The organism is uncultured Sphingomonas sp., from assembly GCF_937859915.1.
GTDB lineage: Bacteria > Pseudomonadota > Alphaproteobacteria > Sphingomonadales > Sphingomonadaceae > Solisphingomonas.
Map to the genome: position 1 here is coordinate 1 of NZ_CALMAW010000137.1, position 51,319 is coordinate 51,319.

The window sequence follows — 51,319 nt, forward strand, 5'->3', positions numbered from 1 at the left end:
CTGCGCGAGCATCGCGGCGGGCACGTCGGCGCCGAGCGCGCGGTCGGCGACGGGCACCGCGCGCGGCGGATCGAACCAGGCGGTGACCGATCCCGGCGCGCGGCCGGTCAGGATCGCGACCGCGTTGACCGCCTGCGCGAAGCTGGTCTCGAGCGCCGGAATGGTCGCGGCGGTCTGCTCGCGCTGCGCGCGCGCCTGGGCGAGGTCGAGGCTCGAGACCAGCCCCGCCTTGACCCGCCAGCCGACGAGCTGGAGCGTTTCGTCCTCGGTGGCGAGGTTGGAGCGCGCGATCGCCAGCCGCTCCTGCGCCGAGCGCGCGTTGACATAGTCGAGTGCGACCTCGGCGACGATGGTGCGCTGCGTGTCGCGCAGGCTCTCCGCAGAGCTGGCATAGTCGCCCCGCGCCGCCTCGACCGAACGGCGGACGCCGCCGAACAGGTCGACCTCATAGGCGGCATCGAGCCCCGCATCGAACTGATTATAGCTGCCGCTAGTCGCGAAGGAGGTGGCGCCGACGCTGCTGCCGGTCCCGAGCCCAGGCGTCGCGACGGTGAGCGCCGAGCCCTTGCCGAGCAGCGCGGTGCGTCCCGCCGACCCGTTGGCGGTGAGCGTCGGAAACAGCGATGCGCGCGCGCCCCGGTAGGTCGCGCGCGCCTGCCGCAGCCGGGCGCCGGCGGCATCGATGTCGGGATTGGCGGCGAGCGCCATCGTCACCAGCCGGTCGAGCAGCGGATCGCCGAGCGCCGCCCACCAGGTCGCGAGCTCCTGCTCGTCGGGTGCTGCGGCGCCGGGTGCGACGTCGGCATGATATTGGTCGGGCACGCCGATCCTGGCCGCCGAGGGCGCATGATAGTTCGGCCCAACCGTGCAGCCCGACAGCGCAAGCGCCAGCGACACGGCCGCCGCCGCACACACTCGTCCCGCCGTTGCTGCGTTCCCCTTGCCCATCACGTCCTGATAGCGTCGCCTGCCGCAGATGCGAAAGCCCAAACGGTGCGCCGGCCGGCTCAGCGTGTCGCTTCCGCGATCAATGCGTGCACCAGCGCATCGGTGCTGTCGACCAGCGGCACCGCGCAATCGGCAGCGCCGAGCAGCAAGGGCACCTCGGTACAGGCGGCCACGATCACCTCCGCGCCCCGCGCGACAAGACCGGCCGCGAGCGCCGCCATGCCCGCACGTGCAACAGCGCCGGTCTCGCCCGCCTTGACGCCGTAGATCAGCGCCATGAAGCCCGGCTGGTCCTCGGTGAGCAGCACGTCATAGCCCGAAGCGGCCAGCGGCGCCTGGTAGAGGTCTGCACCGAGGCAGGCGTCGGCGGCGAGCAGCCCGATCCGCCGTGCCTGCGGATGGTCGCGCGCGATCGCGGCGATGGTAGCGTCGATCATCGAGACCAGCGGGATCGCGGTGCCGGCCTGGATGTCGTCCGCCCAGGCATGCGCCGAATTGCACGCGATCGCGAGCATATCCGCGCCCTGCCGTTCGAGCCCCTGCGCCATCGCGACCAGCACGGACTCGGGCGACGGACCGTCCTGCTCGATCGCGGCGTTGCGGTCGGGCACCTGCGGATTGCAGTCGACCAACAGTCGGAGGTGATCGGCATCGCGCCTTGCCGGCGTTGCCGCAAGCAGCCGCGCCATCAGGTCGACGGTCGCGGCCGGCCCCATGCCGCCGAGGATGCCGATCGCGCGGCTCATGCTTGCGGCACACCCTGCGCGAGCACCGGCCGATAGGCGTAGAGCGCGGGCGATCCGCCGGTGTGGACGAACAGCACATTCTGGCCCGCGGTCCAGCGGCCTTCGCGGACCTGGCCGATCAGCCCCGCCATCGCCTTGCCGGTGTAGACCGGGTCGAGCAACACGCCCTCCTGGCTGGCGAGTAGCCGAACCGCCTCGACCATCGTATCGGTGGGCAGCGCATAGCCGTCGCCGACCCAGCGATCGTCGACCACCGTCTTGCCCATCGCGATCGCGGCGTCATGGCCGAGCAGCGTCGCGGTCCGCGTCGCGAGACCTTCGACCAACGCGGTCTGCTCGGCTTGCGGCCGCCGCACGCTGACACCGCTGAGCGGCATCCCCGAACGCGCGCTCTCGAGCCCAACGAGCAGCCCGGCATGCGTCCCCGCACTACCGCTCGCGCAGACCACCGTATCAAACGCGACGCCCATGTCCGCCGATTGCGCGACGATCTCGCCCGCGCAGGCGACATAGCCGAGCGCACCGAGCGGGTTCGAGCCGCCGCCGGGGATGACATAGGGCCTGCGCCCCTCACCCTTGAGCGCCTCGGCGATGCGCGCCATGCCCGCGGCGAGATCGGTGCCCGCAGGCACGACCTCGATCGATTCGACGCCGAGCAGATCGAACAGGAAATTATTGCCGGTACCTTCAGCGTCATAGGTGCCGGCGTGGCGCTCCTCGATCAGCAGTCGGCATTTGAGCCCCTCCTTCACCGCGGCGGCGGCGGTCAGCCGGCAGTGATTGGACTGTGGCGCGCCGGTGGTGACCAGCGTGTCGGCGCCCTGCGCCAGCGCGTCGGCGACGAGAAATTCAAGCTTGCGCGTCTTGTTGCCGCCCGCGGCCAGCCCAAGCTGGTCGTCGCGCTTGATCCACAGCCGGGGGCCGCCGAGCAGCGCCGACAGACGGTCCATCGGTTCGATCGCGGTATAGCCGGCGGTATAGCGGCGGCGGGGAAAGCGGGCGATGCTCATACTGGAAAGCTCCGTTGCGGGACTGTCGCCATGACGCGCCGCCCCGCGGGCCGCAACCCCGCCACCATGGCGGATCGTGGGCTAATGGTCCGGGATCGTTACCAGACCGGTCTGACTATTGGTCCGAATCGGGCGGAGCGTAAGGCTTATTTAGCGACCTTCGGTGCAGAACCAGGCGGATATTCGCGCTCGTGCGCGCTTCGAGGATTCCCGCCGATGGACCTGCCGCTGATCAAGCCCGAACCGCCGAAGCTCAGCCGGATGCTCGCCGGGCTCGAGGCGATCGAGGCGTCGGGGACGTACAGCAACAACGGCCCCGTCGTCCGCCGCTTCGAGCAGGCGGCGACCGAGCGGCTGTTCGGCGGGCGCGGCGGGTGCCTGGCGGTCTCCAACGCGACGCTCGGGCTGATGATCGCGCTGCGCCACGCGACGATGCGCCAGGCGCCGGGGCGCCAGCTGGTCCTGATGCCCGCCTTCACCTTCGCGGCGACCGCGCAGGCGGCGGCCTGGGCCGGGCTGACCCCGCTGCTCGCCGATTGCGATCCCGACGATTGGTCGTTGTGCCGTCACGCCGAGGAGACACTCTTCGCGGAACATGGCCAGCGCATCGCCGCGGTGATGCCCTATGCGACCTTCGGCAACGGCATCGATCTCGATCGCTACGCCTGGCTAGCACGGCGGCACGACGTCGCGGTCGTCGTCGACGCCGCCTCGTCGCTGGGCTCGCTCGATGCCGAGGGCCGCGGCTTCGGCACCGGCAGCCCTTTCCCCGTGGTCTATTCGATGCACGCGACCAAGCCCTTCGCGACCTCCGAGGGCGGCCTGATCCACTGCGCCGACACGGCGGTGATCGAGACGCTGCGTGCGATGGCCAATTTCGGCTTCGCGGGCGGGCGCTCGGCGACGCTGCCCGGGCTCAACGCCAAGCTCGCCGAAATCCCCGCGCTGATCGCCGAGGCGCGGCTCGCCGACATCGGCGCGATCGTCGCGCAGCGCGAGACGTTGGCGGCGCGCTATCGCGAGCGGCTCGCCGGCTTCGCCTTCCAGAGCCCGCGCGGCCATGCCCAGGCGGCGCAATTCATGCCGGTGTTGCTGCCTCGCGCGCTCGCCCCGCACCGCAGGACGATCGTCGAGCGGCTCGGCATGGCCGGCGTCGGCGCCGGCACCTATTTCAGCCCCCATCTCGGCGAGCAGCCCTGGTTCCGCGAGACCTGCGTGATCGCCGCGCTCCCGGTCACCGACGATATCGCTGGCCGGATGCTGGCGCTGCCGCTGACCGACGCGATGACGTCAGCGGATGTCGATCGCGTCGCGCTGACGCTGATCGCGATCTGCGACGCCTTGCCGCGCGTGCGGACCGTGGCGGCAACGCCGCGCGACCGCGTCCTCGGCACGGTGATCGTCGGTGGCGGCCCGGGCGGAGTCGCGTTGCTGTGCGCGGCGGGCAAGGCGGGGCGGCTCGATGCGCTCGCGCGCGCCGGCATCGCGGTCGTCGACCGCGGCGAGACGATCGGCGGGGGGCGGCTCGGTGGCTATGCGATCACCTCGGACAGTTCGGCCGAGACCTTCCTCACCGCTGACGGAGCGCTGCCCTCCGGTCTCGCTATTGCCGACGAGCCCGCGGGCCGCGCGATCGCCGAGCATAAGGGCGCGCTCGGCGTGCCGCTGCCCAAGGTCGGTGCCTATCTCGATCGGCTCGGCGGCGTGCTCGGCGAGCGACTGCGCGCGCTGGGCGGCGATGTGATCCACCGTCACGAGGTCGTGTCGTCGCAGCAGACCGGCGACGGCCTGTGGCGGACGCGCGCCCGCAGCCTCGCCGACGGCACCTCCATCGAACTGCTGTCGCGCGCCATCGTCATCGCCACCGGCGGTCACCAGCCCGCGATCCGGCTCGCCGAGCAAAAGGTTGCGGGCGCCTCGCTGGTCGAACGCTGCGGCAACCGGCTGATGCAGTCCGACACCGCGCTGGCGGACGGCGGCCTGGCGACGATCCGGGACCGCCTGCCCACGGACCGCCCGGCGCGGATCGCCATCGTCGGGGGATCGACCAGCGCGATCACCGCGGCGGTGCGGCTGCTCAAGGCCTCCCCCGCCCTGTCGATCGAGGCCGGCGGCATCGCGCTGCTTCACCGCCGCCCGCTGCGCCCCTTCTACCCGTCCGCCGACGCCGCGCACGCCGATGGCTACAGCGACTTCGGCCCCGACGACATCTGCCCCGTTTCGGGCTTCGTCTACCGGCTTGGCGGCTTTCGGCTTGAGGCGCGCGAACTCGTCGTCCATGCGCTCGGCATCGGCGGTCGCGTCGGCGATCCGCGGCTGCAGCTTCACCAGCTCTCCGGCGAGGACGACATGCACGCCGCCTATCTGCTCGACCGCGCCGACCTGGTGATCGCCGCCTTCGGTTATCAGCCGCATGCGCTGCCGCTGCTCGATGCCCGCGGTCGCGCGATCCGATTACGCTGCGCGGCGCCGATGCGCGGCCGCATGGTCGACGATCTCTGCCGCGTCGTCGATACCGACAGCATCGCGGTGCCGGGCGTCTTCGGCATCGGGCTGGCGGCCGGGTTCGTGCCGCACGGCAAGCTCGGCGGCGAAGCGAGTTTTCGCGGCCAGGCCAACGGGCTGTGGTTGTGGCAGAATGACGTCGGCCAGATGATCGTCGAACAGCTGCTGGCCGACCAGGATGCGGCGCGAGGCGCTCGCCGCGCGACCGCGTGACCTTTGTCGCGCCACCGACGATCAGCGTGGTGATGGCGGCCTATAATGGCGCCGCCTTCCTGCGCGAGACGATCGACAGCGTGCTGGCGCAGACCATGCCGGATTTCGAGATCGTCGTCGCAGACGATTGTTCGACCGACGATACCTTGGCTGTTCTGGCGGCGATCGACGATCCCCGGCTGCGCGTCATTTCCTGTCCGCGCAATGGTGGCCCGGCCGTCGCACGCAGCATCGCGATGGCGCACGCGCGCGGCCGCTATATAGCGGGGCTCGACCAGGACGACCTCTGTCGCCCCGACCGCTTCGCGCGCCAGCTCGCCTATCTCGACACCCATCCCGACGTCGTGCTGGTCGCCTCGACGATCGAGATGATCGCAGGCAGGACGGTGCGCCGCGACCCCTATCCCGACCTCGTCGATCCCGCCGAGATCGACTGGACGATGTGGCTGCTCAATCCGCTCGGCTGGTCGACCGTGCTGATCCGTGGCGAAGCGGCGCGCGCGCTCGATCCATTCGAGCGCGACGCCTATCGCTATGCCGAGGATTTCGATCTTTATGCGCGGATCCGGGCGTTCGGCCGGATCGGCCGCATCGCCGAGCCGCTGGTGCGCTATCGCATCCATGCCGGCGGCGCGAGCCAAGCGTTCGAGGACCGCATGATCAACGCGGCGGCCCGCGTGCTCGCCGATCGCTACACCGGCAATTTTGGAGACGGCGCGATGGCGGCGGCGCTGCTGATGAGCCGCCACGCCGCCTCGGGCTATGCGCCGCCCGACGCCAAGACGCTGGCCCGTTGCGGCGAGATCATCGCGGTGCTGCTCGCCGCGCATGGCGATGCCGCACCCGGCTTCGCCGCGAGCAGTGCCTCGACGCTGTGGTGGCGGATGGCGCGTGCCGGGCTGCGCACCGGACGCTATGGCGTCAGCGCGGCACTACGCGCCCGCCCGCGCTTCGCCGCGCCGCGCGACGGGCTGTCGGCCGCGATGCTCCGCGACCTGCTGATCGGCGCGGTCCGCCGGAGCGGGCTCCGCGGGTGATCGCCCGCAGACGGGAGGGGGAAACGGCGACGTCGCACGATGGCGTGCGATCGTCATGCCGCCTAGCGGCTGTCCGGTTCGCCCGCTACATTGCGGCGATGACCGGCAAGGACGAGATCGAGCTCAAGCTCCAGGCGGATCCGCTGGCGATTGCCACGCTGCTCGCCGACCCGCTGATCACCGATCATGCGCCGATATCGCGCGATCAGCTGTCGACCTATTATGATACCGACGACCACGCGCTGCGCCGCGCCGGGCTGTCGCTGCGGATCCGGCGGATCGGCGAACGCCGCATCCAGACGATCAAGACGGAGGGACGGGGGGCCGCGAGCCTTTTTGCGCGCGGCGAATGGGAGCAAGACGTCACCGCCGACGCGCCCGAACTCGACGACATCGCGTTCGTACTAGGCGACGCGCTGGCAGATGGCGTGCGGCCGCAGCCGATCTTCACCGTCGCGGTCAACCGCACGCGCGTCGTCCATGCCTTAGATGGCGCCCGGATCGAGCTTGTCGCCGATCAGGGAACAGCGACCGCGGTGGGTCGCGAATCGCCCGTCTGCGAAATCGAGCTCGAGCTGCTCGACGGCGACCGCGCCGCGCTGTTCGCGCTCGCGACCAAGATTGCCGCACGCGTGCCGCTCAAGCTCGGCGTCCTGACCAAGTCCGAACGCGGCTACGGCCTGCTCGCCGGCCGCGATCGTGCTGCCATAAAGGCCGAGCCGATCGCGCTGTCGCGCGACAGCGATGCTGCCGCCATGTTCGAGATGATCGCCGGGGCCTGCCTGCGCCAGTTCCGGCTCAACGAAGACAAGCTGCTCGAGACCGGCGCGGCGGAACCGCTGCACCAGGCCCGCGTCGGGCTGCGGCGGCTGCGCTCGGCGCTGTCGATCTTCCGGGACATGCTGGCCGGTCCCGAGCTCGACCGCTTCCAGGAAGAACTGCGGACGCTGGCGGCGCTGCTCGGGCGCGTGCGCGACGTCGACGTCCTGCTCGACAAGCTTGGCGATGAAGACGCGCTGCGCCGGCTCGAGGAGGCGCGCGCCGAGCGCCATGCGGCGGTCGTCGCCACGCTCGCCTCGCCCGCGATCCGCGTGCTGATGCTCGACCTCGTTGCGTGGATCGCGATCGGGCCGTGGCGCGAGGCCGCCGGCAACGCCGACATCCGCTTGATGCCCGCGCGGGACTTCGCCGAACATGCGCTCGACCGGCTGCGACGGCGCGTCAAGCGGCGCGGCCGCCACTTCGCCAGGTTGGACGAGGCGGCGCGCCACCGCGTCCGCATCGCGGGCAAGCAGTTGCGCTATGCCGCCGAGTTCTTCGCCGGCCTCTATCCGGGCAAGAAGCCCAGCCGCCGTCGCGAGACGCTGCTCGAGGCGCTCGAGGCACTGCAGACGCAACTCGGCCATCTCAACGACACCGCGAGCGGCCGCGCGCTGTTCGACGAACTCGGCATCGCCGATGCCGACGCGATCTTGGCGGCAGGCAAGAAGGGCAATCTTTCGCGGCTGCTGCCCAAGGCCGAGGACGCCTATGAGCGGCTGATCGATGCCAAGCGCTTCTGGCGCTAGCGGCGACGGCGCGATCGGCTATCGCCGCGGCTGACGCCGGACCGTCACAGGGATATGCGAGCGGTCGCGGCGCTTGGCGACGAGACGGGAGGACGACGGGCACGTGGCGACGATTGCGGTCTACAGTCTGAAAGGCGGCGTCGGGAAGACGACGCTGTCGACCAGTCTGGCCTGGTGCGCGGCGGCCGGGGGATCGGCACGACGGACCCTGTTGTGGGATCTCGATCCGCAGGCCGCCGCGTCCTGGCTGCTCGGCGCCGCCGACCCCGGTCGGGACGACGCGCAGTCGATCTTCACGCGCGCGGTCGAGGCCGACAGCCTCGTCCGGGCGACGCAGATTCCCAATCTGTCAGTGCTCCCGGCCGATCGGTCGCTGCGGGCGCTCGATCGGCTGTTCCACGAACTCGACAAGCGCAAGCGTCTCGCCAAGCTGACCGAGCGGCTGGGCCGGAGCTGGGACCGCATCATCCTCGACTGCCCGCCAGGCCTCACCGACACCGCCGACCAGGCGGTCCGCGCGGCGACGCTGATCATCGTGCCGGTGATCCCCTCGCCGCTGGCGCGTCGCGCCTTCCATGACGTCGCGCATCATCTGCGCGAGGCGCATGGCCGCGTCGCACCGATGCTGCCGGTGTTCAACATGGTCGATCGCCGCCGCAAACTGCATCTGGCCGCGCTCGCCGAGCATCCCGACTGGCCGGTCGTCCCCAGCGCCAGCCTGTTCGAGACGATGACCGCCAACCCGCCCTTATCCGGTCCCTTCCCCAGCGAGTCCGCCGCCGCGCAGGCGATCGCGGCCTTGTGGCGCGGGATCGAACGCCGGCTTGGCTGACCGCTCAGAAGCCCGATCGGGCGGCACGCGGCGGCAGGTAGACAGGCTTGGCCTCGGGGCGCTCGGTCAAGCGAACGACGTCCGCCTGCTCGCGCTCGAAATGCTGGCGAAGCCGTCCGATCATCTCGAGCGCGGCGACGCGGTATTTGGCCTTCTGCTCGAACACCCGGACGACCGACCAGTCGGCGAGATACGCCTTGTACAGCACGCCCATTGCGTCGCAGCGCCCGCGCATCCGCATCGACAGTTCGCGCACCACGGGGTCCGAGGACTGCAGCAGCGTCGGGAACACGGTCTGATGCTTGAACTCGGTGTAGGTCTTGAGCTGCAGCGCGAGCTGCCAGCGGATCTGGCCCAGCTCGACGGTCTCGAGATCGCCGGATCGGATCAGGATCGCCTCGGCCGCCTTGAGCGTCGAGCGCATATCGTCTTGCTGGCGCCGGATCGTCCTAAGCACGTCGTTCTCCCGTTGCTGAACGGATTGTCAGCCGCCGGTTAACGGGATCTTGCCTGGCGACGGCCAGCGTACCCCGGTTCGACTAATGTCGCGGACCGTGCAGACCGGCGCAACCTGCGAAAAAGTCAGCTATTCGAGCCGACGCGCGGCGACCCGCAACGCCCACAGGGCATCGGCTTCGATCGGTTGATACGCCCTGATGGTTCGATCGGATCGACTGGCCCCGCAGGGCGGTGATCCCGATAAAGACTGGTGCGGTCGAGAAGACTCGAACTTCCACGGCCTTTCGGCCACAGCGACCTCAACGCTGCGCGTCTACCAATTCCGCCACGACCGCACGTCGTTCTGCCCGCCATGTCCCTTCGCAAGAAGAGCCCCCGGCGGCCGGTAGGGGCGAGCCTCTAGCAAAGCCGCCCCCCCCACGCAATGCGCTTTATCCGTCGCTATGCATCAATGTGCATCGGTGTCCGCGAAGCTCAGGTTGAGCGCCTTGGAGCCTTGCGGCACGTCCACTTCGGCGCTGTCGAAATCCGCCGATCCCCTAGGCGGCAGCGCATGGACGGGGGCGCTGATCGTCCAGCCGTAGACGGTGTGGCCATTGGCATCGCGCAGCTCGGCGTGGATGTCGGGGACGGGCTGGCGGATCGCGGTCGGATTGACGATCCGGCCGGACACCGCGAACAATTCATTGCCCGTTGCCAGCGTACGGCGCTCGGGCTTGCGGATCACCTGCAACATCAGCGGGCTGGTCGTGCCCGCGGCGCTCGTCCAGCCCGAGAAGACGTGCGGCCCGAACCACGCCACGGTTGCCGCGACGATCAGCATCAGCGCAGCGGCGAGCGCTGCGAGCGTGGTCATCACCGTATTGCGGTTGCGGCGCGCGCGGAACGGCGGTGTCGGTGCATAGGGATCGATCGACGGCGGCGGCGCGCGCAGATCATCAAAGCCGTCGGATGGCGGCGAGGTCGCGATGCCCGTCGGCGGAACGCCCAGGTTCGAGCGCGCGCTGAGCGGGCGTCCGCCTTCGGCGTAGGCGGTGGGCCGTGCCGCGGCCGCCGGCATGGCCGGTGCGATCGGCGGGGAGAAATCGGTTGGTGGCGAATAGGTGTCGGCACCGCTCGCCACCATCGCCGGTTCCTGAAACCAACTGTGGCGGCAGGACGCGCAGCGAACCTGACGTCCGGTGGCACCGACCGCGCTGTCGGGCACCAGATAGCGGGTGCCGCAGGCAGGGCAGCTCAATATCATGCTGGTCGTCCGGCCTTTCCGTCTCGCGCAACTCGCCGGCCGGTCTAGGACGGCGGACGCCCGGCTGGCAAGCGCCGCGCTTGCCCCGGCCTCGTGGCATGTGCGAAAGCGCCAGGCGAGTTTCGGGCGAAAGGCAAAGGCGGCGCATGGCCGGTATCGTGCAGTTCGAGAATGTCGGCCTGCGCTATGGCACCGGAGCGGAGACGCTGTCGGACCTGAGCTTCAGCCTGGCGCAGGGCAGCTTCTACTTCCTGACCGGCCCGTCGGGCGCGGGCAAGACGTCGCTGCTCAAGATGCTGTATCTCTCGCAGCGCCCGTCGCGCGGCAGCATCCGCCTGTTCGGCGAGGATGTCGTCCAGCTGCGTCGGGCGCGGTTGCCGGGCTTCCGGCGCCGTATCGGAGTCGTCTTTCAGGACTTCCGCCTGATCCCGCATCTGTCCGCCTTTGACAATATCGCCCTGCCGCTGCGCATTGCGGGCGTCGACGAGCGCGACCTGGTGACACCGGTGCGCGAGATGCTCGCCTGGGTGGGTCTTGCCGACCGCGCGTCGGCGCGCCCGCCGACGCTGTCGGGCGGCGAGCAGCAGCGCGTCGCGATTGCCCGCGCGGTGATCGGCCGACCCGAAATCCTCGTCGCCGACGAGCCAACCGGTAATGTCGATCCCGAGATGGCGGCACGGCTGCTGCATCTGTTCGATGCGCTCAACACGCTGGGCACGACGATCGTGGTCGCGACGCATGACATCCATCTGCTCAGCCGCGTCGCCTCGGCGAACGTGATGCGGCTCGACCGCGGCCAGCTCCATGATCCGACCGGGGCGCTGCGCCATCCGCCCGGCGGCGGCGAGGCCTACGCCTGATGCTCGGTGCGTCGCAGGCCGATCGCCGGCTATTGCCCGAGGGCCGCCTCGCGGGCCCGATGCCGTGGGTCATCGCGATCATGATGTTCCTGACTGCGCTTGCCGCCGCCGCCGGCCTCGCGATGGGCGACGCCGCGCACCGGCTCGGCGGCGATCTCGGCCGCCAGGTCACCGTACAGATCGTCGCCGGCGATCCCGCGCTGCGCGACCACGAAACCGATGCGGTGCAACGCGTGCTCGGCCGCGAGGAGGGCGTCGCGGGCTTCCACAAGCTCGGCGGCGACGAGATGCAGGCGCTGCTGCGCCCGTGGCTCGGCGACGCCGGGCTCGACCGCGACCTGCCGCTGCCCGCGATGATCGACGTCGATCTCACCGCCGCCGGCCGTGCGCGGCTCGATCGCATCGCCGGCGCGCTGACCGCCGCCGCCCCGCATGCGCGGATCGACGACCATGCCGCATGGCTGGCGCCGCTGGTCGGGCTGATCCGATCGCTCGGGCTGCTCGCCGGCGGTATCGTCACGCTGATGGTGGGCGCGACCGCGGCGGCGGTGGTGCTCGCGGCACGCTCGGCGCTCAACACGCATCGCCAGACGATCGACGTGATGCACATGATGGGATCGACCGACGTGCAGGTCGCCCGCCTCTTCCAACGCCGGCTTGCGCTCGATGCGCTGTTCGGCGCGATCGTCGGGCTGATCGGGGCGATCATCGTGATCCTCGGCATCGGGCGGCGGCTGGGCGAGATCGGATCCGGGCTGGTCGGCTCGATCGCGCTGCCATGGACCGCCTGGGTCGCGCTGCTCGCCCTGCCGCTGCTCGCCGGGTTGCTGGCGTTGGCCGTGGCGCGGCTCACCGTCCAGCGCGCATTGGCGAGAACGCTATGACACGGGTCCTCGGCTTCCTCGTGCTGCTCTGGGCGCTCGGCTTCGCGCTGTTCGCGCTGACGCTGCCGCGCCCGGCGGACGACCGCGTCACCGATTCGATCGTGGTGCTGACCGGCGGCCCCGGCCGGCTCGACCGCGGGCTCGATTTGCTGAGCCGGCACAGGGCGCGACGCCTGTTCCTGTCGGGCACCGATCGCAGCGTCCGCAAGAGCGAGCTCGCCGCGCGCACGCATCGCCCGCCTGCGCTGTTCGATTGCTGCGTCGATCTCGGGCAGGAATCGGTCGACACGCGCTCCAACGCGATCGAGACCGCCGCGTGGCTGCGCGCGCACCATTATGCCAGCGTCCGGCTGATCACCACCGATTGGCACATGCCGCGCGCCCACGCCGATCTTGCGCGCGTGCTCGGCCGCGATCCGATCCTGATCGTCCCCGATGCGGTGCGCAGCCAGCCCAGCCTGCTGACGCTGTTCACCGAATATCACAAATATGTGCTGCGCCGGTTCGCGGCACCCTTCGGCTATTGAGGGCCCGCATGGCGCTGACCCGTTCGCTGCTGTTCCTGACGCTCGCCTATATCGTCACGATCGGCATGGTGCTCGCGGGCATTCCGGTCGCATTCGTCAGCCGGCGCGGCTTTTCGCATTATGCCCGGCGTTGGGCGGCGACGCTCGAATGGCTGGCCGACCACGTTCTCGGCGTACGGCTGCAGATCGAGGGCGAGGTGCCGCGCGGACCGGTGTTGGTCGCCGCCAAGCATGAATCGGCCTATGAGACGCTGGTGCTGATGGCGCTGCTCGACGATCCGGTGATCGTGCTCAAGCGCGAGATCGCCGACGTGCCGGTGTTCGGTCCGCTGACCCGGCGTCACGGCGTCATCCCGGTCGATCGCGCCGCCAATGCCGCGGCGCTGCGACGGATGCTCGCGGCCGCCGACGTTGCCAAAGCCCAGGCGCGCGCGGTGCTGATCTTTCCGGAGGGCACGCGCGTGCCGCATGGCGAAGCGCCGCCGCTGCAGGCGGGCTTCGCGGGGCTCTACGGGCGGCTCGGTCTGCCGGTGGTGCCGGTCGCGACCGACGCCGGGGTCAATTGGCCCAAGGGCGTGCGCAAGACGCCGGGCGTGATTCGGCTGCGCTTCGGCACGCCGATCCCCCCCGGCCTGCCGCGCAAGGCGGCCGAGGCGGCAGTGCACGCGGCGATCAACGCGCTGAACGATGGCAACGAACACTTCCGCCACCGTTCGTCCTGAGTAGGGACTGAGCGTAGTCGAAGGCCCGTATCGAAGGATCGCCAGGCCACATCCTTCGATACGCCATTTCGACAAGCTCAATGGCTACTCAGGACGAACGGTTGGTGGTTGGCGCGGCGGAGCGAGGGAAATGCCCCTAATGTTTCCGCCCGAAGTCCGGCGCCGGATCGTCCTGACCCTGTTCGAGGATCGACCGCCTGACCGCACGCGTGCGCGTGAACAGGTCGAACAGCTGCTCGCCGTCGCCCCAGCGGATCGCGCGCTGGAGCATGGTCAGGTCCTCGGTGAAGCGTTGCAGCATCTCCAGCACGGCTTCCTTGTTGGAGAGGAAGACGTCGCGCCACATCGTCGGGTCCGAGGCGGCGATGCGGGTGAAGTCGCGAAAGCCGCCGGCGGAGAATTTGATCACCTCGGAGGCGGTGACCTCCTCCATGTCCGAGGCGGTGCCGACGATCGTGTAGGCGATCAGATGCGGCAGATGGCTGGTGATCGCGAGCACGCGGTCGTGGTGCGCCGCGTCCATCGTCTCGACGTTCGAGCCGAGCCGCTGCCAGAATTCGGTCACACGTGTGACCGCCACCGGATCGGCGCCCTCGGATGGGGTCACGATGCACCAGCGGCCTTGGAACAGGCTCGCAAAGCCCGCATCGGGCCCGCTATGCTCGGTGCCCGCAACCGGATGCGCGGGCACGATGGCATGGCCGGGCAGCGCGTCGAGCAGTTCGGCGAGCACCGCCGCCTTGGACGAGCCGACGTCGGACACCACCGCGTCGGCGGGCACGTCGGCGGCGATCTCGCGCGCGACCGCGCCGATCGCACCGGGGGGTACGCACAGGATGACGAGGTCGGCGTCGATCACCGCGGCGCCCGCGCTGTCGGCGAAGTCATCGACGAGATCGAGCGCGGCAACGCGCGCCCGCACCAGCGGATCGGCGTCGTGGCCCGAGAGGCGGACGGTCGGCATCGCCTCGCGCACCGCGCGCACGATCGACGAGCCGATCAGCCCGAGCCCGATCACCGAGACACGCGCAAACGGCAGCATCAGCCGGCGACAAGCTCGCGGATCGCCGCGGCCAGCCCGCGCACCTGCGGTTCGGTGCCGATCGTGATGCGCAGCCCGTGGCGCAGCCCCTGGCCCGGCAGCCAGCGCACGATGAAACCGCGCTCCATCAGCCCGCCATAGACATGTTCGGCGGTGGTTTCGCCCTCGAACAGCACCAGCACGAAATTGGCCTTGGACGGCACCGCGCGCACGCCGGCATTGCCGAGCGTGGCGATCTCGGCCGCGAACCAGCCGCGCCATTCGGCATTGTGCGCCCGGCTCGCCTCGACGAAGTCGGTCGCCGCAAGGCTGGCGATCGCCGCCGCCTGGCCACCCGTGGTGACGTTGAACGGCGCGCGGATCTTGTGCATCGCCTCGATCACCTTGGCCGGGCCGTAGCCCCAGCCGATCCGCTCGGCGGCCAACCCGAAAATCTTCGAGAAGGTACGCGTCACGAGCACATTGGCGTGTGTCCGCGCGAGGTCGAGCCCGCCATCGTCGTCGTCCGGGTCGAGATATTCGGTATAGGCCTGATCGACGACGAGCAGGCAGTCGGCGGGGAGCCCGGCATGCAGCCGCGCGATCTCGCTCCGGGACGTATAGGTGCCGGTCGGGTTGTTGGGGTTGGCGACGAACACGACGCGGGTGCGCGGCGTCACCGCGGCGAGCAGCGCGTCGACGTCGGTCGCATAATCGCTGTCGGCGGCCTCGACCGGGGTCGCGCCGACGCGACGCGCCGCGATCGGATAGACCGAGAAGCCGTAGCGGACATAGAGCACCTCGTCGCCCGGCCCCGCGAAGGCGCCGGCGGCGAGGTGAAGCACCTCGTCGGATCCCGTGCCGTGGATGACACGGTCGGCCTCGAGCTCGTAATGCGCGGCGATCGCCTCGCGCAGCGCGGTTGCCCCGGCGTCGGGATAGCGTTCGAGCGTGCTGGCGGCGGCGGCGAACGCCGCGCGCGCCTCGGGCGCTGTGCCGAGCGGGTTCTCGTTGGACGAGAGCTTGGCGGCCTCGACGCCGCTGTCGGTGGTGGCGCGGCCGGGCACATAGGGCGCGATCGCGTCGATCCAGGGTTTCGGGGCGAGGACGGTGGTGGCGGCTGTCATGGCCGCGTCCTGTAGCGACGAAGCGCGCGCGAGGGAACGCCGTTCGCACGCCGCGACGCGTCGATCGCAGGCTGCCCCATAACGATACGCCGCGCGCATGTCGCCCGCAGCCGCCGATGCGCTGTCGCGTTAGGACCAGCATCAGCCCCCGGGCAGGTAAGGAGTGTGTAGCGATGGTTGCCGATATGCCGATTGCGTCGATCTATCTGATGATCGTCGGCGGTCTCGCGACCGCGCTCGCGATGGCGGCGATGCGCCGCGACGGGCTATGGGTGCTGGCGATCGGCCTGCCGCTGCTGCTCGCCGCCGAGCGCGCCGGACTGCCGCCCGCGCTCTTCGCCTGGGGGTGTGCCGGCTATGCGCTCGCGGTGCTGCTGGTCGCGGGTCTGGCGGCGATCCGGGTGACCGGCCTGCCGCTCGGCGCGGCGCTGGTTGCCGCGGTGGCGCTGACCGGCCTGTCGTCGATGCCGGCGGCGGCCTATCATCCCGATCCCGCGCCGCTCTCGTTGCACCGGCCGCCGACGATCGGCGTCCAGCTCGCCGCGATGCTGGGCACGCTTGCGGACGACCCGCGCTACGCCGATTGACAAGTCTTAGCGCCGCCCCCTAGCGGCTAGGCGATGGAGCATGACGAGCGGTTCGGCCACGCGCGCAGCGTCACCCTGCCCGGGCCGCTGGCGCTCGATGGCGGACAGAGCCTCGCGCCCGTCACCATCGCCTACGAAACCTATGGCACGCTGAACGCCGATCGTACGAACGCGGTGCTGATCTGTCATGCGCTGACCGGCGACCAGCATGTCGCCAGCGTCCATCCCGCGACGGGCAAGCCCGGCTGGTGGACGCGGATGGTGGGCCAGGGGCAACCAATCGACCCGGCGCGCCACTTCATCGTCTGCGCCAATGTGCTGGGCTCGTGCATGGGCTCGTCGGGTCCGGCGATGGCAGCCGCCGACGGCACGCCGTTCGCGATGCGCTTCCCGGTGATCACGGTACGCGACATGGTGCGCGCGCAGGCGATGCTGCTCGATCATCTCGGCATCGACACGCTCACAGCAGTCGGCGGATCGATGGGCGGCATGCAAGTGCTCGAATGGGCGGCGACCTATCCCGCGCGGGTGCGCGCCGCGGTGGTGATCGCAAGCGCCGCGCGCCATTCGGCGCAGAACATCGCCTTCCACGAAGTCGGGCGGCAGGCGATCATGGCCGACCCCAAATGGCGCGGCGGCGACTATTATGAGAGCGGCGATCCGCCCGCTGCCGGGCTCGCGGTGGCGCGGATGGCGGCGCACATCACCTATCTGTCCGAAGCCGGGCTCACCGAGAAATTCGGCCGGCGGCTGCAGAAGCGCGAGGCGGTCGGCTTCGGCTTCGACGCCGACTTCCAGGTGGAAAGCTATCTGCGCCATCAGGGGATCAGCTTCGTCGACCGGTTCGATGCGAACAGCTATCTCTACATCACCCGCGCGATGGACTATTTCGACCTCGCCGAAGAGCATGGCGGCCTGCTCGCCAACGCCTTCCGACAGACGCCGACACGCTTCTGCCTGGTCTCGTTCGACACCGACTGGCTGTATCCCACGCGCGAATCGCGCAGCATCGTCCAGGCCCTGAACGCCGCGGGGGCGGCGGCGAGCTTCGTCGAACTGTCGTCGCCCTTCGGGCACGACGCCTTCCTTCTCGACGTGCCGGAGTTGAACCGCGTCGTGGACGGATTTCTGCGGGCGGGCGGGCTGTGAGAATGGACCACCCTAACCCGTTCGTCCTGAGCGAAGTCGAAGGACGTACCCCGAGCGCGGCGCCTGAAGCCCGTGCTTCGACTTCGCTCAGCACGAACGGAATAAGGGCGTCATGAGCGAGACCCTCCGCCCCGATCTCGCGATCATCGCGCGCCACGTCGCGCCGGGCTCGCGCGCGCTCGACGTCGGCTGCGGCGACGGAGGGCTGATGGCAGCACTGCGCGACCAACGGCAGGTCGACGCGCGCGGAATCGAGATCGACGCCGCCAATGTCGCGACCGCGGTCGCGCGCGGCCTGTCGGTGGTGCAGGGCGACGCCGACGTCGATCTCGCGGGCTATCCGTCGGGCGCGTTCGACTATGCGATCCTCAGCCAGACGCTGCAGACCGCGCGCGCGCCCGATCGCGTGCTGGACGAGCTTCTGCGAATCGGCCGGCGCGCGTTCGTGTCCTTCCCGAACTTCGCCTATTGGCGCGTGCGGATGTCCTTGCTGTGGGGCGGGCGGATGCCGGTGACGCGCACGCTGCCCGAGGCCTGGTATGCGACCCCCAACATCCACCACGTCACGATCGACGATTTCCGCGGCTTCCTGCGCGAGCGCGGGATCGAGACTGAGGGCGCCTGGTTCCTCAACGGCGACCGGCTGACCAGCGCCGCCGCCGCGAATTTTCGCGCGGATCATGCGGTGTTCTTGATCCGGCGGGGTTGAGCCGCACGTTAAAGAACCCGTTCGTGCTGAGCGAAGTCGAAGCACATGCTATACACGCCATCGCTTGCAACACGTCCTTCGACTTCGCTCAGGACGAACGGTGAGGGGTCAGCCCCGCAGCACCGCCCCGAGCTTCGCCGCCGCGGCGACCACCTTGTCGGCGATCGCCTTGAGATCGGCCTCGGCAAAGCTCTTGTCGCCGGGCTGGAGCACCACCTCGATACCGAGCGAGATCTGGCCTTCGGGCACGCCCGCGCCGGTGAACGTATCGAACAGCGAGACCTCGACGATCGCCTGCTCGTCGGCGCCCGCGATCGCGCGGGTCAGCGCGTCGGAGGCGAGCCCGGCCGGCACCAGGAAGGCGAAGTCGCGCCGCACCGCCTGCAGCGCCGCCGGCGCGTAGACGGGGCGGGCACGGCCGGAGTCGCGTTTGGCGGGGATCGCGTCGAGATAGATCTCGGCGGCGACGACCGGCCCCTCGACGTCGAGCGCCTTCAGCGTCTCGGGATGCAGTTCGCCGAAGGTGGCGAGGATCAGCTTGGGGCCGAGCCCGAGCTTTCCGGACCGCCCCGGATGCCAGGTCTCGTCGCCCGGACCGACCAGTTGCAGCCGCTCGACCGGCGCACCGGCCGCCGCCAGGATCGCGACCGCCTCGGCCTTGGCGTCATAGGCATCGGCGGGGCGCGCCTTGCCCGTGCGCCAGCCGCGACTTTCGGCTTCGCCAGCGATCAGCACGGTCAGCGTCGGGCGCTCGGCATCCGCCAGATAGCGGCGGCCGAGCTCGAACAGCCGCACCGAGCGCTCGCCGCGATCGCGGTTGCGCTGCGCGGCGCGGGCGAGGCCAGGGATCAGCGACGGGCGCATCACCTTCAGATCCTCGCTGATCGGGTTGGCGAGCACCCATGTGCCGCCACCGAAGGGGGCCGCCTCCTTCTGCGAGAGAAAACTCCACGTCACCGCCTCGGCGAAGCCGCGTGACGCGGCGGCGCGGCGGGTCTTGCGCTCGAGCCGCTGCTCGGGGGTGGCAGTCGGCCTGGCGACGCCCTCGGCGCGCGGCAGCGGGGTCGCGGGGACATGCTCGAGCCCGACGATGCGGATCACCTCCTCGACCAGATCGGCCGAGCCGTCGATGTCGCGGCGCCAGCTCGGCACGGTGACCGGCCAGGCGCCCTCGATCGTCGCGAACAGCGCGTCCGAATAGGCGTCGGGCGAGGTAATCGCGCCGATCGAGAAGCCGAGCGACAGCAGGATGCGCGCCTGGCGCTCGGCGGCGACGTGCAGCCCGCCCAGCTCGGTGACGCGACGCGGGTGATAGGCGATGATGCGCGGCGCCCGCGGCGGGTCGCCGGCGCGCGTGATCGCGGACGGCGTGCCGCCGCAATGATCAAGCACCAGCTTCGTCGCGATCGCGAGGCCGTCGTCGAGGAAGGCGGGATCGACGCCGCGCTCGAAGCGCTGGCGCGCGTCGCTGGTCAGCGCCAGCTTCTGGCCGGTTAGCGCGATATGGTCGGGATCGAAATAGGCGCACTCGATCAGCACGTCGGTGGTCGTCTCGGACACCCCCGAATGCGCGCCGCCCATGATCCCGGCGATGTCGTGGACCTGCAAATCGTCGGCGATCACCGTCATCGAGGCGTCGAGCGTGTAGGTCTTGCCGTTGAGTGCTGTAACCGCCTCGCCTTGGGTGGCGCGGCGCGCGACGAGCGAGCCAGACAGCTTGGCGCGATCATAGACGTGCAGCGGTCGCCCGAGATCCATCGAGACGAAATTGGTGATGTCGACCAGCAGCGAGATCGGTTTTTGGCCGATCGCCTTGAGCTTGGTCGTCATCCACGCGGGCGATACGCCGTTGGTCACCCCCGACACGGCTTGGGCGAAGAAAGCGGGGCAACCCTCGGCGTCGTCCGTCCGCACGTCCGGGGCCGGCCCGTCGCCCGCGATCGGCGCGAGCGACTCCATCCGATAGACCTGCGCGAGCGGCTTGAGCGTGCCCAGCCCGAAGGCGGCGAGATCGCGCGCGATCCCGCGCACGCCCATGCAATCCTGGCGATTGGGGGTGATCGCGACGTCGAACATCGGATCGTCGAGCCCGGCATAGTCGGCATAAGGCGTGCCGACCGGGGCGTCTTCGGGCAGCTCGACGATGCCGTCATGATCCTCGCCAAGCTCGAGCTCGCGGAACGAGCACATCATCCCGTTCGACTCGACCCCGCGGATCGCCGCGACCTTGAGCGTCATCCCCGAGCCGGGGACATAGGCGCCGGGCGGGCCGAAGATGCCGACAAGGCCCGCGCGCGCATTGGGGGCGCCGCAGACCACCTGCATCGGCCCGTTGCCGGCATCGACCGACAGTATCTGCAGCTTGTCCGCCTGCGGATGCGGGGCGGCAGCGAGCACCTTGGCGATCACAAACGGCTTGAGAGCGTCGGCGGGGTTGGAGACGTCCTCGACCTCGAGCCCGACGCGAGTCAACGCGTCCGCGACCGTCGCGGCGTCCGCCGTCGTGTCGAGATGCTCTTTGAGCCAGCTCAGCGTGAACTTCACAGCGGCATCCTCGCGATAATAAGTCTCCGTTCGTCCTGAGCGAAGTCGAAGGACATGCTACCGAGCGCTACGCGTGAGGCATGTGCTTCGACTTCGCTCAGCACGAACGGTGTAGGGGGAAGCCCTGCGATCATGCGCCGATCCCCCCGCTCAGCGTAGGGATGTCGAGCGCGGCGAAGCCATAATGGCGCAGCCAGCGCAGGTCGCCGTCGAAGAAGGCGCGCAGATCGTCGATGCCATATTTGAGCATCGCCAGCCGGTCGATCCCGCAGCCGAAGGCGAAGCCCTGCCATACCTCCGGATCGAGCCCGCAGGCGGCGATCACCTTGGGGTGGACCATGCCGCTGCCCAAAATCTCCATCCAGCCGTCCGGCGCCGTCCCGCCGATCACGCGCTTGCCCTTGATGAGCGTGTAGCCGACGTCGATCTCGACCGAAGGCTCTGTGAAGGGGAAATAGCTCGGGCGTTGGCGCAGCACGATGTCGTCGCGCTCGAAAAAGGCTTTGACGAAGGTCTCGAGCGTCCACTTGAGGTGGCCGAGGGTGATCCCCTTGTCGATCACCAGCCCCTCGACCTGGTGGAACATCGGCGTGTGCGTCGCGTCGCTGTCCGAACGGTAGGTGCGGCCGGGCGCGATGATGCGGATCGGCGGGGGCGTCGTCACCATCGTGCGGATCTGGACGGGTGAGGTGTGCGTCCTGAGCAGCATCCGCTTCGCGCGACCCGCGCCGCCGGCCAAGCCGGCGCTGTCGGACGACGGGTTTTGCCCGTCGCCGGCCGTTTTCGCCTGCGCCTCGAAGTAAAAAGTGTCGTGCATCGCGCGCGCGGGGTGCGCGTCGGGGATGTTGAGCGCGGTGAAATTGTGCCAGTCGTCCTCGATCTCGGGGCCGGTCGCGACCGCGAAGCCGAGATCGGCGAAGATCTCGGCGAGCTCATCCATCACCTGGCTGACCGGATGCACCGAGCCGCCGCTCATACCGCCCGCCGGCAGCGACATGTCGAGCGTCTCGGTCGCCAGCCGCGCGTCGAGCCCGGCGCGCTCCATCATCGCCTTGCGGTCGCCGATCGCCTCGGTGACCGCGGTGCGCAGCGCCTGGATGCGCGGGCCCTGGAGCTGGCGCTCGTCGGGCGACATGCCGCCCAGCGTCTTGAGCAGCCCGGTCACCACACCCTGCTTGCCCAACGCATGCACACGGCATTGCTCGAGCCCCTCGAGCCCGGGCGCGCCCGCGATCGCGGCGAGCAGGTCGGCCTGCAACTGGTCGATGTCGGTTTGGCTCATCGCATCATCCACTTAATCGTCATTCCCGCGGACGCGGGGATCCATACGCACGGCGCCCGATTACGACGGACCGAAGCCCAACCCGATCGCAAGATCGCTCCAATCGGGATTGCCCTGCTCGATCAGCCCAATCTTCCACGCACGCCGCCATTTCTTAAGCTGCTTCTCGCGAGCGATCGCAGTCGGCATGTCATCGGCCATTTCGAAATAGACGAGGCGCGTGACGCCGTAGCGGCTGGTAAAGCCTTCGATCAAGCCTTCACGATGCTGGTGAAGGCGTCCGGCGAGATCGGAGGTGACGCCGATGTAGAGCGTGCCATGCTTGCCGCTGGCTAGGATGTACAGGCAAGGCTGGCGTTCACGCGGCATCGCGGCGTTTTACCAGCAGGCGCCGCGTTTATGGATTCCCGCCTTCGCGGGAATGACGGGGTGGGTCGCACATATGGAAAGGGCGCGGCAGCTTCCGCCACCACGCCCCTTCTCAACCCTCAGCGTATTGGCTTCACGCCGCGACGCGCGCACCCTCGGGGAGCGCGGCCTTGGCCTGCGCGATGATCGTCGAGAACACCGCAACCTCGTGCATCGCGAGGTCGGCCAGCACCTTGCGGTCGAGTTCGACGCCGGCGAGCTTGAGGCCGTGCATGAACACGCCGTAGGTCAGGCCCTCGGCGCGGACCGCCGCGTTGATGCGCTGGATCCAGAGCGCACGGAACGAGCGCTTCTTAACCTTGCGATCGCGATAGGCGTACTGGCCGGCCTTCTCGACGGCTTGCCGTGCGATACGGATCGTATTCTTGCGACGGCCATAATAGCCCTTCGCCTGATCGAGGATCCTGCTGTGCTTTGCGCGCGTGGTTACGCCGCGCTTTACGCGTGCCATCTATCCGTCCTCCTCAGCTGAGACCGTAGGGTGCCCAGAGCTTCACCCGGGGCGTATCCGCCTCGGAGAGAACGCTGGTGCCGCGGTTGGTGCGGATATACTTGCTGTTGTGGCTCATCAGGCGGTGGCGCTTGCCGGCGACACCATGCTTGATCTTGCCCGTCGCGGTCAGCGAGAATCGCTTCTTGACGCCGCTCTTGGTCTTCAGCTTGGGCATTTTCGACTCCTTCAACAGGGTGGACCCGGATCGGTCCGTCGATTGCAGACGCGCCACGGCAGCCCACACTGGCCGGGCGATCCCTCGATCGAAGCGCGGGCCTATAGGGGCAATGCCCCGCGCGTGCAACCACCGGCGCGACTCCGTCGCGGAACCGCGTCGTTTCGCGTCCGTTCAACGCCTTCGTGGCTACCACCCTGACCCCGCACACCGGCACGCCGGCATCCCGACCTCCCGTGCCGCCGCGTGCGCGCAGCCGATGGGACGCGCCGCTCGGCATCGGACTATCGATCATCGCCTGCCTGATCGGGCTGATCATTCTTGCCTGGGCGATCCTGTTCGTCACCAAGGGCCGCTTCCTCAAGCATCGCTTCGAGAGCATCGCGAGCAGCCTGTCGCAGCGCCAGGTGCGCGTGGCCGGCGACTTCCAGCTCTATTTCGATCCGGTCAACGTCAAGTTCGTGGCGGACGGAATGACCGTCTCCAACCCGGACTGGGCGTCGAAGCCGAACTTCTTCGCCGCCGACCATATCGACGCGCGCATCTCGACGATCCGCGCGATCTTCGGCCATTATCATGCGCGGTGGCTGCATCTCGACAATGGCGCGGTCGACATGGAGTGGGACAAGAGCCGCACGCACAACAGCTGGACGTTCGGCGACCCCAATAAGAAGGGCAAGCCCTTCCAGATGCCGGTGATCGAGCATGCCGCGGTGACCGGCACGACGCTGCGCTACCGCGACCCGAAAATGCAGATCGCGACCGACCAGAGCTTCGGCAATGTCGACTCGACCGGCACGCACATCGACGATGCGATCAGCTTCAAGGGCGACGGCGACTATCAGGGCCACGCCTTCACCAACCAGGGCAAGCTGCTCTCGCCCAACACCACGGTGACGCTCGGACGCACACAGATCGAGCTCCATGCCGATACCGGCAAGACGCATCTCGATCTCAACGGCAATATGCCGACGCTGACCACCATCGACGGCGCCACCGCCGATCTTGCGGTGCGCGGCCCCGATGCCCGGTTGCTGTTCGATCTGATGCACGTCGCCATCCCCGACACCCGCGCCTATCACTTCAAATCGCATCTCGAAAAGGTCGACGGCGACTATCGCTTCACCAAGCTGTCGGGTGCGTTCGGCGATAGTGATCTCGCCGGCAGCATGACGATCTCGCTGCCCAACGACCGCCTCAAGCTCGATGCCGACATCGCGTCGCACAAGCTCGACATCATCGATATCGGGCCGTTCATCGGCTATGACCCGAATACGCTAGCAACCAAGGGCGCGACCGCCGCAGCGACCACGCAGAGCAAGACCGACCATCCGCGCATCCTCCCCGACGCGCCGCTACGCGTCGATTCGATGAAGATGTTCGACGCACATGTCACCTACAAGGTCGACACGATCCGCGCCCCGCACGTCCCCGTCTCCAACGTCGCGCTGACGCTCGACCTCGACCACAATATGCTCAAGCTGTCGCCGCTGACGATGGACATCGCGGGCACCGGGCATCTGGCCGCCGACATCGGGCTGAACGCGCGCGTGCCCGCGGTCTACACGACCTACGACATCCGCCTGTCGCCGACTCCGCTGGGCAGGCTGATGTCCGGCTTCGGGCTCAAGGATTCGGGCACGACGGGTACGATCAAGGCGCGGATCAATATGTCCGGCACCGGCGATTCGGTGCGCAAGTCGCTCGCCACCTCGAACGGCCGCATCGCGATCGTGCTGCCCGCGGGCACCTTCTGGACGAGCTATGCGCAGCTGTCCGAATTCGACGTCGGCGTGTTCCTGCAGAAGCTGTTGCAGAAGCAGCTCAAGAGCCCGATCCGGATCAACTGCGGGCTGATCGCCTTCACCGTCAAGAACGGCGTCGCCGCGGCCGATCCGATCCTGATCGACACCGACAAGAACCTGATGGCCGCCAAGGGCGGGTTCAGTTTCGTCGACGAGTCGATGAACATCCAGTTCCGCGCCGACGGCAAGAAGTTTTCGGCCTTCTCGGGCCAGTCGCCCGTCGGTATCGGCGGCTATTTCTCGGCGCCAGCGCTGCACATCGTCAGCCCGCAGCTGGTCGAGCGGGTCGGCGCCGCGGTGGCGCTGGGCGTGGTCGCGACGCCGGTCGCCTCGATCCTGGCCTTCGTCGATCCGGGTGATGCCAAGACCGCAGCCTGTGGCCCGGTGCTGGCCGCCGCGCCCGCCTCCGCCCAGCATTCGGACAAGGGCAAGCCAATCTCGCTGCTCGGCACCAAGGGCACCAACGACCAACAGGCCGCCAAGCCGAAGAAGAAGTTTCTTGGGATCTTCTGAGGGCGCGGCAACCGGACGGGGACGACGGTGCTGTGATTCACATCCGTTCGCCCTGAGCCTGTCGACGTGCGTGCTTCACGCGGGGGACGCGTGTGGCACGTCCTTCGACAGGATCAGGACGAACGGAACGGCAGCCTATACCCGTTGCCTACTCCTCGATGCCCTCGACCAGCCAGTCGTGGAACAGGCGCACGGCGCGGCGCGACAACGCAGGTTTGCGGCACACGAACCAGTAGCTCAGATGGCTCTCGACTTCATTGTCGAACAGGCTGACCAGCCGCGGATCGTTGGCGCCATCATAGTGGAAATCGAGCATCATCGCGACGCCGAGCCCTTCGGCTGCCGATTCGAGCATGAGTTGGCCCGAATCGAACAGGTCGATCGCGCGCGGCTCGAGATCGGGCATGTCGAGCGCCTCGCGCCAGAGCGTGAAATTCTCGGGCATATCGCGGTGCAGCATGACCGTTGCGCGCGCAAGGTCGGCAGGCTCGCGCAGGGCATCGGGACCTTCGAGCATCGCGCGATTACCGATCATCACGACGCGGTTGCGCCCAAGGCGCCGGCCGTAGAGGGGCGGATCGATCTCGCGCGCCAGCACGATCGCGGCATCGAGCCCTTCGCCGAGCCGCGCGATCGCATGCGCCGCCGTATCGACGTCGATGTGCAGATTGGGATGTTGCGCACGCAGGCTGGGCAGGCGGTGGATCAACTGGCGCGACGCGTAAAGCGGGAGCACACCGAGCCGCAGCCGCATTATGTCGGCTTCGCCCGTCACCTGCTCGATCGCCTCGCTGAGCGCATCGAGCGCGGGCGACATCCGGGCGAGCAACTGCTCGCCGTCGCCGTTGAGCAGCATCGCCTGGTGCCGCCGCGCGAACAGCGGACGCCCGACGAAGCGCTCGAGCGCCTGGACGCGCCGGCTCAGCGCAGGCGACGACAGCGACAATTCCTCGGCAGCGGCCTTGACCGACCCCAGACGGGCGACCTGCACGAAGGCCTCGACAGCGGTGAGCGGTGGCAAGCGTCGCATCGACAGCCCTCCTAGCGGCGACCCAATAAAATTGTGCATTGCACATATTCGATGCAGGCGCGCGACTCCGATTACGCGCCAGCCCGTGGTCATTCCCAATGTGGCATGACATGCAGATTTTGCAACCGCGAGAATTCCGTTCGCACTTGCACAATAGTCGATTCAGGGTCAGAACGATCCTGCCTTTCAGGCATCCTCTCCTAAAACTTCAGGCCGTCCTCCGGGGCGGCCTTTTTTTATGCGCTCTGGCCCTCGCAGGCCGCTGACACGTTGCCTATCTCACGCACCCCTTACGGAGCGCATGATGGCCGACCTCGACTTGCCCGCCGATACGCGCACCCACAAATTGCAGGTCGCCAATGCGCGACCCGACGACAGCGGCCACGGGCTTGCGCGCCTGCCGCGCAGCGCCATGCAGGCGCTCGGCGTCACCGAGGGCGACGTCGTGGAGATCGTCGGCAAGCGCTCGACCCCTGCCCGCGCCGTATTGCCCTATGCCGAGGACGAGGGGCTGGATCTGCTCCGCCTCGACGGCCTCCAGCGCGCCAACGCCGGCGTCGGCTCGGGCGATTTCGTCGAGGTGCGCAAGGCCGAGAGCAAGCCTGCGCAGCGCCTCGTGTTTGCGCCCGCGCAGCAGAATCTGCGGCTCCAAGGCTCGGGCGCCGCGCTCAAGCGCAGCTTCCAGATGAAGCCGGTGACCTCGGGTGACGTTGTCTCGACCACCGGCCAGCAGCGCGTGACGCAGGAGGACCTGCCCCAGCAGCTGCGCCAAATGCTCAACCGCCCCGCTTATTCGTTGCAGGAGGTGCGACTGGTCGTCGTCTCGACGACGCCCAAGGGCATCGTCCACATCGACCAGACGACCGAGGTCGAGTTGCGCGCCGAATATGAGGAGCCCAAGGAGGCGCGCCGCGCCGACGTCACCTATGACGATCTCGGCGGCCTCGGCGACACGATCGACCAGATCCGCGAGATGGTCGAACTCCCCCTGCGCTACCCCGAATTGTTCGAGCGGCTCGGCGTCGAGCCGCCCAAGGGGGTATTGCTCCACGGCCCGCCCGGCACCGGCAAGACGCGGCTCGCGCGCGCCGTCGCCAACGAGAGCGACGCCGAATTCTTCCATATCGCCGGCCCCGAGATCATGGGCTCGGCCTATGGCGAATCGGAGAAGCGGCTGCGCGAGATCTTCGAGGCGGCGACCAAGGCCGCGCCGTCGATCGTGTTCATCGACGAGATCGATTCGATCGCGCCCAAGCGCGGCCAGGTCACCGGCGAGGCCGAGAAGCGCCTGACCGCGCAGCTGCTGACGCTGATGGACGGGCTCGAGAAGCGCGCCAACGTCGTCGTCATCGCCGCGACCAACCGCCCCGAGGCGCTCGACGAGGCACTGCGCCGCCCCGGCCGCTTCGATCGCGAGATCGTGATCGGCGTGCCCGACGAGCGCGGTCGCCGCGAGGTGCTCGGCATCCACACGCGCGGCATGCCGCTCGGCGACAAGGTCGATCTCAAGGAGCTCGCCAAGACCACCTACGGGTTCGTCGGCGCCGATCTCGCCGCGCTCTGCCGCGAGGCGGCGATCGAGGCGGTGCGTGGGATCATGCCGCGGCTCAATCTCGAGGAGCGCACCATCCCGCCCGAAGTGCTCGACGAGCTATGCGTGACGCGCGAGAATTTCCTCGATGCGCTGAAGCGAGTCCAGCCCTCGGCGATGCGCGAGGTGATGGTCCAGGCGCCCAATGTCGGCTGGGACGACGTCGGCGGCCTCGACGACGCCCGCGAGAAATTGCGCGAGGGCGTCGAGCTGCCGCTGAAAAGTCCCGACGCGTTTCGGCGGATGGGTATCCGCCCCGCCAAGGGGTTCCTGCTCTACGGGCCGCCGGGGACGGGCAAGACGCTGCTTGCCAAGGCGGTCGCGCGCGAGGCGGAGGCCAATTTCATCGCCACCAAGTCGAGCGATCTTCTCTCCAAATGGTATGGCGAGAGCGAGCAGCAGATCGCGCGCCTGTTCGCTCGCGCGCGTCAGGTTGCGCCGACCGTCATCTTCATCGACGAGCTCGACAGCCTCGTGCCAGCGCGTGGCGGCGGCATGGGGGGCGAGCCGGCGGTGACGGAGCGCGTCGTCAACACCATCCTCTCGGAGATGGACGGGCTCGAGGAGCTGCAGTCGGTGGTCGTGATCGGGGCGACCAACCGCCCCAATCTGGTCGACCCCGCGCTGTTGCGGCCGGGCCGCTTCGACGAACTTATCTATGTCTCGGTCCCGGACGAGGCGGGACGGCGACGGATTCTCGGAATCCATGTCGCGCGGATGCCGCTGGCGGATGACGTCGATCTCGATTCGCTCGCCCGGCGGACCGATCGCTTCACCGGCGCCGATCTCGAGGATCTGACACGGCGTGCCGGTCTCCATGCACTGCGCGCCTCGATCGACACGCCGACGGTGTCGATGGCGTGCTTCGAAAGCGCGCTCAAGGACACGCGCGCGTCGGTGACCCCCGAAATGGAGGAGGAATATGAGAAGATCGCCGCAACCCTGAAGCAGGACGCCATGGCGTTGCAGCCGATCGGCTTCGGATCGCCCGGGCAATTCGGGTCCAGGGACTGAAGGCGCCTTCGCTCGTCTTCGTCATCCCGGACCCGATCCGGGATCCATACGCGCAACGCCCGACGATCGAACGCAGCGTTCATGGGATCCCGCCTGCGCGGGAATGACGGTAGGTAGGGCTACGAAGCGTCTTCGGGCCGTGTCCACGCATACGCCCGGTCGACCGTGGTCACGATCACCCGATACCAGTCGTACCACACCGCCCGCCCCTTCTCGCGAATGCGCGCGTGCTCGGGATCGTCGCGCCAGGCAAGCGCGGCGGCCTCGTCGCGCCACCAGCTGAGCGTGATCCCGACACCGTCGCCGCCGCGCGCCGAATCGAGGCCGAGGTAACCGTCGCGCGCCGCCGCAGCGATCTCCATCGCGGCCGCCGCCCGCGCATAGCCCTCGTCGTCGGCGCCGGTGCGGCCGGACAGGAAGATCACCGCGATCGCGCCGGGTGGGGGAATCGTCATGCCGACCGGATAGACCGGACGCCGCACGCGACAAAGCGGCGAAGCGTGCGTCGCCGCCGCTTGCCGAGCGGGCACCATCGCCCCATAGGCGCGTTGATCGCGAACAGCGCTTGCCTTCACGCCGCGGGCTTGCCAACGCTGGCGGATGGGCGATGCCCCGGGTGGAGACGACATGACCGGTTTTTCCGCGGAACGGACCGCAGACCTCAAGCGCGGCAAGCAGGCCCCGGGCCCGCTGACGATGTTCTTTCGCGGCTTTCTGAAGCATCCCGTGATGGTCGGCTCGATCATCCCGTCGTCGAAGACGCTGATCAAGCGGATGCTGGCGCCGGTGGACTGGGCGAACACCAAGCTGATCGTCGAATATGGCCCCGGCGTCGGCACCTTCACGCGCCCGATCCTCGACCGACTGGCGCCCGACGCGACGCTGGTCGCGATCGATACCAACCCCGATTTCTGCGACTATCTCAAGCGCACGATCAGCGATTCGCGGTTGCAGATCGTCAACGGATCGGCTGCCGACGTCCGCCAGATCGTTGCCGATCTGGGCTTCGACCATGCCGACTACGCGATCTCCGGCCTCCCCTTCTCGACGCTGCCCGCCGGCGTCGGCCCCGAGATCGCCCAGGCGACCCAGGCCGTGCTCAAGCCCGGCGGCGCCTTCCTGGTGTATCAGTTCCGCCCGAGCGTGCGCGATATCATCGAACCCTATTTCGACCGCGTCGACCATGCCTTCGAGCCGATCAACGTGCCGCCCGCGCAGCTGTGGTGGTTCCGCAAGGATTGAGCCGCGGGAAGCATAGGGCTGGCCATGCCGCCCCTCTGATCGTCATCCCGGCGAAAGCCGGGACCCATAGACGGCAAAGCGCTCGGCAACGGAACGCTACGCTGGCCTCATAGCAAATCGTATCCATGGGTCCCGGCTTTCGCCGGGACGACGGGGAAAGCGGTGGCGCTCGCGCATCAGATCTCCGCGCCGATCCGACCGAAATTGACCCGGCGGGTCACCGAATAGTCGACCGCCGAGACGACGAAATAGGCAATCGCCCATTTGAACCGCGTCCAGATGTTGGAGCGGCGCCGGATCAGCTCCTCGCTGGCCTCGCGCGCGTCGCCGCATTCGGCCTGGGCATAGGTCCGCAGCCGCGCCGCGACGCCGGCATCGTCGATCCGCAGCATGATCTCGCAATTGATGTAGAGGCTGCGCATGTCGCAATTGGCCGAGCCGACATAGGCGACGTCGTCGACGACGAAGAGCTTGGTATGCAGCTTGGTCGGCTGATATTCCCAGATCCGCGCGCGCCGGCGCAGCAGCCGCACATAGCAGTTGCGCGCCGCCGCGATCGTCATCGTGTTGTCGGACTTGGACGCGGTCATGATCCGCACCGTGCCGCGTCGCGCCAGCCGCCCGATGCGGCGGAGCATGCCCGGATTGGGCGCGAAATAGGCGGCGATCATGTCGAGCCGCTTCCCCGTCGCGATGTCGCGGCGAAGTGCCCGCGCCCACGGACTGAGGCGCTTGGTCGGCCCGCCGAACAGCCAGCGCAGCGCACCCTCGCGCTGGCTCCAGTCGTTGAGGCCGCGGGTCATCGTGCGCATCTTGGCCTTGGGATCGCGCGCCCAGTCGGCGATCATGTCGAAATAGCCGGTAAGGTGATCCGCCGCCGGCCCGTCGAGCAGCAGGCCGAGATCGCGCCAGCCTTGATCGTCCACCGAGGCGAAATAGCTGTCGTCGATGTTGAACCCGCCGATCAGGACGCGCCGGCCATCGGCGAGTGCCAGCTTCTGATGGTTGCGCAGCAGATAACGCCGCCCGAAGCGGGCCAGGAAGCGGCATACCGACCCACCTGCTGCGCGCAGCGGATCGAAGAAGCCGGTAGGCGTGTCGTCGCTGCCGAAGCCATCGATGAGCAGCGCGACCGTCACGCCGCGTTCGCACGCCGCGACCAGCGCATCGCGGACCTGGGTGCCGACCGCATCGGCACTGTAGATATAATAGAGCAGCCGGAGTTCGTGCGCGGCCCCGTCGATCAGCGCGAGCAGTGCGTCGCGGCGCGCATCGCCCTCTAACAGCAAGGTCAGCTCGTTGCCGTCGACGGCGTAGTGGTTCGACTCCGCTGCAAAGGCGCCGGTCTGCGTCGTCGTGGTCACCGTCATCCGCCCCGTTGGCGGCAAGCGCGTGACGATTGCAAGCGCCGCGCCCGCCGCGGGCGGCTCGATTGACACAATGCCGCTCAGTCGCTAGGCGGACGGACTAATCGGACATTCCCGTTTGCAACATACGGAGCCTCCATGGCGCGCGTAACCGTCGAAGATTGTGTCGACAAGATCCCCAACCGCTTCGATCTGGTGCTGCTCGCGGCGCACCGTGCGCGGCAGATTTCGGGCGGCGCCGAGCTCACCATCGACCGCGACCGCGACAAGAACCCGGTCGTCGCGCTCCGCGAGATCGCCGACGAGACCGTGCTCCCCGCCAATCTTTCCGAGTCCGCGATCGGCGGCTTGCAGCGCGTGCGGATCGACGAGGACGATGCAGTCGACGAGATGGGCTCGCTGGCGCAGTCGGCCGAGGCGCTGCGCCTTACCGCTGCCGCCCCCGCGCGCAACCAGAATGTCGGGCCGGATTACGAATAACGGGTCAGGCGGGCGTCGCAACCCGCCCGACTACAAAGCCGTTCGTCCTGAGTAGGGACTGAGCTTGTCGAAGTCCCGTATCGAAGGACCGTTTCGCGAAGCCACCGCCCTTCGATACGCCATTTCGACTTCGCTCAATGGCTACTCAGGACGAACGGTGTTTCATCCTGAGCTGTGTCGCTAGCCGGCGGCCGCGCGACCGTCGGCGCTATGCTTGGATAGATCGTGCTCATCCTGCTCGATCACGATCCAGCGCATGTCGTTCATCTCGAGCTTGCGCCCGTCCGCGGCACGCACCGCGACCTCGCCGATCGGCAGCCCGTCGCGCCGGTCGACCAGCCGCGTGTTGCAGGGCATGCCCGCAGACGCCCAGCGCTCGCCCCATTGCCGGAGCGCCACCACCGCGGGCAGCAGCGCCGCCCCCTTGTCGGTCAGCCGATATTCGACCTTGCGGCGATCGTCCGCGCAGGGCAGCCGCTGCATCAGCCCATTCTCGACCAGCCGCGACAGGCGGTTGGCAAGAATGTTGCGGGCGATGCCGAGCGCGCCCTGGAATTGCTCGAAATGGCCGAGGCCATTGAACGCACCGCGCAGGATCAGGAACGACCAGCGTTCCCCGACCACCTCCAAGGCGGCAGTCAGGCTGCATCCCGTCAGGACGCGCCGGATCGTGTCTTCGTCCTCCAAGGCCTTCTCCTTGGACCATAGATAGGGTGGCGCACGCAAAAACCCAAATCCTGCGGTTGCGCAGGCGGCGGCGAGGCCACATCATGGTGTAGTGCTCAGACAATATGAACTCGTAGAGCGGGTCCGCCGTTACGACCCCGACGCCGATGAGGCGCTGATCAACCGCGCCTATGTCTTTTCGATGCAGGCGCATGGTTCTCAGAAGCGCGCCTCGGGCGATCCCTATTTCAGCCACCCGATCGAGGTGGCCGGCATCCTGACCGATCTCCACCTCGACGACGAGACGATCGCGACCGCGATCCTCCACGACACGATCGAGGACACGGTCGCCACCTATGACGAGATCGAGCGATTGTTCGGGCCGAACGTGGCGCGGATGGTCGACGGCGTCACCAAGCTCTCGAAAATCGAGGCGCAATCGGAGAACGAACGCGCCGCCGAGAATCTGCGCAAATTTCTGCTCGCAATGTCCGACGACATCCGCGTGCTGCTGGTCAAGCTCGCCGACCGGCTGCACAATATGCGGACGCTCCACCACATCCCCAACGAGGCCAAGCGCCGCCGCATCGCGCGCGAGACGATGGAGATCTACGCGCCGCTCGCCGAACGCGTCGGCATGTACGAGTTCATGAAGGAGATGCAGACGCTCGCCTTCCAGAATCTCGAGCCCGAAGCCTATGAATCGATCACCAAGCGGCTCGCGCAGCTCAAGGAAGGCGGCGGCGACCGCATCGCGCGGATCGCCTCGGGCGTGACGCTGATGCTCGGCCGCCACGGCATCCAAGCCGAGGTCTCGGGCCGCGAGAAACATCCCTACTCGATCTGGCGCAAGATGACCGAGCGCCACATCAGCTTTGAGCAGCTTTCCGACGTGATGGCGTTCCGCGTCGTCGTCGCCGACACCGAGCAATGCTATCGCGCGCTCGGCCTTATCCATGAGCGTTGGCCAATGGTGCCGGGGCGCTTCAAGGACTATGTCTCGACCCCCAAGCGCAACGGCTATCGCTCGCTGCACACCTCGGTGATCCACAATGAGAAGGTGCGGATCGAGATCCAGATCCGCTCCGAGGCGATGCACGCGCAGGCCGAATATGGCTATGCCGCGCACTGGGCCTATAAGCAGGGTACCGCGGCCGACATCGGCGGCACCAAGGTCAGCTGGATCCGCGACCTCGTCGAGATCCTCGACCATGCTGAGAGCCCCGAGGAGCTGCTCGAGCACACCCGCATGGCGATGTACCAGGACCGGATCTTCGCCTTCACCCCCAATGGCGAGCTGATCCAGCTGCCCAAGGGCTCGACCCCGATCGACTTCGCCTATGCCCTGCACACCGATCTCGGCAACCAGGCGGTCGGCGCCAAGATCAACGGCCGGCTGGTCCCCTTGCGCACCCCCATACAGAATGGCGACCAAGTCCAGGTGCTCAAGTCGGCGGCGCAGACGCCGCAGCCCGAATGGCTCAACTTCGTCGTCACCGGCAAGGCGCGTGCGCAGCTCAGGCGCTTCGTGCGCAACAAGGAGCGCGAGGAGATGATCGCGCTCGGGCGCAAATTCTACGACGAGATCGTCTCGCGCCTTCCCGCCCCGCTCGCCCCCAATGCGATGGCCGATGCACTGCGCCGGCTCCACCTTACCGACGAGAATGCGATGATGGAGGCGATCGCCAGGCGGACGATCGACGACACCGCGGTCGCCGAGGCGCTGATGCCGGGCGTCGAGGCGGCGGCGAGCACGCGCCCGATCCCGCACCGCGACGCGGTTTCGATCCGCGGGCTGACGCCGGGCGTCGCCTTCCAGCTCGCCGACTGCTGCCACCCGGTGCCGGGCGACCGCATCGTCGGGCTGCGCCGGCCCGACACGCCGGTCGAGGTCCATGCGATCGACTGCGAGACGCTGGCGAGCGGCCCCGAGGATGCCGACTGGGTCGATCTCGCCTGGGGCGACAAGTCGGACGGCGGCTCGGCGCGGCTGTCGGTGATCCTGCGCAACGAGCCGGGCGCGCTCGGCGCGATGGCGGGCATTTTGGGCGCGCACGCGGCCAACATCCTCAACCTGCGGCTGGTCCACCGCGACGGCAGTTTCCACACCTTCGTGGTCGATCTCGAGGTGCACGACGTCGGCCATCTGATGCGCATTCTGGCGGCGCTGCGCGCGGCGGACGCGATTTCCCAGGCGGAACGGGTCCGGCTCGGCGACGAGGAGCGCGGCGAGGCGGCGTAGCGACGCCCGCTCTCACCCTCCAACCGTCATCCCGGCGAAAGCCGGGACCCATAGACGACGGAGCGCTTGCTCAGATCGTCGAGGCAGCGAGCATGATCGTCGAGCGTTGCGCGGTTCAGCAACCGTGCCGAAGCTATGGATCCCGGCGTTCGCCGGGACGACGGGAAAGGCTGGCGTCAGCCATCGACGGCGACGCGAAGCCCGTCGCTCAATCCTCCGGGATCGGCCGCGCGTCCGTCACGGCCTCGAGCGGGATCGTGCCGTAGACGTGCGGGAAAAGCTGGCCGCCGCGCGATTCCTCCCAATGGACGATGTCGCCGAGCAGATCGAGATCGACCTCGGCGAGCACGAGATCGCTCAGGCCCGCGAAATGCTTTTCCGCCGTCTCTGCGACCTGCTCGGCGGTCGAAAGATGGATATAGCCGGCGTCGAGATCGATCGGCGCGCCCGAAAAGGCGCCGCGCCCTTGCCACGCGGCCCACTGGCCGGCGGTGAGGATCTTGTACGCCTTGCTCATGGGTGGAGATGCGCGCCGTGCCCGCACGGCCCCTGTTCGAGCTGGAGCGTGACGTGGCGGACCGAGAAGCGCTGATCGAGCATGCGGATCAACGCGACACGCACCCCCTCGGGTTCCGTGCCCTCGGACAATTCGACATGCGCGGTGAGGCTGGCATCGTCGCCGGCGAGCGACCAGAGGTGGAGATCGTGGACGCCGCACACCCCGTCGGCGACCGCGATCGCGCCGCGCACCTCGGACAGCGACAGCCGCGACGGGACGCCCTCGAGCAGGATCTGCGTGGTGTCGCGCAGCAGGCTCCAGGTCCTCGGCAGCACCCACAGCGCGATCGCCATGCCGATCACCGGATCGATCCACTGGAAGCCGGTGAGCTTGATCGCCACCGCGCCGATGATCACCGCGAGCGACCCCAGCTCATCGGCCATCACCTCAAGATAGCCGCCGCGCACCGTCATCGAATCACCGCGCCCGCCCGACAGCACCGCCATCGCCGCGATGTTGGCGACCAGCCCGAGCGTCGCCACCGCGATCATGCCGAGCGAGACGACCGGCACCGGATCGAAGAAGCGGCGGATGCCCTCGACCAGCACGAAGCCCGCGACGATGAACAGAGCGACTGCATTGAAGGCGGCGGCCAGAATCTCGAAACGACGATAGCCGAAGCTGCGCTTGTCGTCCGCGGGGCGCTTGGCAATGGCGAGCGCGGCGAGCGCGATGCCGAGCGCGGCGGCGTCGGTGAACATGTGCGCGGCGTCGGACAGCAGCGCGAGGCTGCCGAAGAACCAGGCGCCGGCGAGCTCGGCGCCGAGGATCGACAGGTTGAGCCCGAGCGCGATCGCGATCCGTCCGCTGCTGGCCCCCGCGGCATGATCATGGTGACCGCCCGGGCCGTGGCTGTGGCCGTGATGACCATGCGAATGGCCGTGGCCGAGATGGTCGTGGCTATGACCATGGTCGTGATCATGGCCGTGCCCATGATCGTGCGTGTGTGCGTTCATGATCGACCCTTAGCGCATTAGCGGCGCTAAGGTCATTACAGCTTGCTCACGTGCCCAAGGGGAAACCCACCCCGTCGCCCCGGCGAAAAGGGATCAGACGATCGCGTCCATCGCCGCGAGCATCGCCGAGCCGCCCTTTTCGGCCTCGTCGGCGCCGTGGCGCATGAAGGCGAACAGCTCGCGGCCGGTGCCAAGCGGCTGCGGCGGCGGCACGGCAGCGTCGCGCGACGCCCATTCGTCGGCATCGACCAGCGCCTCGAGCAAACCCGACTCGGCCGACAAGCGCAGCATGTCGCCGTCCTGCAGCCGGGCGAGCGGTCCGCCGCCGAGCGCCTCGGGCGAGACGTGGATCGCCGCCGGCACCTTGCCCGACGCGCCCGACATCCGCCCGTCGGTGACCAGCGCGACACGGAAGCCGCGCTCCTGCAGCACCGCGAGCGGCGTCGTCAGCTTGTGCAGCTCGGGCATGCCGGTCGCGCGCGGACCCTGGAAGCGCACGACGACGATCACGTCGCGCTCGAGCTCGCCCGCCTTGAAGGCGGCGAGCACGTCGTCCTGGTCGGTGAACACGCGCACCGGCGCCTCGATCGTCCAGCGGTCGGGTGCCACCGCGCTGGTCTTGAAGATCGCGCGCCCGAGATTGCCCGCGACCAAGCGCATCCCGCCGTCGGCTTGAAACGGACGGCCGGCCGAGCGCAGCATCGTGTCGTCGAGCGAGGCGGCCGGTGCCGGCTCCCATACCAGCGCGTCGTCTGACAGCCGCGGATCGCGCGTATAGGCGAGGAAGCCGTCCGCCGCGATCGTCAGGATGTCGCCGTGGAGCAGGCCGTGCTCGAGCAGAGTCGAGATCACATAAGCGAGGCCGCCGGCGGCCTGGAAATGGTTCACGTCGCCCGCGCCATTGGGATAGACGCGCGCGACCAGCGGGATCGCCGCCGACAGCCGGTCGAGATCCTCCCAATCCATGACGATGCCCGCCGCGCGCGCGATCGCGGGCAAATGGATCGCATGGTTGGTCGAGCCGCCTGTCGCAAGCAGCCCGATCGCGGCGTTGACGATCGCCTTCTCGTCGACGACCTGCCCAAGCGGGCGATAGTCATTGCCGTCCCAGCCGATCTCGGCGAGCCGGTGCACCGCGGCGCGGGTCAGTTCCTGGCGCAGCTTGGTGCCCGGATTGATGAAGGCCGCGTTGGGGACGTGCAGCCCCATCATCTCCATCATCATCTGGTTGGAATTGGCGGTGCCGTAGAAGGTGCAGGTGCCGGCGCCATGACAGGAGGCGCTCTCGCTCTCGAGCAGTTCCTCGCGGCCGCATTTGCCCTCGGCGTAAAGCTGGCGGATGCGCTGCTTCTCCTTGTTGGCGAGGCCGGTCGGCATCGGGCCGGCCGGGATCAGCACCGCGGGGAGATGGCCAAAGCGCAGCGCGCCGATCAGCAGGCCGGGGACGATCTTGTCGCAGATGCCGAGCATCGCGGTGCCCTCGAACATGCCGTGGCTGAGCCCGATCGCGGTCGACATCGCGATCACGTCGCGGCTGAACAGCGACAAGTCCATCCCCGGCAAGCCCTGCGTCACGCCGTCGCACATCGCCGGTACGCCGCCCGCGACCTGCGCGGTGGCGCCGACCTCGCGGGCCCATAGCTTCATCTGCTCGGGGTAGCGATAATAAGGCTGATGCGCGGACAGCATGTCGTTGTAGGCGGTGACGATGCCGATGTTCATCGCGCCGCCCGCGCGGATCGCGGGCTTGTCCTCGCCCGAGGCGGCAAAGCCGTGCGCGAGATTGCCGCAGCCCATGCGCGAACGGTCGACGCCGACGTCCCGCTGCGCCGCGATCAGATCGAGATAGCGCCGCCGCGTCGGCCGCGACCGCTCGATGATGCGCGCGGTGACGGCTTCGACGGCGGGATGAAGCTGGGTCATGTCACGCTCCCGTTCCCCGGCGAATCCCGGGGTCCAGAGTTACAGGCATAGCATAGGCTTCCCTAGACTCCGGCTTTCGCCGGAGAACAGAAAAGGCGAAACTCACGCCTTGCGCCAGTGGATGTCGATCGGCTGCTCGGCATCGGCGAGCACGCGGCCGATCGGCCAGTCGGATGCGTCGCCCTGCTCGATCGCCTCTTCCAGGACGCGCTTCTTCTCGTCGCCGTCGATCGTGACGAGGATCGCGCGCGCGGTCAAAATCGCCGAGCGGGTGAGCGTGACGCGCGCGACGGCGGCCTCGGGCGGCAGCGGATCGGGGGTGAGGCCGATCGCCTTCTTGGTCGAGGACAGCGCCTCGTCATAATCGGGGCCATGGAAGATCGATGCGGTGTGGCCGTTGGCGCCCATGCCGAGCCAGACCAGGTCGACCGGCCATTTGAGGTCGGCGAGCCGCGCGTCGGCCGCCTCGCCGGCCTGGCGCACGCCCAGCTTGCCCGCGGTCAGCGGCACCACGCGCGCGCCGAGCGGCATGAAGTAGCGCGCGAGCAGATTGGCGTTGCTCAACGGATCCGTGACGTCGACCAGCCGGTCGTCACCAGGAATGATCGTCACGCGCTTCCACGGGAATTTCTTGGTCTTGAGCTTCTCGAACACCGGGATCGGCGACTTGCCGCCGGGCAGCGCCAGCAGGCATTCGTTGCGCGCGTCGATCGCGCTCTCGATGATGAAGGCGACGTCACCCGCGACCGCTTCGGCCAGCTCTTCGGCATTGTCGTAATCCCACCATTCGGCTTCAATCATGCCAGTGCACTCCATCTCGTTCGGTGAGCGCAATCGCAGCGGACGGCCCCCAGGTTCCCGCCGCATAGGGGCGGGGTGTGACGTTGGCGGCCTTCCAGCCGTCGCGGATCGCGTCGATCCATTCCCATTGCGCCTCGACCTCGTCGCGCCGGACGAACAGGGTCGGGTCGCCTTCGATCAGATCGAGCAACAGGCGCTCATAGGCGATCCGGCGGCGGAAGCCAGCGAAGGCCGAGGTCAGCGACAGGTCGAGCGGCACCTCGCGCAGCGTGATGCCCTCGCGGCCGAGCCCGGGCTCCTTGACCATCACCAGCAGCCTTATACTCTCTTCTGGCTGCAAGCGGATCACCAATTTGTTCGATTGGAGCACGCCGCCGCGCCCGCCGAAGATCGAGTGCGGCACCTCGCGGAACTGGATGTAGATTTCGCTGTGGCGGTTGGGCAGCCGCTTGCCGGTGCGCAGATAGAAGGGCACGCCGTGCCAGCGCCAATTGTCGACATGCGCCTTGACCGCGACGAAGGTCTCGGTGTCGGACGCGCGACCGAGCTCGTCGATATAGCCAGGCACCGCCTGCCCCGCGACCGCGCCCTCGGCATATTGACCGGTGACCGAATGGCTGGCCGCGGTGGCGCGATCGATCGGGCGGAGCGAGCGCAGCACCTTGACCTTCTCGTCTCGCACCGCCGCGGGGCCGAAGGTCGCGGGCGGCTCCATCGCGACCAGCGCCAGCAATTGCAGCATGTGGTTCTGCAGCATGTCGCGCAGCGCGCCGACGCCGTCATAATAGGAGACCCGCCCCTCGAGCCCAACCGTCTCGGACACGGTGATCTGGACGTGCTCGATCCCCTCGGCATTCCACAGCGGCTCGAACAGGCGGTTGGCGAAGCGCAGCGCGAGCAGGTTCTGCACCGTCTCCTTGCCGAGATAATGGTCGATCCGGAAGGTGCGCTGCTCGGGGTAGGCGGCGGCGACGGCATCGTTGATCACCGCCGACGATGCGAGATCGTGGCCGAGCGGCTTTTCCAGCCCGATGCGGACATTGGGCCCGTCGAGCCCGGCGCGGCGCAGCCCCTCGATCGTCGACCCGAACAGCGACGGCGCGGTCGACAGGTAGATCGCGATCGGCATGTCGCGATCGGCCCCGACCGGACCGGTCAGCGCCGTAAAATTCTCGGGCTGGGACGCGTCGAGCGGGACGTAGCTCAGCCGATCGAGGAAGGACGCGATCGAATCGGGTTTGCGCGCATCGGGCGCGAGGAATTTGTCGAGCGAATCCGCTGCGACCTGGCGGAAGCCCGCATCGTCGAGCGGCGAGCGCGCGGTGCCGATGATCTTGAGTTCGGGCGCGACCAGTCCCTCGGCATGCAGCGAGAACAGCGACGGCAGCAGCATCCGCTGCGCCAGGTCGCCGGTCGCGCCGAACAGGAGGAGTCGCGTCGCGGGCAGAACGGCGCCACGGGCCGGGGCTTCGGTCATGCGCGAACTCTCCTTGGGCAATTGCCGCGCCGCTTTGGCGCATCGCGCGGCCAAAAGCTACATGTCGAGCGCTGTCATGAAACATCCTTGCCGAAGTCCGTCATCGCGGATTTGATCCGGGATCCACGGCGCCGTGCTGCCGCGCGCCATTGTTGGTGCCGGACAGGTGCGGGATGGCGACGAAGCGAGTCCTTGGCCGGGCCGCGCCCCGCTATACCGGTACCTTGGTCACGCACCATTCGACGATCAGCGCGATCAGCCCGATCAGTGCGAGCCCCATTTGCGGGGGGCGGAGCCGTTCGAAATGCGCAGGCGCGCGGCCACGGCGCGCCGAGATCGGGTCGACGATCGCGATCGTCGCATAGCCCAGCACCAGCATGGTCAACGGCAGCAGCGGGGTGCGTACCGCGAGCGCCGCGGCGATCGCGCCGGCCCCGAGCAGGAACAACCAGGTCATCAGCGCCAGTTCCGCGACATTGGCGCCGGCGCCCTCGAAGCTCAGCCCGCGGCGGACGCCCGCCAGGAAGGTGAGGATCGCGCCGCCCCACCAGACCGCAAGCCAGAGCACGACGCCCGGCCAAGGATAGGGCAGTACCAGCCAGCCGATCGCGGCGAGCGGGAACGGCAGCACTGGCCCGTAGCCGAGCACCAGGCTCGCCACGGGCACGCGCGGATCGCGAAACGCACCAGTACCCACTTCACTCATGCCCGGCCCTCCGTCGCGTCGCGATGCCAACGCACCGCGACGCGGGGCGGCTCCGTTCAGGCGTGATAGCTTTGCGGGAAGATGCGCTTGAGCGCGTCGACCTTGGGGCGATCGTTGATCACGATGTACGGATAGTCGGGGTTATGCGCCATGAAGTTCTGGTGATAGCCCTCGGCCGGATAGAAGCCCGGCGCCTGCTCGAGCTTGGTCGCAATCGGCCTGGCATAGACGTGCGCGGCGCCGAGCTGTGCAATATAGGCGCGCGCGACCTTGGCCTGGGCGGGCGACTGCGGGAACAGCGCCGAGCGATATTGCGACCCTTCGTCGGGGCCCTGGCGGTCGACCTCGGTCGGATCGGTCACCACCGAGAAATAGATGCGCAGCAGGTCGGCATAATTGACCTTGGTCGGGTCGAACACGACCTTCACCGATTCGGCGTGGCCGGTATTGCCGCCCGACACCGTCTCATATTCGGCGGTCGCCGCCTTGCCGCCGGTATAGCCCGCGGTGGTCGAGGTCACCCCCTTCACATGCGCGAACACGCCCTGCACGCCCCAGAAGCAGCCGCCCGCGAAGATCGCGGTCTCGCTATGGCCGGAGACGGGTTCGGCGAGCTGGGGCGCGGGCGCCGTGACGACGCCGTCCGCGGCGAGGCTGGGTGCGACGAACAGCGCGGCGCCGGCAAGCAGGGCGGCGGCGGCGGCGAAGGGAGCGATACGAGCCATGACGAGTCTCCGGGGAAGCATATCCTGGAGATACGTTGGATTTCGGAAATGGGTTACAAGGGGCTTGGCACGCACCCTTGAATCGTCATCCTGACGAAAGTCAGGATCCAGGGCCGCGAATGCAGCGCGTGCGGCCCTGGATCCCGGATCACGTCCGGGATGACGAAGAAGAAGGGTCAGCGCAGCGCCGCGACCACCGCGCCGATCCGCCTGCACGCCTCGGTCAGCAGTTCGTCCGAGGTCGCGTAGCTGACCCGGAACGCAGGCTCGAGCCCGAACGCGCCGCCGTGCACCGCCGCCACCCGGCCCTCGTCGAGGAAATAGCCGATCAGCATCTCGTCATTCTCGATGACGACACCCTTCGGGGTGGTCTTGCCGATCAGCCCGGCGACGTCGGGATAGACGTAGAAGGCGCCCTCGGGCTTGGGGCAGCGGATGCCGGGGATCGCGTTGAGGCCGTCGACGATCAGGTCGCGGCGGCGCTGGAAGGCGATCGTGCGCTCCGCCAGAAAATCCTGCGGGCCGTTGAGCGCCGCGGTCGCCGCCGCCTGCGCGATCGAGCAGGGATTCGACGTCGACTGCGACTGGAGCTTGGCCATCGCCTTGATCAGCCAGGCCGGTCCACCCGCGTATCCAATGCGCCAACCGGTCATCGCATAGGCCTTGGAGCAGCCGTTGACGGTCAGCGTGCGCTCGTAGAGCGACGGGCAGACCTGCGCGATCGTCGCGAACTGGAAGCCGTCGTAGAGGATGTGCTCATACATGTCGTCGGTGAGCACCATGACGTGCGGGTGGCGCTCGAGCACCGCGCCGATCGCCTTGAGCTCGTCCGCGCTATAGGCGGCACCCGTCGGATTGGACGGCGAGTTGAGCAGCACCCAGCGCGTGCGCGGGGTGATCGCCGCCTCGATCTGCTCGGGTAGCACCTTGTACGCCTGGTCGGCGCCGGCCTTGACGATCACCGGCGTGCCGCCGGCGAACTGGACGATGTCAGGATAGCTCACCCAATAGGGCGCGGGGATCACCACCTCGTCGCCCTTGTCGAGCGTCGCGACCAGCGCGTTGAACAACGTGTGCTTGCCGCCGACGTTGACGCTGATCTCGTTCGCCGCATAGGTCAGGCCATTGTCGCGCGCGAACTTGGCGGCGATCGCGGCCTTGAGCTCGGCGGTGCCGTCGACATTGGTATATTTGGTCTTGCCCTGGCGGATCGCCTCGATCGCGGCCTCCTTGACGAAGTCCGGCGTGTCGAAGTCGGGCTCGCCCGCGCCCAGGCCGATGACGTCGACACCCTGCTTCTTGAGGTCGAGCACGCGACTGGTCATGGCGAGCGTGGCGGACGGCTGGATGCGGCCGAGCGCTTCCGACAGATATTGCATGGACGGTCTGCCTTCGGGGGTGTTTTGGGACGCGCGGGCCTATGCCGGATGTCGCCGCTCAGGGCAACCGCGCCCGAATCAATCCGCGCAGCGCGTTCCCGAGCAAGAATCCATCGCGCAGATCGGCTTCGACCAGATCGCGCTCGACCGCTTCGCCCGACTCGATCAGCCGCTCGCGCAGGATGCCGGGCAGCAGGCCGTAGCAGAGCGGCGGGGTCACCAGCCGGCCGTCCTGCTCGACGAACAGGCTGGTGAAGCTGCCCTCGGTGAGCAGCCCGTCGGGGCGGGCGAACACCACCTCGAACGCATCGCCGCGCGCGGCGTCGTAGAAGCCGCGGTCGCTGGTCTTGTGGCACAGCCGGAAGTCGGACGACGCGACCGGCAGCGGCACGATCGGCACCAAGACGGGCGCGGTGGGCGCCACCGGCGCGGGCCGCACCTCGATCGCGACGCGCCCCGTTGCCGACAGCCGGAGCCGCACCCGCGACGGATCGCGCAGCCGAAAGGTCGCGGCCTGCAGCTCGTTGCGGACGTCGTGGCGATCGAAGGCGAAGCCGAGTGCGTCGGCGGAGCGCTTCATCCGCGCGAGATGGCGGTCGAGATCGACCATGCCCTCGAGCGGATCGAACGGCATCGTCTCGATCAGGTCGACGCGCGGGCAGGCCGCGGTGACGAACGCGCCTTTGGCGAGGCATTCGCGCCACTCCGCCGCCCCGAGCGAATCGGCGACGATCCCCGAGCCCAGTCCGATCGAGGCGACGCCCTCCTCCTCGATCACCAGCGTCCGGATCGCGACGTTGAAGGCGGCGTCGCCGTCCGCATCGATCCGCCCGATCGCGCCGGTATAGACGCCTCTCGGCCCCGTCTCGACCTCGGCGGCGATCGCCATCGCGCGGCGCTTGGGCGCGCCGGTAATCGACCCGCACGGAAAGGCCGCCTCGAGCAGCGACAGCGCGTCACGGCCCGGCGCGAGCGCGGCGGTGACGGTCGAGGTCAGCTGGTGGATCGTCGGATAGGATTCGACCGTGAACAGCGCGGGCACCGCGACGCTGCCCGGCACCGCGACCTGCGACAGATCGTTGCGGATCAGGTCGACGATCATGAGATTTTCCGCGCGCTGCTTGGGGTCGTCGGCGAGCGCGCGCGCGGCCTCGGCATCGGCCTGCGCATAGGCGCGGCGCGGCTCGGTGCCCTTCATCGGCCGCGCCGCGATGCGGCCGCCGTCGAGCCGGAAGAACATCTCGGGCGAGAAGGACAGCAGGCTGCGCAGCCCGTCATGGACGATGCCGCCCCACCCCGCCGCCGCCTGCCGCCGGATCCGTGCGTACAGCGCAAGCCGGTCGCCGACGATCGGGACGGTCGCCTGGAAGGTGAGATTGGCCTGATAGATGTCGCCCGCCGCGATATAGGCTTTTATGCGCGCGAATGCCGCCAGATAGGCGGCCTGATCGATCGACGGGTGCGGCGCCCCCGCCCAGGCGCCGGCCGGATCGGGCAGCAACGCCGGCAGGGCGTCGGGCGCGATCGTCTCGAACCGCTCGAACAGTCCGAACCAGAGCAGCGGCGCGCCCGTCGGCGGCATTGAAGGCGGTTCGCCGGGGATGCCGGCGTCATAGGCGATCCAGCCCGCGGCATGCAGCCGGTTCTGTGTCGCGTAGCGGAGTGCGGCGAGACAGGCGGCGACGCGTGCGGGATCGTCGGTCGCGATCGTCTCGATCGGGTCGCGATAGAGCCGCGCGGGCACCGCGCCGTCCAGCCGTGCGTCGTCGAGCAGCACGAAGGGCCGAGACAGATCGAGAGGCGGCACGCTCATGACCGCCGTCCTGCCCCCTGCGCCCGCCCCGCGGCAAGTCGCGATACGCATCGGACTTGCATGACGCCGCGGCGGCACCCATCACGGCTGCCATGAGCGACCCCGACACCAAGACCGTCCCCCCACTGCGTGCCGCGATCGTGCCGGTCACCGCCTTCCAGCAGAATTGCACCCTGCTGTGGTGCACGAAGACGATGCGCGGTGCGTTCGTCGATCCGGGCGGCGACCTGCCCAAGCTGGTCGCGGCGGCGGCGCAGCATGGCGTGACGGTGGAGAAGATCCTGCTTACCCACGGCCATGTCGACCATTGCGGGCAGGCGGGCGTGCTCGCGCAGCAGATCGGCGTGCCGATCGAGGGACCGCACGAGGCCGACCGCTATTGGATCGACCGGCTCGACGACGACGGGCGGCAATGGCAGATCCCGAGCAGCAGCTTCGAGCCCGACCGCTGGCTCGTCGACGGCGACACGGTGACGGTCGGCGAACTGACGCTCGCGGTGCGCCACACGCCCGGCCACACGCCGGGCCATGTCGTCTTCCACCACGCACCGTCGCGCTTCGCGCTGGTCGGCGACGTGCTGTTCCGCGGCTCGGTCGGCCGCACCGACTTCCCGATGAGCGATCATGCCGCGCTGCTCGACTCGATCACTACGCGGCTGTGGCCGATGGGTGACGAGACCGTGTTCGTGCCCGGCCACGGCGCCACCTCGACCTTCGGCGCCGAGCGCGCGACCAACCCGTTCGTCGCCGATTCGCAGTTCGGCTGAGGTCTCGGACGTTCCCAGGCGAAGGCCGGGGCGCAGGCCCGCACCCCGTCGCGGGCGCCGCGTTTTCCACATGCTCCGGGCCTGGACCCCGGCGTTCGCCGGGGAACGAATCGCAGCGCGCGGCGATTCAGAGATAGTGGACCGCGGGCACCGCCGGCCCGTGCGAGGCGAGCCAGATCGCCCAGATCGCCAGTGCGAACAGGATCAGCCAGGTCGCGCTGGCGCCGATCCCGCGCAGCGGCGCGGGCATCGTCTGCTTGTCCATGCCGAAGGCGTGCAGCACGCGGGCGATCACATAGAGCGCACCGACTCCGCGCAGCCCCCAGGCCGAGCCGCCGGCCATCTCGATCAGCACCATCAGGATCAGCACGAACGGCGTATATTCGACGAAATTGGCCTGCGCGCGCATCCGCGCGGTGAGCAGAGCGTGGCCGCCGTCGCCGACCATCACCTCGGCCTTCATCCGGACGCGGACGACGCGGTAGGCGAGCCAGAGGGCGACCAGCGCGAGCGCGCCGGCGAAGGTGAGCGAGACGGGCAGCATGGCGGCAAGCACTCCGGAAGACGGGCGACGATCCCTCGCTCGCACGCCACGCACCGGGTTGCAACACGGCCGAAATCCGCTATAGGCCCCCACTCGCGACGAGGCCGCCCGCCCGCTGATCCGCGGCCCCTCACAAGGTCGTGGCGATGCGGATGGATTTGCGGCCTCTGCATCCATTGATCCAAGAACAGGTGCCGAAATGGCCGTCCCCAAGCGAAAGACCTCGCCCTCCAAGCGCAACATGCGCCGCAGCCACGACGCGCTGTCGATCGAGAGCTTCCAGGAATGCCCCAACTGCGGCGAACTCAAGCGCCCGCACAATCTGTGCAACAGCTGCGGCCATTATAACGGCCGCGAGATCGTCTCGGCCGAGGCCTGACCCCTTCACGGATCGGAATCTATCGTGGACGCGCCGCGGATCGCCATCGATGCGATGGGAGGTGACGGCGGCGTAGCCACGATGTTGGCGGGCGCCGCGCTGGCGCTGAGCCGGTCTTCCGATCTGCGCTTCCTGCTCGTCGGCGACGAGGCCGCGATCGCACCCGAGCTGGCGCGCCACCCCGCGCTGGCGGCGGCCAGTGACGTGCGTCACGCGCCAGATCATATTTCGGGCGAAGAGAAGCCGACCCAGGCCATCCGCCGCGCGAAGACGACGTCGATGGGCCTCGCCATCGCCGCGGTGAAGGACGGCGCCGTGGGCGCGGCGGTCTCCGCGGGCAATACCGGCGCGCTGATGGCGATGGCCAAGCTGTCGCTGCGCACCCTCCCCGGGATCGACCGCCCGGCGCTTGCCGCGATCATGCCGACCTTGGGCGACAACGACGTCGTCATGCTCGATCTCGGTGCAAACACCGAGTGCGACGCCAACAATCTCGTCCAGTTCGCGGTGATGGGCGCGGCCTATGCGCGCACCGCGCTCGACATTCCGCACCCCAAGGTCGCGTTGCTCAACATCGGCACCGAGGCGCTCAAGGGCACCGACGAGCTCAAGAATGCCGCCGCGATGCTGCGCGCGCATCCGACCCTCCCCTTCGCTTTCGTCGGCAATGTCGAGGCCGATCGCATCAACCGCGGCGCGGTCGACGTCGTCGTGTCGGACGGCTTCTCGGGCAATATCGCGCTCAAAGCGATCGAGGGCACCGCGCGCTTCGTCACCGATTTGCTGCGCCGCTCCTTCACCAGCTCGTTTCGCTCGAAAATGGGCTTTTTGCTGTCGAAGCCGGCGCTGCACTTGCTGCGTGTCCACCTCGACCCGAACAATCATAATGGCGCGGTCTTCCTGGGCCTGAACGGCATCGTCGTGAAGAGCCATGGCAGCGCCGACGCCAAGGGGATCGCCAACGCGATCGGCGTCGCCGCCAAGCTGGTTCGCGATGATCTCAACCGTCTGATCGCCGAGGATCTCGGCGACTATCGGTCGCAGTCCGCGGAGTCCGTCGCCGCGCTATGACCGAAACCCTGATCCGCCGCGCCGTGATCGCGGGCACCGGCTCCGCGCTTCCCAAGCGCCGGGTGACCAACGCCGAACTCGCCGAGACCGTCGACACCACCGACGAATGGATCGTCGAGCGCACCGGTATCCGCGCGCGCCATATCGCGGGCGACGACGAGACCACCGCCTCGCTTGCCGCCGATGCGGCGCGCCGCGCGCTCGACTCGGCCGGGATCGATGCGGCGAGCGTCGGTCTGATCGTGCTCGCGACCGCGACCCCCGACCAGACCTTTCCCTCCTCCGCCACCAAGGTGCAGGCGATGCTGGGCATCGCCGACTGCGTCGCCTTCGACGTCCAGGCGGTATGCTCGGGCTTCCTCTACGCGCTGTCGGTCGCCGAGAGCATGATCCGCGGCGGCACCGCGACCACCGCGCTGGTGATCGGCTCCGAGACATTCAGCCGCATCCTCGACTGGGAGGATCGCGGCACCTGCGTGCTGTTCGGCGACGGCGCTGGCGCGGTCGTGCTTTCCGCCGAAGACGGCCCCGCCGATCCGTCGCGCGCGCGCGGCATCCTCGCGACCAGGCTCCACGCCGACGGTCGCCACAACGAACTCCTTTATGTCGATGGCGGGCCCTCGACGACGGGCACGGTCGGCAAGCTGCGCATGAAGGGCCGCGAGGTGTTCCGGCACGCCGTCGTGAACCTAGCGAGCGTGCTGGGCGAGGCATTGGCAGACGTCGGTCTGACCGCCGCCGACATCGACTGGCTGGTTCCGCACCAGGCCAATGCGCGCATCCTCGATGCGACCGCGCGCAAGCTCAATCTTTCGCCCGATCGTGTCGTCGTCACCGTCGACCAGCATGCCAATACATCGGCGGCCTCGGTCCCGCTCGCGCTCGACGTCGCGGTGAGAGACGGGCGCATTACCCGCGGCGATCTGCTCGTGCTCGAGGCGATGGGCGGTGGATTCACCTGGGGCGCCTCGGTCATCCGCTTCTAACTTGGATCAATTTTGTTGCAGCCATTGGCGAATGCGGCCAAGTTGGTTACTATGATGACCAAGCCATTCGGAAGGGCGCGATGACCGACATACCCACTCTGACCCGGGCGGATCTCAGCGATGTCGTCCACCGCGAGATCGGCCTGTCACGCTCCGAGTCGGCGGCCAGCGTCGAGCAGGTCCTGACGATGATGTGCGAAGCGATGTCGGGCGGCGAGAACGTCAAGATTTCGGGGTTCGGCACGTTCGTGCTGCGCGACAAGGGCGAGCGCGTCGGGCGCAATCCCAAGACCGGCATCGAGGTGCCGATCGCGCCGCGTCGGGTGCTCACCTTCCGCGCCTCCAACATGCTGCGCGACCGCATCGCCGACTCGGACTGACGCCGCGCGTGGAGAAATCGGACGCGGCGTTCCGCACGATTGGTGAAGTGTCCGACGAGCTCGGCGTGCAGCAGCATGTGCTACGCTATTGGGAAACCAAATTTCCCCAGCTCCGTCCGATCCAGCGCGCGGGCAACCGTCGCTATTATCGGCCGAGCGACGTTGTCCTGGTCCGCCGGATCCAGAGCCTGCTCGCGCAGGACGGTTATACGGTAAAGGGCGTGCAGAAGCTGCTCGCGGCGAAGGGCGGCGAGACCGCGGCCGCGCTGCCCGCGGCACCCCCGGCGGCGCTGCCGCTCGACGAGCTGCTGGCGATCCGCGCCTTGCTGGTCGACGCGCTGGCATAAGGCGCCGTTCCCCGGCGCAGGCCGGGGTCCGGGCCCGGCGCTCGCGGCGCTCGAATAGAGACGTGGGGCCTGGGCCCCGGCTTTCGCCGGGAAACGCCTAGACGACGCGTAAGCCTTCAGAAAACCCGATCAGGCCCGAGCGCGGGATCGAGATCGCGCGGGCGGACAAAGCGCACGAGATGGCCGCCGCCTTCGGCGACATCCGCCCAGCGTGCGACATCGAATTGCAGCTCGGCGATGCTCGCGGTCGGATATTTTTCGCCCAGCGCTGCGCGCGTAGCGATCTCCTCTTCGCCGGCATCGGTCGAGAGCAGCAGCGCAAGCTCCTCGACGCCGGGATTGTGCCCCGCGAGTAGCAGCGCGTCGCTGGTTTCGGGCGCCTCCTGAACCACCTCGAGCAGCGTCGCTGCGGACGCGAGATAGGCGCGGCGATCCCAGTTCGGCGCGAGCCGCTTGCCATAGCCATCGAACATCGCATCGAGCGACTCGATCACGCGCACCGCGGGCGAGGCGATGACATGATCGAACGTGACCCCCGATTGACGCAGGTGCCGCCCCATCGTGATCGCGGCGCGCTTGCCCTTGTCGTTGAGCGCGCGATCGAAATCGCGCAGCGCAGGCTGGTCCCAGCCCGACTTGGCATGGCGGAAGATGATGAGCCTCTTCATGCCGCCTCTCCACTCGCCGGTTCGGCCACCTGATGCCCGATGCCGGCGCCCGAGGGAAGACCGGGCAGGCCCGCCGCGATCCGCGCCACCGCCTCGTCGAGCGTGACGCGCCGGATCGGTACCCCGGGCGGAAAGGCGTCGAACAGCCGCGAGGGTGTCGCCGACGAGAGAAGCACGAAGCGCCCGGCATCGTCGGCGCGCCGGATCAGCCGCCCGAACGCCTGCGCCAGCCGGGCACGCACCACCTCGTCGTCATAGCCGGTGCCGCCGCCCGCGGCGCGGCGCGCGGCATGGAGCACGGTCGGGCGCGGCCACGGCACCTGCTCCATCACGACCAACCGCAGCGAATGGCCGGGCACGTCGATACCATCCCTCAACGCATCGGTGCCGAGCAGGCTGGCGTGCGGATCATCCCGGAAAATGTCGACCAGCGTGCCGGTGTCGATCGGATCGACATGCTGCGCGTAGAGCGGCAGGCCTTCGCGCGCGAGCCGGTCGGCGATCCGCGCATAGACCGCCTTCAGCCGCGAGATCGCGGTGAACAGCCCGAGCGTGCCGCCCCGGCTCGCCTCGACCAGCCGCGCATAGGCGTGCGCGAGCTGCGCGGTGTCGCCGCGCTTGATGTCGGTGACGATCAGCACTTCGGCGGCGCTGGCATAGTCGAACGGGCTCGCCGCGGCGAAGCGGTCGACCACGGTATCGAGGTGGCGCGCGCCGCTGCGCGTCTCGGCGCGCGCCCAGCCGCCGTCGGCGCCCGCCTGCGGCCCGGTCAGCGTCGCCGAGGTGACCAGCACGCCGTGCGCGGGGGCGAGCAC

50 protein-coding genes and 1 tRNA gene are annotated in these 51,319 nt (G+C 68.6%); 22 read left to right on the forward strand and 29 right to left on the reverse strand.

Annotation, left to right across the window (positions count from 1 at the left end):
• The 3 genes from Q0326_RS17775 to Q0326_RS17785 all read right to left on the reverse strand — a co-directional run.
• Positions 1–897: TolC family protein (locus Q0326_RS17775; RefSeq protein ID WP_298693105.1), on the reverse strand; the 897-nt coding region annotated here is incomplete at its 3' end.
• Between the two features lie 110 nt (positions 898–1,007).
• Positions 1,008–1,694, reverse strand: a complete 687-nt coding sequence (locus Q0326_RS17780; RefSeq protein ID WP_298693107.1) for an amino acid racemase — start codon at positions 1,692–1,694, stop codon at positions 1,008–1,010.
• Positions 1,691–2,704: a D-cysteine desulfhydrase gene (locus Q0326_RS17785; protein ID WP_298693109.1), complete on the reverse strand. Its 1,014-nt coding sequence runs from the start codon at positions 2,702–2,704 to the stop codon at positions 1,691–1,693. The genes Q0326_RS17780 and Q0326_RS17785 overlap by 4 nt, the downstream gene beginning before the upstream one ends.
• 216 nt (positions 2,705–2,920) lie before the next feature.
• On the opposite strand from Q0326_RS17785, the gene Q0326_RS17790 reads away from it, so the two are divergent.
• The 4 genes from Q0326_RS17790 to Q0326_RS17805 all read left to right on the forward strand — a co-directional run bounded on the left by Q0326_RS17790 (position 2,921) and on the right by Q0326_RS17805 (position 8,859).
• Positions 2,921–5,422: a DegT/DnrJ/EryC1/StrS family aminotransferase gene (locus Q0326_RS17790; protein WP_298693111.1), complete on the forward strand. Its 2,502-nt coding sequence runs from the start codon at positions 2,921–2,923 to the stop codon at positions 5,420–5,422.
• Positions 5,419–6,459 carry a glycosyltransferase gene (locus tag Q0326_RS17795; protein ID WP_298693113.1) on the forward strand — a complete coding sequence of 347 codons (1,041 nt, stop codon included), beginning with the start codon at positions 5,419–5,421 and terminating at the stop codon, positions 6,457–6,459. Before Q0326_RS17790 ends, Q0326_RS17795 begins: the two co-directional genes overlap by 4 nt.
• Before the next feature lie 98 nt (positions 6,460–6,557).
• Positions 6,558–8,027 (forward strand): CYTH and CHAD domain-containing protein, encoded by a 1,470-nt coding sequence (locus Q0326_RS17800; RefSeq protein WP_298693116.1) that lies wholly within the window; start codon positions 6,558–6,560, stop codon positions 8,025–8,027.
• A 103-nt stretch (positions 8,028–8,130) separates the two neighbouring features.
• Positions 8,131–8,859: a ParA family protein gene (locus Q0326_RS17805; protein WP_298693118.1), complete on the forward strand. Its 729-nt coding sequence runs from the start codon at positions 8,131–8,133 to the stop codon at positions 8,857–8,859.
• 4 nt (positions 8,860–8,863) lie between these two features.
• Here the strand turns inward: Q0326_RS17805 and Q0326_RS17810 are convergent, their stop codons facing one another.
• The 3 genes from Q0326_RS17810 to Q0326_RS17820 all read right to left on the reverse strand — a co-directional run bounded on the left by Q0326_RS17810 (position 8,864) and on the right by Q0326_RS17820 (position 10,564).
• On the reverse strand, positions 8,864–9,283 hold the full coding sequence (locus Q0326_RS17810; RefSeq protein ID WP_298693120.1) for a hypothetical protein: 420 nt from the start codon (positions 9,281–9,283) through the stop codon (positions 8,864–8,866).
• 283 nt (positions 9,284–9,566) lie between these two features.
• A tRNA-Leu gene (locus Q0326_RS17815) sits at positions 9,567–9,653 on the reverse strand.
• Between the two features lie 113 nt (positions 9,654–9,766).
• Positions 9,767–10,564, reverse strand: coding sequence for a zinc-ribbon domain-containing protein (locus Q0326_RS17820; RefSeq protein WP_298693122.1), 798 nt, complete (start codon positions 10,562–10,564; stop codon positions 9,767–9,769).
• A 146-nt stretch (positions 10,565–10,710) separates the two neighbouring features.
• Between Q0326_RS17820 and ftsE the strand changes: the two genes are divergently transcribed.
• Genes ftsE through Q0326_RS17840 form a run of 4 tightly spaced genes read left to right on the forward strand, consistent with a single transcriptional unit; the run spans position 10,711 to position 13,557 of the window.
• The gene (gene ftsE, locus Q0326_RS17825; protein ID WP_298693124.1) at positions 10,711–11,424 is read left to right on the forward strand and encodes a cell division ATP-binding protein FtsE; all 714 of its coding nucleotides are present in this window, start codon (positions 10,711–10,713) and stop codon (positions 11,422–11,424) included.
• Complete coding sequence (locus tag Q0326_RS17830) at positions 11,424–12,308, forward strand: FtsX-like permease family protein (RefSeq protein WP_298693126.1); 885 nt, start codon at positions 11,424–11,426, stop codon at positions 12,306–12,308. The genes ftsE and Q0326_RS17830 overlap by 1 nt, the downstream gene beginning before the upstream one ends.
• Positions 12,305–12,835: a YdcF family protein gene (locus tag Q0326_RS17835; RefSeq protein ID WP_298693128.1), complete on the forward strand. Its 531-nt coding sequence runs from the start codon at positions 12,305–12,307 to the stop codon at positions 12,833–12,835. The genes Q0326_RS17830 and Q0326_RS17835 overlap by 4 nt, the downstream gene beginning before the upstream one ends.
• Before the next feature lie 8 nt (positions 12,836–12,843).
• Positions 12,844–13,557, forward strand: a complete 714-nt coding sequence (locus Q0326_RS17840) for a 1-acyl-sn-glycerol-3-phosphate acyltransferase (protein ID WP_298693130.1) — start codon at positions 12,844–12,846, stop codon at positions 13,555–13,557.
• Positions 13,558–13,693: 136 nt separating this feature from the next.
• Here Q0326_RS17840 and Q0326_RS17845 read toward each other — a convergent pair whose 3' ends face one another.
• Complete coding sequence (locus Q0326_RS17845) at positions 13,694–14,599, reverse strand: prephenate/arogenate dehydrogenase family protein (RefSeq protein ID WP_298693131.1); 906 nt, start codon at positions 14,597–14,599, stop codon at positions 13,694–13,696.
• Positions 14,599–15,705, reverse strand: a complete 1,107-nt coding sequence (hisC, locus tag Q0326_RS17850) for a histidinol-phosphate transaminase (RefSeq protein ID WP_298693133.1) — start codon at positions 15,703–15,705, stop codon at positions 14,599–14,601. The genes Q0326_RS17845 and hisC overlap by 1 nt, the downstream gene beginning before the upstream one ends.
• A 173-nt stretch (positions 15,706–15,878) precedes the next feature.
• On the opposite strand from hisC, the gene Q0326_RS17855 reads away from it, so the two are divergent.
• The 3 genes from Q0326_RS17855 (at position 15,879) to metW (ending at position 18,150) form a co-directional block, all read left to right on the forward strand.
• The gene (locus Q0326_RS17855) at positions 15,879–16,292 is read left to right on the forward strand and encodes a hypothetical protein (protein WP_298693135.1); all 414 of its coding nucleotides are present in this window, start codon (positions 15,879–15,881) and stop codon (positions 16,290–16,292) included.
• A 33-nt stretch (positions 16,293–16,325) separates the two neighbouring features.
• The gene (locus Q0326_RS17860) at positions 16,326–17,441 is read left to right on the forward strand and encodes a homoserine O-acetyltransferase (protein ID WP_298693137.1); all 1,116 of its coding nucleotides are present in this window, start codon (positions 16,326–16,328) and stop codon (positions 17,439–17,441) included.
• Between the two features lie 112 nt (positions 17,442–17,553).
• Positions 17,554–18,150 (forward strand): methionine biosynthesis protein MetW, encoded by a 597-nt coding sequence (metW, locus tag Q0326_RS17865; RefSeq protein WP_298693139.1) that lies wholly within the window; start codon positions 17,554–17,556, stop codon positions 18,148–18,150.
• A gap of 108 nt (positions 18,151–18,258) precedes the next feature.
• Here the strand turns inward: metW and pheT are convergent, their stop codons facing one another.
• The 5 genes from pheT to rpmI all read right to left on the reverse strand — a co-directional run bounded on the left by pheT (position 18,259) and on the right by rpmI (position 23,073).
• Positions 18,259–20,694, reverse strand: a complete 2,436-nt coding sequence (gene pheT / locus Q0326_RS17870; protein WP_298693141.1) for a phenylalanine--tRNA ligase subunit beta — start codon at positions 20,692–20,694, stop codon at positions 18,259–18,261.
• A gap of 130 nt (positions 20,695–20,824) precedes the next feature.
• Positions 20,825–21,976: a phenylalanine--tRNA ligase subunit alpha gene (gene pheS / locus Q0326_RS17875; protein WP_298693143.1), complete on the reverse strand. Its 1,152-nt coding sequence runs from the start codon at positions 21,974–21,976 to the stop codon at positions 20,825–20,827.
• A gap of 60 nt (positions 21,977–22,036) precedes the next feature.
• On the reverse strand, positions 22,037–22,345 hold the full coding sequence (locus Q0326_RS17880) for a GIY-YIG nuclease family protein (RefSeq protein ID WP_298693145.1): 309 nt from the start codon (positions 22,343–22,345) through the stop codon (positions 22,037–22,039).
• A 133-nt stretch (positions 22,346–22,478) separates the two neighbouring features.
• A complete protein-coding gene (gene rplT, locus Q0326_RS17885; protein WP_298693147.1) occupies positions 22,479–22,856 on the reverse strand; it encodes a 50S ribosomal protein L20 in 378 nt (125 codons plus the stop codon).
• Between the two features lie 13 nt (positions 22,857–22,869).
• A complete protein-coding gene (rpmI, locus tag Q0326_RS17890) occupies positions 22,870–23,073 on the reverse strand; it encodes a 50S ribosomal protein L35 (protein ID WP_298693148.1) in 204 nt (67 codons plus the stop codon).
• Positions 23,074–23,258: 185 nt separating this feature from the next.
• On the opposite strand from rpmI, the gene Q0326_RS17895 reads away from it, so the two are divergent.
• Complete coding sequence (locus tag Q0326_RS17895) at positions 23,259–25,391, forward strand: AsmA family protein (RefSeq protein ID WP_298693150.1); 2,133 nt, start codon at positions 23,259–23,261, stop codon at positions 25,389–25,391.
• A 148-nt stretch (positions 25,392–25,539) separates the two neighbouring features.
• Here Q0326_RS17895 and Q0326_RS17900 read toward each other — a convergent pair whose 3' ends face one another.
• On the reverse strand, positions 25,540–26,421 hold the full coding sequence (locus tag Q0326_RS17900; protein ID WP_298693152.1) for a LysR substrate-binding domain-containing protein: 882 nt from the start codon (positions 26,419–26,421) through the stop codon (positions 25,540–25,542).
• Positions 26,422–26,725: 304 nt separating this feature from the next.
• Between Q0326_RS17900 and Q0326_RS17905 the strand changes: the two genes are divergently transcribed.
• Positions 26,726–29,026, forward strand: coding sequence for a CDC48 family AAA ATPase (locus tag Q0326_RS17905; protein ID WP_298693154.1), 2,301 nt, complete (start codon positions 26,726–26,728; stop codon positions 29,024–29,026).
• A gap of 119 nt (positions 29,027–29,145) precedes the next feature.
• Here the strand turns inward: Q0326_RS17905 and Q0326_RS17910 are convergent, their stop codons facing one another.
• Positions 29,146–29,481: an antibiotic biosynthesis monooxygenase gene (locus tag Q0326_RS17910; protein WP_298693156.1), complete on the reverse strand. Its 336-nt coding sequence runs from the start codon at positions 29,479–29,481 to the stop codon at positions 29,146–29,148.
• Positions 29,482–29,653: 172 nt separating this feature from the next.
• On the opposite strand from Q0326_RS17910, the gene Q0326_RS17915 reads away from it, so the two are divergent.
• On the forward strand, positions 29,654–30,268 hold the full coding sequence (locus Q0326_RS17915) for a methyltransferase domain-containing protein (protein WP_298693158.1): 615 nt from the start codon (positions 29,654–29,656) through the stop codon (positions 30,266–30,268).
• Positions 30,269–30,444: 176 nt separating this feature from the next.
• Here the strand turns inward: Q0326_RS17915 and Q0326_RS17920 are convergent, their stop codons facing one another.
• On the reverse strand, positions 30,445–31,632 hold the full coding sequence (locus tag Q0326_RS17920) for a phosphatidylserine/phosphatidylglycerophosphate/cardiolipin synthase family protein (RefSeq protein ID WP_298693160.1): 1,188 nt from the start codon (positions 31,630–31,632) through the stop codon (positions 30,445–30,447).
• Positions 31,633–31,773: 141 nt separating this feature from the next.
• Between Q0326_RS17920 and rpoZ the strand changes: the two genes are divergently transcribed.
• Positions 31,774–32,115 (forward strand): DNA-directed RNA polymerase subunit omega, encoded by a 342-nt coding sequence (gene rpoZ / locus Q0326_RS17925; protein WP_298693162.1) that lies wholly within the window; start codon positions 31,774–31,776, stop codon positions 32,113–32,115.
• A gap of 180 nt (positions 32,116–32,295) precedes the next feature.
• On the opposite strand, the gene Q0326_RS17930 is transcribed toward rpoZ, so the two are convergent.
• Entirely contained in the window at positions 32,296–32,802 is a 507-nt protein-coding gene (locus tag Q0326_RS17930; RefSeq protein ID WP_298693164.1) for a helix-turn-helix domain-containing protein, read from the reverse strand.
• Positions 32,803–32,893: 91 nt separating this feature from the next.
• Here Q0326_RS17930 and Q0326_RS17935 point away from each other — a divergent pair, with 91 nt between their 5' ends.
• Positions 32,894–35,023: a bifunctional (p)ppGpp synthetase/guanosine-3',5'-bis(diphosphate) 3'-pyrophosphohydrolase gene (locus Q0326_RS17935; RefSeq protein WP_298693166.1), complete on the forward strand. Its 2,130-nt coding sequence runs from the start codon at positions 32,894–32,896 to the stop codon at positions 35,021–35,023.
• A 208-nt stretch (positions 35,024–35,231) separates the two neighbouring features.
• Here Q0326_RS17935 and Q0326_RS17940 read toward each other — a convergent pair whose 3' ends face one another.
• The 9 genes from Q0326_RS17940 to pabB all read right to left on the reverse strand — a co-directional run bounded on the left by Q0326_RS17940 (position 35,232) and on the right by pabB (position 45,362).
• Positions 35,232–35,540, reverse strand: coding sequence for a DUF952 domain-containing protein (locus tag Q0326_RS17940; RefSeq protein WP_298693168.1), 309 nt, complete (start codon positions 35,538–35,540; stop codon positions 35,232–35,234).
• Positions 35,537–36,538 carry a cation diffusion facilitator family transporter gene (locus Q0326_RS17945; RefSeq protein WP_298693170.1) on the reverse strand — a complete coding sequence of 334 codons (1,002 nt, stop codon included), beginning with the start codon at positions 36,536–36,538 and terminating at the stop codon, positions 35,537–35,539. Before Q0326_RS17945 ends, Q0326_RS17940 begins: the two co-directional genes overlap by 4 nt.
• Positions 36,539–36,631: 93 nt before the next feature.
• On the reverse strand, positions 36,632–38,461 hold the full coding sequence (gene edd / locus Q0326_RS17950) for a phosphogluconate dehydratase (protein WP_298693172.1): 1,830 nt from the start codon (positions 38,459–38,461) through the stop codon (positions 36,632–36,634).
• 102 nt (positions 38,462–38,563) lie between these two features.
• Positions 38,564–39,262: a 6-phosphogluconolactonase gene (gene pgl, locus Q0326_RS17955; protein ID WP_298693174.1), complete on the reverse strand. Its 699-nt coding sequence runs from the start codon at positions 39,260–39,262 to the stop codon at positions 38,564–38,566.
• Positions 39,255–40,739, reverse strand: coding sequence for a glucose-6-phosphate dehydrogenase (zwf, locus tag Q0326_RS17960; protein WP_298693176.1), 1,485 nt, complete (start codon positions 40,737–40,739; stop codon positions 39,255–39,257). The genes pgl and zwf overlap by 8 nt, the downstream gene beginning before the upstream one ends.
• A 211-nt stretch (positions 40,740–40,950) precedes the next feature.
• On the reverse strand, positions 40,951–41,445 hold the full coding sequence (locus Q0326_RS17965; RefSeq protein ID WP_298693178.1) for a DUF3429 domain-containing protein: 495 nt from the start codon (positions 41,443–41,445) through the stop codon (positions 40,951–40,953).
• A 56-nt stretch (positions 41,446–41,501) separates the two neighbouring features.
• Complete coding sequence (msrA, locus tag Q0326_RS17970; RefSeq protein ID WP_298693180.1) at positions 41,502–42,170, reverse strand: peptide-methionine (S)-S-oxide reductase MsrA; 669 nt, start codon at positions 42,168–42,170, stop codon at positions 41,502–41,504.
• Between the two features lie 176 nt (positions 42,171–42,346).
• Positions 42,347–43,549, reverse strand: coding sequence for a pyridoxal phosphate-dependent aminotransferase (locus Q0326_RS17975; protein ID WP_298693182.1), 1,203 nt, complete (start codon positions 43,547–43,549; stop codon positions 42,347–42,349).
• A 58-nt stretch (positions 43,550–43,607) separates the two neighbouring features.
• Positions 43,608–45,362 carry an aminodeoxychorismate synthase component I gene (gene pabB, locus Q0326_RS17980; RefSeq protein ID WP_298693184.1) on the reverse strand — a complete coding sequence of 585 codons (1,755 nt, stop codon included), beginning with the start codon at positions 45,360–45,362 and terminating at the stop codon, positions 43,608–43,610.
• 92 nt (positions 45,363–45,454) lie between these two features.
• Between pabB and Q0326_RS17985 the strand changes: the two genes are divergently transcribed.
• A complete protein-coding gene (locus tag Q0326_RS17985; RefSeq protein ID WP_298693186.1) occupies positions 45,455–46,129 on the forward strand; it encodes an MBL fold metallo-hydrolase in 675 nt (224 codons plus the stop codon).
• 127 nt (positions 46,130–46,256) lie between these two features.
• On the opposite strand, the gene Q0326_RS17990 is transcribed toward Q0326_RS17985, so the two are convergent.
• Positions 46,257–46,673 carry an MAPEG family protein gene (locus Q0326_RS17990; RefSeq protein ID WP_298693188.1) on the reverse strand — a complete coding sequence of 139 codons (417 nt, stop codon included), beginning with the start codon at positions 46,671–46,673 and terminating at the stop codon, positions 46,257–46,259.
• A gap of 199 nt (positions 46,674–46,872) precedes the next feature.
• Between Q0326_RS17990 and rpmF the strand changes: the two genes are divergently transcribed.
• From rpmF to Q0326_RS18015, 5 genes are all read left to right on the forward strand, one after another.
• Positions 46,873–47,052 carry a 50S ribosomal protein L32 gene (gene rpmF / locus Q0326_RS17995; RefSeq protein WP_298693191.1) on the forward strand — a complete coding sequence of 60 codons (180 nt, stop codon included), beginning with the start codon at positions 46,873–46,875 and terminating at the stop codon, positions 47,050–47,052.
• Positions 47,053–47,073: 21 nt separating this feature from the next.
• On the forward strand, positions 47,074–48,123 hold the full coding sequence (plsX, locus tag Q0326_RS18000) for a phosphate acyltransferase PlsX (protein WP_298693204.1): 1,050 nt from the start codon (positions 47,074–47,076) through the stop codon (positions 48,121–48,123).
• A complete protein-coding gene (locus tag Q0326_RS18005) occupies positions 48,120–49,109 on the forward strand; it encodes a beta-ketoacyl-ACP synthase III (RefSeq protein WP_298693193.1) in 990 nt (329 codons plus the stop codon). The genes plsX and Q0326_RS18005 overlap by 4 nt, the downstream gene beginning before the upstream one ends.
• Before the next feature lie 80 nt (positions 49,110–49,189).
• Positions 49,190–49,489: an integration host factor subunit alpha gene (locus Q0326_RS18010; protein ID WP_298693195.1), complete on the forward strand. Its 300-nt coding sequence runs from the start codon at positions 49,190–49,192 to the stop codon at positions 49,487–49,489.
• Between the two features lie 8 nt (positions 49,490–49,497).
• Entirely contained in the window at positions 49,498–49,836 is a 339-nt protein-coding gene (locus tag Q0326_RS18015; RefSeq protein ID WP_298693197.1) for a MerR family transcriptional regulator, read from the forward strand.
• Positions 49,837–49,952: 116 nt separating this feature from the next.
• Here the strand turns inward: Q0326_RS18015 and Q0326_RS18020 are convergent, their stop codons facing one another.
• Both Q0326_RS18020 and Q0326_RS18025 read right to left on the reverse strand, forming a co-directional pair.
• Positions 49,953–50,504, reverse strand: a complete 552-nt coding sequence (locus Q0326_RS18020; protein WP_298693200.1) for a histidine phosphatase family protein — start codon at positions 50,502–50,504, stop codon at positions 49,953–49,955.
• Positions 50,501–51,319: helicase C-terminal domain-containing protein (locus tag Q0326_RS18025; RefSeq protein ID WP_298693202.1), on the reverse strand; the 819-nt coding region annotated here is incomplete at its 5' end. The genes Q0326_RS18020 and Q0326_RS18025, both read right to left, overlap by 4 nt.

Excerpts from the sequence above, each read along its gene's own strand:
- Q0326_RS17780 (WP_298693107.1), bottom strand. The coding sequence starts at position 1,694 with ATGAGCCGCGCGATCGGCATCCTCGGCGGCATGGGGCCGGCCGCGACC.
- Q0326_RS17785 (WP_298693109.1), bottom strand. The coding sequence starts at position 2,704 with ATGAGCATCGCCCGCTTTCCCCGCCGCCGCTATACCGCCGGCTATACC.
- Q0326_RS17790 (WP_298693111.1), top strand. The coding sequence starts at position 2,921 with ATGGACCTGCCGCTGATCAAGCCCGAACCGCCGAAGCTCAGCCGGATG.
- Q0326_RS17800 (WP_298693116.1), top strand. The coding sequence starts at position 6,558 with ATGACCGGCAAGGACGAGATCGAGCTCAAGCTCCAGGCGGATCCGCTG.
- Q0326_RS17810 (WP_298693120.1), bottom strand. The coding sequence starts at position 9,283 with ATGCGCTCGACGCTCAAGGCGGCCGAGGCGATCCTGATCCGATCCGGC.
- Q0326_RS17820 (WP_298693122.1), bottom strand. The coding sequence starts at position 10,564 with ATGATATTGAGCTGCCCTGCCTGCGGCACCCGCTATCTGGTGCCCGAC.
- ftsE (WP_298693124.1), top strand. The coding sequence starts at position 10,711 with ATGGCCGGTATCGTGCAGTTCGAGAATGTCGGCCTGCGCTATGGCACC.
- Q0326_RS17830 (WP_298693126.1), top strand. The coding sequence starts at position 11,424 with ATGCTCGGTGCGTCGCAGGCCGATCGCCGGCTATTGCCCGAGGGCCGC.
- Q0326_RS17835 (WP_298693128.1), top strand. The coding sequence starts at position 12,305 with ATGACACGGGTCCTCGGCTTCCTCGTGCTGCTCTGGGCGCTCGGCTTC.
- Q0326_RS17840 (WP_298693130.1), top strand. The coding sequence starts at position 12,844 with ATGGCGCTGACCCGTTCGCTGCTGTTCCTGACGCTCGCCTATATCGTC.
- Q0326_RS17845 (WP_298693131.1), bottom strand. The coding sequence starts at position 14,599 with ATGCTGCCGTTTGCGCGTGTCTCGGTGATCGGGCTCGGGCTGATCGGC.
- hisC (WP_298693133.1), bottom strand. The coding sequence starts at position 15,705 with ATGACAGCCGCCACCACCGTCCTCGCCCCGAAACCCTGGATCGACGCG.
- Q0326_RS17855 (WP_298693135.1), top strand. The coding sequence starts at position 15,879 with ATGGTTGCCGATATGCCGATTGCGTCGATCTATCTGATGATCGTCGGC.
- Q0326_RS17860 (WP_298693137.1), top strand. The coding sequence starts at position 16,326 with ATGGAGCATGACGAGCGGTTCGGCCACGCGCGCAGCGTCACCCTGCCC.
- metW (WP_298693139.1), top strand. The coding sequence starts at position 17,554 with ATGAGCGAGACCCTCCGCCCCGATCTCGCGATCATCGCGCGCCACGTC.
- pheS (WP_298693143.1), bottom strand. The coding sequence starts at position 21,976 with ATGAGCCAAACCGACATCGACCAGTTGCAGGCCGACCTGCTCGCCGCG.
- Q0326_RS17880 (WP_298693145.1), bottom strand. The coding sequence starts at position 22,345 with ATGCCGCGTGAACGCCAGCCTTGCCTGTACATCCTAGCCAGCGGCAAG.
- rplT (WP_298693147.1), bottom strand. The coding sequence starts at position 22,856 with ATGGCACGCGTAAAGCGCGGCGTAACCACGCGCGCAAAGCACAGCAGG.
- rpmI (WP_298693148.1), bottom strand. The coding sequence starts at position 23,073 with ATGCCCAAGCTGAAGACCAAGAGCGGCGTCAAGAAGCGATTCTCGCTG.
- Q0326_RS17900 (WP_298693152.1), bottom strand. The coding sequence starts at position 26,421 with ATGCGACGCTTGCCACCGCTCACCGCTGTCGAGGCCTTCGTGCAGGTC.
- Q0326_RS17905 (WP_298693154.1), top strand. The coding sequence starts at position 26,726 with ATGGCCGACCTCGACTTGCCCGCCGATACGCGCACCCACAAATTGCAG.
- Q0326_RS17910 (WP_298693156.1), bottom strand. The coding sequence starts at position 29,481 with ATGACGATTCCCCCACCCGGCGCGATCGCGGTGATCTTCCTGTCCGGC.
- Q0326_RS17915 (WP_298693158.1), top strand. The coding sequence starts at position 29,654 with ATGACCGGTTTTTCCGCGGAACGGACCGCAGACCTCAAGCGCGGCAAG.
- rpoZ (WP_298693162.1), top strand. The coding sequence starts at position 31,774 with ATGGCGCGCGTAACCGTCGAAGATTGTGTCGACAAGATCCCCAACCGC.
- Q0326_RS17940 (WP_298693168.1), bottom strand. The coding sequence starts at position 35,540 with ATGAGCAAGGCGTACAAGATCCTCACCGCCGGCCAGTGGGCCGCGTGG.
- Q0326_RS17945 (WP_298693170.1), bottom strand. The coding sequence starts at position 36,538 with ATGAACGCACACACGCACGATCATGGGCACGGCCATGATCACGACCAT.
- edd (WP_298693172.1), bottom strand. The coding sequence starts at position 38,461 with ATGACCCAGCTTCATCCCGCCGTCGAAGCCGTCACCGCGCGCATCATC.
- pgl (WP_298693174.1), bottom strand. The coding sequence starts at position 39,262 with ATGATTGAAGCCGAATGGTGGGATTACGACAATGCCGAAGAGCTGGCC.
- zwf (WP_298693176.1), bottom strand. The coding sequence starts at position 40,739 with ATGACCGAAGCCCCGGCCCGTGGCGCCGTTCTGCCCGCGACGCGACTC.
- Q0326_RS17965 (WP_298693178.1), bottom strand. The coding sequence starts at position 41,445 with ATGAGTGAAGTGGGTACTGGTGCGTTTCGCGATCCGCGCGTGCCCGTG.
- msrA (WP_298693180.1), bottom strand. The coding sequence starts at position 42,170 with ATGGCTCGTATCGCTCCCTTCGCCGCCGCCGCCGCCCTGCTTGCCGGC.
- Q0326_RS17975 (WP_298693182.1), bottom strand. The coding sequence starts at position 43,549 with ATGCAATATCTGTCGGAAGCGCTCGGCCGCATCCAGCCGTCCGCCACG.
- pabB (WP_298693184.1), bottom strand. The coding sequence starts at position 45,362 with ATGAGCGTGCCGCCTCTCGATCTGTCTCGGCCCTTCGTGCTGCTCGAC.
- Q0326_RS17985 (WP_298693186.1), top strand. The coding sequence starts at position 45,455 with ATGAGCGACCCCGACACCAAGACCGTCCCCCCACTGCGTGCCGCGATC.
- Q0326_RS17990 (WP_298693188.1), bottom strand. The coding sequence starts at position 46,673 with ATGCTGCCCGTCTCGCTCACCTTCGCCGGCGCGCTCGCGCTGGTCGCC.
- rpmF (WP_298693191.1), top strand. The coding sequence starts at position 46,873 with ATGGCCGTCCCCAAGCGAAAGACCTCGCCCTCCAAGCGCAACATGCGC.
- Q0326_RS18005 (WP_298693193.1), top strand. The coding sequence starts at position 48,120 with ATGACCGAAACCCTGATCCGCCGCGCCGTGATCGCGGGCACCGGCTCC.
- Q0326_RS18010 (WP_298693195.1), top strand. The coding sequence starts at position 49,190 with ATGACCGACATACCCACTCTGACCCGGGCGGATCTCAGCGATGTCGTC.
- Q0326_RS18020 (WP_298693200.1), bottom strand. The coding sequence starts at position 50,504 with ATGAAGAGGCTCATCATCTTCCGCCATGCCAAGTCGGGCTGGGACCAG.